Raw genomic sequence first — 52021 nt, forward strand, 5'->3', positions numbered from 1 at the left:
CGGCGATCCCAAGCAGGTCGGCGCGCCGATGCCGGGCGTCATCTCGGGTCTCGCCGTCAAGGCCGGCCAGACCGTCACCGCCGGCGACGTGCTGTGCTCGATCGAAGCCATGAAGATGGAAACCGCCATCCACGCCGAAGCCAGCGGCGTCATCGCCGAAGTGCTGGTCAAGCCCGGCGATCAGATCGACGCCAAGGATTTGTTGGTGCGGTTCGAATAAGCAAAGGCCCGGAGCGATCCGGGCCTGTTTTTGAAATCAGTGGCATGTTTGGGGAACGACAGTCGACCCACACTCGCCATTCTTCCCGCGGACTTGATCCGCGGGCCTCTCACCGCTTGTACCGTGCTGCCAGAGACCCGCGGATCAAGTCCGCGGGCAGGCCGGTGGATGGGATGGATGCCGCAAGAATGAGACGCCTAGAGACGACGCGCGCGCCCATCGATGGTGCGATCATTGCGGTCGCGATGGTCGGCGCGCACCTTGATCGGCAGGCGGCTGACGATCCAGCTCACCATCAGCGGCACCAGTACGATATCGTCGACCCAGCCCAGCACCGGGATGAAATCGGGGATGATATCAAACGGATTGACCAGATAGAACGCGACGAACGCCGTGGCGAACTTGAGGTAGAGCGGGGTCTCAGGCGCGAAGAATGCCTTCCAGAGCTGGACGACTTCTTTGCGGAAGAGGACGATGCGGGGAAGGAGCATTTTGATCATGCACCTTAAATGGTCCGCAGCCGATTTGGTTCAAGACCGGTGACCACAAAATCTATGGCGCAGCCGGCGCCGGCTTGAGATTGGCATTGATGAAAGTCAGCGCCTCCCCGATATGCGCGCGCCAAAGTTCCCACGAATGGTCGCCGTCGTAGATACGGAAGGCGACGTTGCGGTTGTCTGCCAGCAGCGTCTCATAGAGCGCGATGGCACCGCGCCAGAGCTTGTGGCTGTCGTGATCCCCCACCAGCATGAAAATGGCGGGCAGGGGCGTATTGGCGCGCACTGCGCCGGCCAGCAGCGTGAACACGTTTTGGCTATTGTAGCGGCGGGCATCGAAGGGATCGCCGAATGCGCCGGAAAAATGCGGCCCGGCGGGCGGAAGGTCGACGCCGCTGGTCAGGGTATCGGGATCGGCCCAATGGAAATAGGCGCTATCGATGATGAGGTCGATATCGGCGGGCGCCTTGTCGAGGTCTTCGATGGGCACGTTTTCCCAGATGGCTGGGGAGAGGGCCGCGATGGCGGCATAAAGATCGGGGTGCCCGATCCCCAGGCGCAGGGCCCCGGCGCCGCCCATGGAGAGGCCCGCAATGGCGCGGCCGCCCGCGTCTTTGCGCACCGGAAAATCGGCCTCGATGTGTTCGCGCAACTGGCTGGTGATCGCGGTTTCGACATCGTCCAGTCCGCCTGCCGGACGCGTATCCACATACCAGTTATTGCCGGCAGCCGGCATGACCACGACCATGGGCTGCACGGTGCCATCGGCGATCAGACCATCCAAAGTCGGCTGCAGGTTGCCAGCAACCAGCCAATCGCCCTGATTGCCGCCCAGGCCGTGGAGCAGATAGACCACCGGCCATCCCCCAGCCGGCGGATTGCCGTCGGGCCGATAGACATTGACCGCCATGGGTGCAGCCATTGCGGGCAGGGTGTAGCTCTGCGCCACGATGGTACTGGCCTCGACCGGCACGGCGACCAGCAGCAGTGCCAGAACACCGAGCAGGCGCATTGCCAGTCCAACAGGATTGCATGGGAAGACCATTGCTGCGCCCTTTCGTCTCGACACAATGGAGAAACATTGCGTCGCTAGCATAGTAGGCTTATTTCTCCCTCGGAACTCAGAGGTATGTCATGGCTGGCCCGACAGAACGCAGGCAATCGGTAGGGGTGGATGTCGGCGGCGTCATGGTCGGCGGCGGTGCGCCGGTCGTCGTGCAATCGATGACCAATACCGATACCGCCGATATCGACGCGACGGTGAAGCAGGTCATGCAACTGGCGCGGGCCGGCTCGGAAATCGTGCGCATCACGGTGGATCGCGACGAAAGCGCGGCCGCCGTGCCGATCATTCGCGATCGCCTGGCCTTCATGGGCTATGACGTGCCGCTGGTCGGCGACTTTCATTATATCGGCCACAAGCTGCTCACCGATCACCCTGCCTGTGCCGAGGCGCTGGCGAAATACCGCATCAATCCGGGCAATGTGGGCTTCAAGGCTAAGCGCGATACGCAATTCTCGACGCTGATCGAGATCGCCAACCGCTACAACAAGCCGGTGCGCATCGGGGTGAACTGGGGTTCGCTCGACGAGGAACTGCTGACCAAGTTGATGGACGAAAACGCCGTCTCGGCCACGCCGATTTCGGCCGCCGCCGTGCAACGCGAGGCGATCATCCAGTCGGCGCTGCTCTCGGCGCAGCGCGCCGAGGAACTCGGCATGGGCCGCGACAAGATCATCCTCTCGACCAAGGTGTCGGACGTCCAGCACCTGATCGCCGTCTATCAGGACCTGTCGGCACGGTGCGATTACGCGCTGCATCTAGGGCTGACCGAGGCCGGCATGGGCACCAAGGGCGTCGTCGCCTCCTCGGCCGCCATGGGCATCCTGCTGCAGCAGGGCATTGGCGACACGATCCGCATTTCGCTGACGCCCGAGCCGGGTGGCGATCGCACCACCGAGGTCAAGGTGGCGCAGGAACTGCTGCAGACCATGGGCTTCCGCCAGTTCCTGCCGGTGGTGGCGGCCTGCCCTGGCTGCGGGCGCACCACGTCGGATACGTTCCAGCATCTGGCCAAGGATATCCAGGATCACCTGTCGTCCTCGATGCCCGAATGGAAGGAGCGCTATCCTGGCGTCGAAACGCTGTCGGTGGCGGTGATGGGCTGCATCGTCAACGGGCCGGGCGAGAGCAAGCACGCCAATATCGGCATTTCCCTGCCCGGCACCGGCGAGACGCCAGCCGCGCCGGTGTTCGTCGATGGCCAGAAGGTCGCCACCCTGCGCGGCGCCGATGTGGCCGACCAGTTCAAGGTGATGGTGGCGGATTATATCGAGAAGAAGTTCGGCACCGGCGACAAAGTCGCGGCGGAATAGGCATGCTCATTGTCAATCTTCTGAACGGCGTCATGCTGGCAAGTGTCGTCTGCTTCGCGGTTGGCGCCGTGCTGCTGGCGATACTGGCCGGTCGCTCCTCCGGGCGAGAGCCAACGACCGGCGCGGGGCGACCAAAAAACGTTCTATCTCGCGTTCAGGGCGCCTTTGAGGATCCCCGGTTCCGCATCGCCAGAACCCTGATCACGGCCGGTGGCGTGGTGGCCGTGGCGTCGTTCGTCGCGGTATTCGTGCTCAGCGCCAGCCTGCCGCGGTGTTCGGATGCGCCCGAAGACATCGACGAGGCCGTTGCCATGTGCATGCCGGTCGTTCCGGCCCCAGCTCCGGCGGCCTAGCCGCATGGATCGTCCTGCCAGCATTATTTTCATCCATGGCGCGTCGAGCAGCGGGAAATCGACGCTGGCGCGCGGCGTGCAGGCGAAAATCGACCAGCCGTTCTGGCATATTTCCATCGACCATCTGCGCGACGCGGGCGTGCTGCCATCGGCGCGCATCAAGAGCGGCGAGTTCAACTGGCGCGATATGCGGCGCCCGTTCTTCGATGGGTTCCACCAGTCGCTGGCCGCCTATGCCCATGCGGGCAATAATCTGATTGTCGAACATATCCTCGATACGCCGGGCTGGCATGACGACTTGATCGCACTGCTGGCGCCGTTCGATGTGTTTTTCGTCGGCGTGCATTGCTCGCTGCCCGAGCTTGTCCGGCGGGAGCAGGCGCGCGGCGATCGCCCCGTTGGCAGCGCGGAGCAGGACTTCAACACAATCCATCGCGGCCTGCGCTACGATCTGGAGATTTCCGCCGAGCAGAATGCCGACGACAATGTCGATCGGGTGATTGCGGGCTGGACAGCGCGGACTGCGCCGTCGGCTTTTGCCGCGCGCGACTAGGCGCCGAACCAGAATGCCAGCAACGCGACGACCAACTGAACCACGCCCAGCCCAAGCGGTCCCCAGACTTTCAGCTTGTCCCCGGTCTGCGTGCCCACTGCGGCATCGGCGAGCTGGATGATCCCGGCCAGTAGGCCCAGCCAGATCAGAGCCGCGAGATCGGCGCGGAATGCCGCCCACAGCACTATCAGCAGCAGCGGCACCGAGCGCGCGACGCCGTAGAGCGCGAACACTTTTGCCGTGTGCGAGCCCTCTCCGTCCCTGACTATGAAACCGGGGAAGAACACCCCGGCCAGCGAGAAGCCTGTTGCGACCAGCACGTTGATGAGGCTGACGACGATCAGCAGGGCCATGATCATGATGCTTGTTCCTCAAGACGCGGCGGCTGGCAGGCATCGACCCATTTGTTGCCGCACAGGGCCGCCAGCCGATCTACCGTCAGCCGAACCGAGGCGTGGGTGGAGCCGCCGGCGGGAATGACGATGTCATAGACTTTGAGCGAGGTATCCAGATGGATCGGTAGCGGCGCCGGCAGGCCAAAGGGGCAGACGCCGCCGACCTTGTGGCTGGTCAATTGCTCGACCTCCTCGGCACCCAGCATGCGCGGACGGCCGCCCAAGGCGGCTTTGGATTTCTGGTTGTCCAGCCGCGCATCGCCACGGGTTACCAGCAGCATCACCTCGCCACCGACGCGGATGCAGAGGGTCTTGGCGATCTGGCCGGGCTCGACCCCATGCACGGCAGCGGCCGTGTCCACCGTGGCGGTCGAGCTCTCGGTTTCGAGCACCGACAGGTCGGGGGCGCGAATGGCGAGGTCGGCTTTGACGGAATCCAGGCTCATCGGGTCTCTCAGAATAATTGGTTGAGGCGCTCTTCGTATTTGACGCGCGTCTTGTCGCGGATCGGCGTCGCAAGCGCCCGCCGCATGAAGGCAGGGTCGAGGTCGCGCACGCCATCGAGCGCCATCAGTTCGGTGACGGTGACCCGCTCGCCGGCAAAAGGCGTGTAGATAACGGCCATGCCGGCTTCGACCATGCCGGGCGTGATCACGCGGCAATAGGCGCCGGGGCGGAGGGCGCGGGCAAAGCGCTTGACGAAACCCTTGTCGCCCATGCGCGCGGCGAGGGTCATGCAGGGCGTGCGGTGATAGGTGACTTCGAGCACCACATCGCCAAGCGTGAAGCGATCGCCGATGGCGACGGCCTGGCCGGCTACGCCGCCGATGGTGAGGTTTTCCCCAAAAGTGCCGGGCGCGATGATTTGGCCAAGCTGGCCGCTCCACCAGTCATAGTCGTCGGCAAAATAGAGGTAGACCGCCTGGTCGCGTCCGCCGTGGTGGCGGCGGTCGATGATGGCATCGCCAGCCACTTCCAGCGGGGTGATCGCGACCGGGCCGGCAACCGGCTGCTTGAAGATGCCGGTCGGTGCCTTTAAGCCCGGAATGGGCTGGGGCTTGCCGATATTGACGCTGAGCAGGCTGGGCACGCTCAATTCTCCCGGCTGCCGAAATAGCGGGCGGTGGCGCGCAACCCATCGGCCTTGGGGCCAAAAGTGCGCAGCGCCGAAAGCGCGTCGTTGATGATGGCTGCAAGATGCTGGCGGGCTTCATCGACGCCGATGCGGGCGACGAGGGTCTGCTTGCCCTTGGCGGCGTCCTTGCCGGTGGCCTTGCCCATGGCCTCTTGCGTGGCGGTCACGTCGAGCAGGTCGTCGGCAAGCTGGAAGGCGCGGCCGGCCGCTTCCGCATAGGCAGTGAGCGCGGAGAGGGCGCGGGCATCGGCGCCGCCCAAAATAGCGCCAATGCGGACGCTGGCGCGGATCAGGGCGCCGGTCTTCATCGCTTGCATGATGGCGATGTCGTCTCCGGAAAAGCCGCCGCGTTCGCCCTCGATGTCGCGCATCTGCCCGCCCGCCATGCCGCCGGCGCCGCTGCCGGCTACCAGCTCGGTGACCAGTGCAATGCGAATGGCCGGATCGGGATGGCAATCGGGGCTGGCCAGCAGGCCAAAGGCATGGGTCAGAAGGCTATCGCCGGCCAGGATCGCGGTGGCGTCGTCATAGGCCTTGTGCACCGTGGGCCGGCCGCGACGCAGGTCGTCATCGTCCATCGCCGGCAGGTCGTCGTGGATCAGCGAATAACAATGCACCGCCTCGACCGCGAGTCCGGCAATCAGCGACTGGCTGGCGGGCACGCCAAAAATGGCCCCGGCCTGGCGCACCAGCAGCGGGCGCAGGCGCTTGCCGCCATTGAGGCTCCCGTGGCGCATGGCGGCCACCAGCCGGTCGGCGGCGGGACCCGGGCCGGACAGGCGCTCGGCGGTCAGGAATTTGTCCAGCGCCGTTTCGACGGCAAGGGCGCAGTCGGCAATGTCGGCGGCAAAATCGTACATGGGATGTTGCTATCGGTTCGGGTGAATGGGGGCAAGATGGCGCCACGCGGGCGGACACTGGATTTCGTGGGACCCTCCAGCTATTGCAAAGCTATGGCGCGGAGACGGAAATCGGGGGGCATGTGGGGGGCGGTGCGCTGGTTGGCGCGGCTCGTCGTCGTGCTGGTCGCCATTCCGGTGGTGCTGACGCCGGTCTATCTTGCCGTCGATCCCATTTCCGTGCCGATGCTGCAGCGCTATGTCACCGGCCAGCCGGTAATCCGGCAATGGCGCGATATCGGGCAGATTTCGGACCGCCTCAAGGCCTCGGTTATCCTCTCCGAAGACGGCCAGTTCTGCCGCCACTGGGGCGTGGATTTTGCGGCGCTACGCGATGAAGTCACGGACCTGTTCGCCGGACGGCCGGTGCGTGGGGCCTCCACCATCACCATGCAGGTGGCGCGCAACCTGTTCCTGTGGAATGGCGAAAGCTATATCCGCAAGGGGCTGGAAATCCCGCTGGCGCTCTATGTCGACCTGGTGTTGCCCAAGCAGCGGATCATGGAAATCTACCTCAATATCGCCGAATGGGGTCCCGGCGGGCAATTCGGCGTGGCGGCTGGCGCCGAAGCGGCATTCGGCATCGAACCCAGCCAGTTGAGGGCTTCTACTGCAGCCCTCCTGACCACGGCACTGCCCAATCCAATGCTGCGATTGCCGGGCCGCCCATCGGCCAATCAGCGGCGCATTGCGGCGGTCATCGAGGACCGGGTCGACCAGTATGGAGAACGGGCCGATTGCGTCGGCGAAAACGGCAGGCTGGCGCTGTGACGCAGCCTGCAAAAGGCTCTAGCCAAGCCCGGCTTTCTCCTCTATAGACGGCGCCAATCCCTACAGAGCTTAACGTCTCTGGGCCGCTTTCGGCGGCGCAACGATATTGAATTCGGAGTACCGACCATGGCAGTGCCAAAACGAAAGACCTCGCCGATGAAGCGCGGCTTCCGCCGCTCGCACGATGCGCTTTCCCCAGCTTCCTATATCGAAGACAAGGATTCTGGCGAGCTGCGTCGTCCGCATCACGTCGATCTCAAGACCGGCATGTATCGCGGCCGGCAGATCCTCGACGTCAAGAAATAAGCCGGCGCGTTTGCGCCCGGTTTGAAGATTTGCATGCGGCCGGTCCCACCAGGGATCGGCCGTTTTGCTGTGCCGCGGGGGCGGCCGAGACTTGCCATATTGCTGTTGTCGGCCTAAGCCCGGCCCGGTTCAGATTCGGAGATTTCCATGACCATGCGCGTTGAATCGGATTCGATGGGCACCATCAATGTGCCGTCCGCCAAGTATTACGGCGCGCAGACGGCACGGAGCCTGGCCAATTTCGATATCGGCGGCGAAAAGATGCCCAAGGAAATCATCCGGGCGTTCGGCATCCTCAAGAAGGCCGCGGCTTTGGCCAATCACAAGCTTGGGCTGATGGACGAGGCAACGCGCGACCTGATTGTGGCGGCCGCCGACGAAGTCATCTCGGGCAAGCTGGAAGATCACTTCCCCCTCGTCGTGTGGCAGACCGGTTCGGGCACCCAGTCCAACATGAATGTCAACGAGGTCATCTCCAACCGCGCCATCGAGATGGCGGGTGGCACGATGGGCTCCAAGAAGCCCGTGCATCCCAACGACCACGTCAATATGAGCCAGTCGTCCAACGATACCTATCCCACGGCCATGCATATCGCGGCGGTCGAGGCGCTGGAGAATTACCTGTTTCCGCGCGTGGAAAAGCTGCGCGCGACGCTGCAGTCCAAGTCCGAGGAATTCATGGATGTGGTCAAGATCGGGCGCACCCATTTGCAGGACGCGACGCCGCTGACGCTGGGCCAGGAAATGAGCGGCTGGGTGGCGCAGATCGAATTGGCCGTCAAGGCGATCAAGGTGACGCTGCCGCAGCTCAAGGAGCTGGCTTTGGGCGGCACCGCCGTCGGCACCGGGCTCAACGCCCATCCCGACTATGGCGTGACCGTCGCCGCCGAGATCGCCAAGCTGACCGGCCAGGATTTTATCACCGCGCCGAACAAGTATGCGGTCATGGCCGGTCATGACGCGTTCGTGGGAACCTCGGGCGCGCTCAAGCAGCTGGCCGCCGCGCTGATGAAGATTGCCAACGACGTGCGCTGGCTGGCCTCGGGCCCCCGTTCGGGCCTTGGGGAATTGACCATTCCCGAGAACGAGCCCGGTTCTTCGATCATGCCCGGCAAGGTCAATCCGACCCAGTCCGAAGCCATGACCATGGTGGCGGTGCAGGTAATGGGCAATGATGCGGCGATCGGGTTTGCCGCCAGCCAGGGCAATTTCGAGCTCAACGTGTTCAAGCCGGTGATCGCCTACAATTTCCTGCAGTCGGTGCGGCTGCTGGCGGATTCGGCGCGCAGCTTCAACGATAACTGCGCCATCGGCATCGAGCCGGACCGTGCCCGCATCAAGGAACTGGTCGACAAGTCGCTGATGCTGGTGACGGCGCTCAACCGCAAGATTGGCTACGACAACGCCGCCAAGATCGCCAAGACGGCACACAAGCACGGCACCACGCTGCGCGAGGAAGCCATCGCTTTGGGCCTCTTGACCGGCGAGGAATTCGACGCCGAAGTAAAGCCCGAGCAGATGGTCGGGCCACTCAAGTTGAAGAAGTAAAACTCCGACGGGCGGGCTTCCCGCCCGCCCCTGGCTCTGGCATGGTGCGCCCGTATCAGGGAGAGTTGCGATGACCGAGACCGTTTATGTTGCGCCCAATAGCGGCCGCGTGCAGCATCGCAAGGGGCCATTCATTCCGCCCCTGCTGATCGTGCCCTTCGTGCTCTACAACATCTTCGCCTTCCTGCCGTTTTTCGGCGGCAATCCGGCGTCGTGGCACAATGGCCTGTTTTCGGTTCCCATGGTGTCGGGCACCCCATGGGCGGTGACGGCTGGCGACTTCCTGCTGGTGGTGGCGCTAGTCTGTCTCTTTATCGAAATCCTGAAATCGACCCGCACCGGCACCTCATCGATCGTCGAGCATATGCTCTCGATGGTGGTCTTCGTGCTGTTCCTGATCGAATTCCTTTTGATCGGCGCGGCAGCCAGCTCGGTGTTTTTCCTGCTCATGGTGATGAGCCTGATCGACGTAGTGGCGGGTTTTGCGGTGTCGATCACCGGCGCCGGCAGAGACGTGACGATGGGTAATTAGGCCTAAAGCCACCCGCCGGGCGTTAGAGCCCGCGTTTTGCTGCTCAAACTGGTTCGCCATTGACTCTCCCTTTCTTCCCGCGGGCTTGACCCGCGGGCCATTGGCCGCTTGTGCCATGCTGATGGAGGCCCGCGGATCAAGTCCGCGGGAAGGCCGGTGGTTGGGATGGCTTGGATTTTATGCTGTGCGTCGCGAGCGTGGGCCCGTCAGACGACGACCGTCTTCCGATACCCCACGGGCATCCGCACCACGGTAATATTGGCGCCGGCGTTGTAGGCGCCGAGCGCGCCCTCGACGGTTCCACGTCGGCGCTGGCGCTGCGGCGTGAGGTTTTCCCGCGCCGCCAAAAGCTGGCTGACAAAGGCCGCGGTGGTTTGGCTGCGGCGCAGGGACGGGCGCGGGGCGGACGCCTCTATCACCATGGGCAGGCCCGGTGCCGAAGCGGGACGGTTCTGGGTGTCAAAATCGGTCACGTTCGCCTGCCTGTCCCGAAATGGGTCGAACTGTGCCATTGTTGGACAATTCAACGCGCTACTGACCAATAAGTGGCAAGCGGCGTGCCAGACGTAAACGATTTGTTAAGGTTTTACCGTGGCGAAGTGAATCACGGTTGGGTGGGCGAGGCTATATTGAGTGCCCGACGGACCCCCACCCTCAATCCCTCCCCACAAGGGGAGGGAGACGCAGGCTGCGCATCCTCATCTCTGCTGAGGTACCGGGTTGGCTCAAAGGCCAGCGAGCCACAGACCAAGCCTCCCTCCCCCTTGTGGGGAGGGAATGAGGGTGATGGATGCGGCCGTCAGGCCACCGAGCTAGAACGTATCCTTGCCCTTGCGGATCGCCGCGAACACCTCGGTTGGCGGCGCGCCCTCCAGCCCGTAGTGCTGCGCAATGCCGGGATCGTCCGCCCGCAGGAACGGATTGGCGAGTTTCTCGGTGCCAAGCAAAGCCGGGATGGTGAAGCGGGTGGCTTTGCGCAGTTCGGTGATTTCGGCGGCACGGGCCTGCAGCGCCGCATTGTCCGGATCGATCGACAGGGCGAACTTGGCGTTGCTGGCGCTATATTCGTGCCCGCAATAGATCAGCGTGGCGTCGGGCAGCTCGCGAAGGGCCTTGACGCCCTCCCACATGGGACCGGGCGTGCCTTCGAACATGCGGCCGACGCCGAGCGAGAACAGCGCGTCGCCGGTGAACAGGTGCCCGCCTGCCGCGTCGTAGAACACGATGTGACCCAGCGTGTGGCCGGGCGCGTGAAAAATGTCGAACTTGGTTTCGCCCAGCATCAGCGTCTCGCCGGCGGCGACCAGCACGTCGAGCCCTTCGATCTTGTCGGCTTCGGCGCGCGGACCGGTGACGGTGACGCCAAACTCGGCCTTCAGTTCGGGAATGGCTTCGACATGGTCGACATGATGATGGGTGATAAAGATATCGCTCAGCGTCCACCCACGATGCAGCAGGGCATTCTTGATCGGGCCGGCTTCGGGGGCGTCGATGGCGGCGGTGCGGCCGGTGGCGGTGTCGTGGGCCAGATAGCCGTAATTATCGCTGCGCGCCTCGAACACGTCGACGATCAATGCCATGGTTATGCTCCTATGCTGTTCGCGTGCCTTGAAAGCCACGCAGGCGGACCTGACATGGCAATGGCGCATTAGACAAGTGGGTGAGCCTTTGGCACAGTCGATTTCATGAGCAGTGATGTCGTGCGCCTGATCGACTATTACAAATCCCCATTGGGGCGGATTTCGCGCACGCTGGTGCGCGAGCAGATCATGGGCCTGGCGGGCGACGTGCGCGGGCAGCGCGTGCTGGGGCTGGGGTTTGCCACGCCGTATCTGCGGTTTACACTGGATCGCGCCGAACGCGTGCTGGCCTTCATGCCGGCGCGACAGGGGGCATCGTCGTGGCCGCGCGAGGGGCCGTCGCGCACGGTCTTGTGCGACCCGATGGAAATGCCGCTGACAGATGCCGCGATTGACCTGACCATCGCGGTCCATGCGCTCGAGCATATCGCCGACGCCGAAGAGCTGATGCGCGAACTGTGGCGGGTGACGGCGCCGAATGGTCGCCTGATCATCGTCGTGCCGCGGCGGCGCGGCATCTGGGCGCAGCGCGACAATACCCCGTTCGGCACCGGCAATCCGTATTCGGCGGGGCAATTGGAGCGCCTGCTGCGCGATCATAGTTTTGTGCCCGAAGGCTGGCGTGACGGGCTGTTCCTGCCGCCGTTCCAGTCCTCGCTGGTGCTCAAATCGACGCGGTTCTTCGAAGGTGCCGGACGGCTGTTGGGGCCGGCCATGTCGGGGGTGATCTGCGTCGTGGCGCGCAAGGAAGCGTTTCCGGCCGTTCCCCGTCGCAAGCGCGAGGAACGTTTCGTGCGCGTACCGGGACTGAGCACGGCAACGGCTCGGTCGGGGTAACATGTGGCAACCTTCGGCGCGGTGGCGAGTTTTTCCCGCCTTCCATGGAGGCGAAAATGGCCACTGCAAAGAAATGGTCGCAGGACGTGACCGAACATAGCGACGCGATGGATCTCGAAGAGGGCGTGTTCGAAGGGCACGATCCCAAGGCCATCGCCCGCTCGCTGAAGCATTCGGCGGAGGCGAGCCATCGGCGTAAATCCGAGCCCTACCAGTCGGCAATGTCGATGCTGACCTTTTATATGAACCGCGCCGGCAGGAACCTGCCTGCGAGCCAGAAAAAGGTGCTCGATGACGCCAAGGACGAATTGCGCAAGCTGTTCGGCCGCGACACCGAGGATTGACGCAGGCAGGCTTTGCCTTAGACGCTCGGTTTGATTATGGTCCGCCCGGTTTCCAGCCGGTAGTTTTCCATGTCCGACCGTCCACAGCCGCAGCCCGGCATTCTCGATATCGCCCCCTACGTGCCCGGCAAGGCCGGCGCGCCGGGGAGCAAGGTGATCAAACTGTCGTCCAACGAAAGCCCGCTCGGCGCTTCGCCCAAGGCGATCGCGGCGTTTGCGTCGGTGGCCGATCACCTCGATATCTATCCCGAGGGTTCCTCGAAAATCCTGCGCGTAGCGCTGGGCGAAGTGCACGGGCTCGATCCCGAGCGCATCGTTTGCGGCAATGGCTCGGACGATTTGCTGCACCTGCTGGCCCAGACCTATCTGGGGCAGGGCGACGAAGCGGTAATGAACCAATACGGGTTCTCGGTCTATCCGATCATCACCTTGGCGACGGGTGCCAAGATCATCATGGCGCCGGAGGTGGACTACACCGCCAACGTCGACAGCCTGCTCGCTGCCGTGACCGAGCGCACCAAGATGGTGTTCCTGGCCAATCCCAACAATCCGACTGGCACGTACCTCACCTCGGCCGAAGTGGCGCGGCTGCATGCCGGCTTGCGGCCGGACATCTTGCTGGTCATCGACAGCGCCTATGCGGAATATGTGACGGCGGCGGATTATTCGGTGGGGATCGAACTGGTCGATGCCGCCGACAATGTCGTCATGGTGCGGACCTTCTCCAAGATGGGGTTGGCGGCGGCGCGGATCGGCTGGATGTATGGGCCGGACCATGTGGTGGATGCCATCAACCGCATTCGCGGGCCGTTCAACGTCAACCTGCCGGCGCAACTGGCGGGCGCCGCCGCGACGCGCGATGTCGAATTCACCGAACGGCTGCGGCAGCACAATGCGCGCTGGCGCGAGTGGATCACAGGGCAATTGAGCTCCAACCAGTTGCGCGTGGTGCAGAGCCAGGCCAATTTCATCCTGGTGCTGTTTCCCAGCCCTGCCGAAGCCGAGGCGGCCTTCGAAGCGCTATGGAATGCGGGGCTGATCGTGCGGCAGGTCGGGACGTCCTACGGCATTGCGGATGGCTTGCGCATCTCCATCGGTAGCGAGGCCGCGATGCGCGGCGTGGTCGAAGTTCTCAAGAATCGGGTTGTGGCATGAGCGTAAAATTTCGCAAACTCGCGCTGATCGGCATCGGCCTGATCGGCTCCTCCATCGCCCTGGCCGCGCGCCGGCAGGGCCTGGCCGAGGTGATCGCCATTTCCACCCGCAAGGCCGAAACGCTGGAGGAAGCGCGCGAACTGGGGCTGGGCGATCTTTACACGCTCGACGCGGCCGAGGCGGTGCGCGGGGCGGACCTGGTGATCCTCTGCACGCCCGTTGGCGCCTATGAGAGCGTGATGCAGGCCATCGCCTCCTCTTTGGCGCCCGGCGCGATCTTGTCCGATGTCGGCTCTGTCAAGCAGCATGTGGTCAACGTGTTGGCGCCGCTGGTGCCAGCCGGGGTGAGCCTCATTCCGGGCCACCCGATCGCCGGCACCGAGCATTCGGGGCCATCGGCGGGCTTTGCCGAATTGTTCGCCGGGCGCTGGTGCGTGTTGACGCCGGGTCCTGAGGTGGATGCCGCGCAGGTCGAAAAACTCGTGCAGTTCTGGGAAGCCATGGGCAGCCATGTCGAGACCATGGAAGCCAGCCACCACGATATGGTGCTGGCCATTACCAGCCATATCCCTCACCTCGTGGCCTACAATATCGTCGGTACCGTTGCCGATCTGGAGGCGGCGACGCAGTCGGAAGTCATCAAGTTCTCGGCCTCGGGCTTTCGCGATTTCACCCGCATCGCCGCATCCGATCCGGTGATGTGGCGCGACGTTTTCCTCACCAACCGTGATGCAGTCCTCGAAATGCTGGGACGGTTTTCCGAAGATTTGTCAGTGCTGCAGCGCGCGGTGCGGACCGGCGACGGTCCGGCGCTGGAAGCCATGTTCACCCGCACCCGCGCCATCCGCCGTTCGATCATCAGCGCCGGGCAGGAAACCGCCGCCGCCGATTTCGGACGGCCGCACGAGGCGACGCCGCCGCCCACAGCGCCGGTCTTCGTGCGCGAGCATGGTGGCGGCGACGACGCCTAGAACAGTGGTGGCACCGAGGCGATCGGCAAGAGGCCCGAATAGATGTTGCCGCCGCGGAAGTTGAGCACGTTCGCGTGGCTGCCGTCCGGCGCCGGATTGCCCAGCACCAACGTGCGGTAGGGCTCGATCAGGTAGGGCTCGAGGCGCTCGGCCACCTTGGTGGAATTGATGTCGATCTGCCCGTCCAGCAGGCCCTGCGGGTCGAGCGCCAGATTGCCGTTGGCCTTGAGGTCGCTGTCGCCATCGGTGGCGTGGGCGGAGACCAGCTTGAGCTGGCCGCCGGCGGCGCGCCAGTTGATCAGCGCATCTGGTTCCGCCAATAGCCGCACATCGTCGGGCAGGCCATTCACCTCGACCTCGATTTCGGCATTGCCATTGGCGATGGTGAAGCCGGGCGCCACCAAGTCCTTGGCCTGGAAATAACCGGCCAGGGCCGCGAGGCCCTTGGCGGCATCGTGTTGCTCGGGAATATCGCCCAGCTGCAGGTCGATCATGGCGCTCTTGGCGATGAGGTTGTCCCCCATCAGAGTGTCGCTCCAGTTCACCTCGGTGCCATTGAGCGCGATGCGGGCAATTTGCCAGCCATCGGTACGCGCGCTGGCTTCGAGCGTCTTGAAATTGAGCGTGCTTTGCGAGCCGGTGAAGGTGTCCTCGATTTTGACCGGGGCCAGCGCCGACGCCATCAGATGGGTCGGCCGATAGACCAGCACGCTGGCGCGCAATCCGGCAATATCCACGACCAGGTCGCCATCGAGCACCTGCGCCTTGGCGCAATCGACGTCAAACCGGAATGGGAAGCCCGAGACATTGAGCGTGTCGCAGGTGAGGCGCGGCGCGGTGACGCCATCGGCATCGGCCAGCGCCAAAACGTTCTTGCGCACCTCGCCGGACAGGAACAGCCAGGCGCCCGACCACAGGGCGACGACGACGACGATAGCGATGAAGAGAGCAATGATTCGTTTCATGGCTTTGTTCTATCCTCGCAAGGGCTTGGGCTAAAGGGCGGCAGATGGGAAAACCGGGTCGTGATGCTGGGGCAGGGTCGCTATGCAGGCGGGCGATTGCCGGAAGGCAGCAATGTCCGTAGATTCTGTTGGGTTGATGACCATGCTTGAGACAATGAACGCGACAATCACCCACTGGGTTTTCGGGTACGGTTCGCTGATCTGGAACCCCGGGTTCGCCCACATTTCGGCCCAGCAGGGAATGCTGTACGGCGCCCATCGCAGCCTGTCGGTCTATTCGCAGGACCATCGTGGCACGCCGCAGCGGCCGGGGCTGGTGTTCGGACTGACGCGGGGCGGGTCTTGCCGGGGTATGATGTTCGAGGTTGCGGATGGCGATTGGGGGGCCGTGCGGGCCTATCTGCTGGCGCGCGAAAAGGGCAATGGCGTCTATCGCGAGGCGACGCGGCCGGTGCGGCTGGCGGATGGGCGCGCCGTGCTGGCGCTGACCTTCATGGTCGATGAGCGGCATGTGCAATATGCGCGCAATCTGAGTCTGGAGCATCAACTGGCCATCGTGCGCGGTGGCGTTGGCGAGTCGGGTAACAATGTGGATTATGTGCTGAATACCGCGCGCGGGTTGCAGCAGCTTGGGATCGATGACCGGCAGATCATGGCGCTGGCCAAGCTACTGGCGCGGGATGTGGCGGCCTAACTCGGTGCTTATCAAATCCACCAATCCGTCTTCCATCCACCATCCATCCCACCCACCCACCGATCTGCCCGCGGGCTCGACCCGCGGGTCACTCTCCACGCGTGCCAGGTTGCGAGAGGCCCGCGGGTCAAGCCCGCGGGAAGGACGGTGGGTGGGGGAAAGTGTGGTTGGCGGGGTGAGTGGGAAATCCAGATAGAGAAAATCTGGCCAGATTGACTTTCCGGTCTGCGCCGGTCCATCCCCCCTCGCGATCCTGCCCGCGGACTTGATCCGCGGATCACTCCCCACATGTGCCGGGCTGCGAACGGCCCGCGGGTCAAGCCCGCGGGAAGGGCGGTGGGTGGGGGGAAGTGTGGTTGGCAGGGTGAGCAGGACAATCCAGATAGAGAAAATCTAGCCGGATTGACCGTCCGCCGCCGCCTAATTACGCCGCCGAACGCTCCTGCACGGGTTCGGCGCCTTCGAGGTCCCAGATCGTGCTCAGCCGTTCGCTGTCGGCGCTGGGGGTGACGAGGCGGAAGACGCGGTCGGCGCAGTCGAGCGCCAGACGGAAGCGCGTGCGGCTCAGGGGGTCGCCCACCAGATCATGGGTCGAGCCGACCCAGAGGGCATTGCCGCCCTTGGCGATGAGATAGAGGTCATTTTCGGTCATGGCGAAACGGTCGAGGCTTTCGCCGGCCAACCCGTAGGAGCGGCCGGACCGGCCCAGCCAGGTGACGACGCGGGCAAAGCCGGATTGCTTAAGCCGCAGTTCGCTGAATGCCATCATTTCCCATCCCCTCTCGTCCCAACGAGGAACAAAGGTAGAACAAAAATGGAAAGCCGTCAAGCGGCATTCCAATTGATGTCTATATCTATGGCGGCGTTCGGCCCTGGCGTCAATATATAGGGTCAGGCGGGGCTGCGTGCCTGCTTGCGGGCAGCGATGGCGGCGCCCAGTTTGGCGTCGATGGGGCGGTCGAGACCCTTGTCGATGGCGCCGAGGATGAGCTTGTCCGATTCGGTTTCGATAGCGGTCTTGAGCCGGTCGAGGAAGACGTCGGGCGCCAGACCCGCTTCGATCGCCGGCAGGAATTCGCACTCGCCCAGGCCCGGCCAGATGACGAGGCTATTGCGGCCCCAGAACAGGCCCGAATTGAGCGCCACCGGCACCACCGGCACCTTGAGTTCGGCATAGAGGCGGGCAATGCCGTATTTGTAGTCGGCCGGTGCCAGCGGCGCCTTGCGGGTGCCTTCGGGGAAAATGACGATGCGGCAGCCGCGTTCGACGGCCGCATGGGCCTGGCGCATCATTTCGGGGACGGCCTGGGCGCCCTTGCGGCGATCGACTTCGATGCAATCGAGCGAGCGGGCGGCCCAGCCGAAGAAGGGAATGCGCATCAATTCCTTCTTGACGATATAGGCGGGGCGCACGGCATGCGGGAAGATGGCGAACACGTCCCAGTCGCTCTGGTGCTTGGCGGCGATGATGCAGCCGCCCTCGGGGATGTTTTCCAGCCCCGACACCTTGGTGCGCATGCCCACCACCCAGCGCAGCATTTGCAGGTTGGAGCGGCACCAGTATTTGGCCAGCTCCCAGCCAAATGTGGTGCGGCCCGCAAACAGCGCGATGGTGCCGATGGTGACGGCGACCAAAATGGTCTGTCCGATGAACAGGACATAGAACAGCGCCGAACGGATAGCCTGGACGATCATGGGTTACGTCTCTCTCGCGGCTGGGCGCCGATGATTGCTCATAATCAAACAATGATGGCTTGGCTAGAAGCGCGGCTCATTGTGATGCCGACGCCAACACCAGTCTTCCGCCGTTTACGCCCCAATGTACAGAACGTACGTGACGCGCGGTACTAGGAGGTCTGGGCGAGGAAGCGGCGCACCGTCAGGCGGGAGGTGATCGCCGTCAGCGCCGCAATCACCGGAATGACGGCGGCGATGCCGATAATGCCGTCAATGCCCAGCGCGAAGCGGCCGAACAGCACGCCGACCTGCGCACTGGCCTCGCTGGACAGCATATTGCCGGCGCCGGTGCCGACGATGAAGAAGAACAGCGTTGCCGCCAGCGCACCCAACAACCCACCTTGCAGGCCGATGGACAAAAAGCGCCCCTGGAATTCCCCGGCGATGAATTTGTTGGACGCCCCGATGTAATGCAGCACGTCGACGATTTCGCGGTTGGACGCCATGGCGCCGCGGGTGGCGAAGATAATCGCCAGCACGGTGGCCACGCCGATCAGCCCCAGCACCATCAGGCCCGACAGCACGATGGCCCCCGCCATGGTGTTGAGCTGCTGACGCCAGGCGGCGTGGGTGTCCAGACTCGCCCCCTTGATGGCGGTCAGGTCGCGGGTCAGCTTGGCGATATCGGCGTCGACCGGATCGCCCAGTTGCACCACAACGAGGCGCGGAATTTCGATGGCGCTGAGGTCGAGACCGGCGCCGAGCCAGGGCTCGATCAGCTTCTGGCTTTCCGCCTCGGTCAGCGGGCGGGCGGAGGCGACGCCGGGCGTGGCTTCGGCCAGGGCGACGGCGGTGCGCAGGTTGCTCTCCATCACCTCGCCCTCGACCGGGCGGATCTGGATGGTGACTTCGCGGCCCACATCGGCCGACCAGGCGATTGCGGACTTCTGCACCAGCACCACGCCGCCCAGGGTGACGGCGGACAGGAAGCTCATGATGGTGATCATCAGCAGCAGGGTGCGGCCGGCGACGCTGCGCTCGGGCACGATGGGGGCGGCGCCGCCACGGCGCGGCAGGATGGCTTTGAGCAGCCGCAACATCTCAAGCATGGATCACCAGCTCGCCCTTGGACAGCAGCATGCGCGGATAGGAAAACTGGTCGAGCAGCGGCAATTCGTGCGTGGCCAGAATAATGGTCATGCCCAGTGTACGGTTCAGCTCGGCGAACAGATGCACCAGCCGGCTCGACAGATCGGGGTCGACATTGCCGGTGGGCTCGTCGGCCAGCAGCACTTTGGGGCGGGCGATGACGGCGCGCGCAATGGCGGCGCGCTGTTTTTCGCCACCGGAGAGCAGCGAGGGCAGCGCGTTCATGCGCTCGCCCAGCCCCACCCATTCGAGCAATTCGGTGACATTGGGGCGATATTCGGCCTCGGGCTGGCCGAGTACGCGAAGCGGCAAAGCGACGTTCTCAAACGTGGTCAAATGATCGAGCAGGCGGAATTCCTGGAACACGATGCCGATATGGCGGCGCATCTGCAGCAGGCGGTCCTGGTCGAGATGGGTCACATCCTCGCCGAACATGGTGACGCGGCCGCGCGAGGGCTTCAGCGACAGCAGCAGCAGGCGCAACAGGCTGGTCTTGCCGGCGCCCGAGGGGCCGGTCAGGAAGTGGAACGAGCCGGGCTCGATGGAAAAGCTGAGGTCCCGCAAAATCTCGGGGCCATTGCCATAGCGCAGCCCGACATCGGAAAACTCGATCAACCCGTCAGGCTCCACGCTTGCCCCCTTGCGACGCGATCGGCCGGAGGGCGAATCAATCGTCGGCGTCATCATAACAGGCGTTGGCGCCCGATGCCGCAGGCCCAGGCCAATGGGGCGCGAATACGGTGCAAATATGGTTCGGCGCCAGGAAGATTTCATTGATTTCAAGAGTTTTAACACCATCGCGCTAGGCTCCTGCCAGCGTCTCTTTCCCAACTCGTCTGACCCATGATCATTACCTGTCCACATTGCCAGACGCGTTACCAGGTCACCTATGAGGCGATCGGGTCGACGGGCCGCAAGGTGCAATGCGCGCATTGCCAGCAGGCCTGGTCGCAGAAGCCGCTCGATCCCGATGCCTTCGACGATGGCGACCCCCTGGTGCGCAATGTCGCCGAGGATGCGCTGGACGATGCCCTGGTCAGCGAAGAGCGCCGGGTGGCGGCCGAACTGGCCGAACGCAAGGTCGAGGCAGACGAAGCCGCCGAGGTTGACGCCAAGGACGCGTCCAAGGTCGATCCGGCGCTGATCCGCAAGCGGCAGCGGGCGTTTTTGCGCCGGCAGAATGCCTTGGTGGCCAAATTGCCGATGGCGCGCCTGCGCCGCGTGGCGCGGGTGGCGGGCGCCGTCGTGCTGGTGGGGCTGCTCGCCGCAAGCTATTTCGGGCGCGTGCAGGTGGTGGAGCAATTTCCGGCCATGGCGGGCGTCTACGCGGCCATCGGCCTGCCGGTCAACGTTATCGGGCTGGAATTCGACCGCCTGACCACTTTGCGCACGCTGCGCGAAGGCAAGGAGGTCCTCGTGGTTTCGGCGCAGATCGTGGGCTTGCAAAAGGCCCCGGTCATGGTGCCCGCGGTGGTGGTGACGCTGCTCGGGGCGTCGGGCAATGGCATTTATGAGTGGAGCGTCACGCCGGACGTGCGTGACATGATGGCGGGCGAACGTGCTACATTTGAAACCCAGTTGCCGCTGCCGCCGGTCGATGCGGTGAACGTGCGGCTCAGCTTTGCCGGCGGTGGATCGACACGCAGTGCCGCTCCGGTCCAGCCTGCCAGCACGGAGGGACATTGATGGCCCGAATTCTGGTTGCCGAAGACGATGACTCAGTGCGCGCCTTTGTCATCAGTGCCCTCAAGATGAAGGGGCACGAGGTGGTGTCCGCCGAAGACGGGGGTCTTGCCGCCGAAATCATGGATGCCGAACAGGGCCGGTTCGACCTGCTGCTCTCCGATATCAAGATGCCCATCATGGACGGGATCGCGCTGGCGCTGACGGTGGCGGCGAGTTTTCCCGAAGTGATTATCGTGCTGATGACCGGCTTTGCCGATCAGCGCGAGCAGGCGCACGGCCTGCACGAGCTGATCTATGACGTCATCGTCAAGCCGTTCACGCTGGCCGACCTGCTGGCCAAGGTCGATGACGCGCTGGCGGGCCGTCCGATCGAGATCGTGTCGCAGGGCCGGCAGGCGCAGGACCCTACCTAGTCGACGACGGGCAGCACGGTCGTGGTGATTGCGGTCGCGCCTTCGGTCAGGAAACCGGCCATGGCGTGGCCTTCCTTCTCGATTTCAGTCAGCTCGCGTTTCAACAGTTTACGGAACGGCGTCAGGGTCAATTGCGCGCTATCCTTGCGGCGCGCCAATGACCATTTGCCGGCGATGAAACCATCCACGGTGAAGGTCGATGGATAGCCGTTGACCAGCGGCATACGCGCCCGCGCCAGATCGGACTGGATGCGGCGGCGGTCGGCAAAACCGAGATAGACATTGTCATATTCGGGCAGGAAACGAGGCGGCGCCGGCGTGTCGGCATCGGGGCGCGGCGCGTCCGGCAGGTCGTAGAGCGTGCGGTCGTCTTCGGCGGTGAAGGCGATGAGCTGGTCGCGCACCGCCTCGAAGGCCGGCGCCAGCCGGGTCAGCCCGGACCAATGCTGCATGTCGGCGACGCTGGCCGGGCCGAAGGCCGTGAGGTAGCGCAACACCAGCGCGGGCAGGGCAATGGGCTCGGCGACGCCCTGACCGATCCAGGTTTCGATCCGAGCCAGCAGCGGCGGGCCGCCATGGCCCCAGATGCGGGTCGGCGGAATCTGCACCAGCGTTTCGGCGCCCTGCACCACCTGCGCCAGCACATAGGGATCGCTGTCGGGAAATGACTTCAGCAGGCGCTTGCCTAATTCGCCCGCGGTCATCGGCTGCTGGTTCAAGAGCTCAACCCCAAGGGCGCGCACGGCGGCGCGATCGGCCTTGATGGTTCGGGCCTTGGCGGGCGAGGCGAACGTGCGGTCCAGCACCGGTTGCAACAGCGGACGGAGGGTTCGCATGTCGTCCGCAGTGTGCAGATGCAGCGTCGTGCGCATGGTGGTGGCGCGCAGCAGGGTCTTGTTGGTGATGAGGGCGGTCAGCGCCGATGGGGTAAAGCCGGATAGGCGGTTCCACAGCGCCTGGTAAGGACCATTGGTGGTTTGCGCCTGAAGGCCGAGGAGGAAGGCCACGGCCTCGGGGATCGCCATGTCGACGCCCTCCAGCATCATCTGCCGGGAAAGGGTGGCGCGGTTGAGCTGGCGGTCGGTGATGGGCTCAGGCATGGGGTCTCCCGGGTGAGGAGAGTATGCAATGGGCGTGATGACAAGGGCTGGCAGGATACCACTGCACCTCTCCCTTTGGGGGAGAGGTCGGCGCACAGCGCCGGGTGAGGGGGCCTTTGCTGGGCCAGGTGTTTTGGGAAGGCCCCCTCACCCGACCGAAGACGGTCGACCTCTCCCCCAAAGGGAGAGGTGAAGATATCACACCCAATCGGGCACGCTATCGAGCGCTAGCAGGTCGGCGATCGACTTGCGCGGGCGGATGACGTGGTAGCGCGGGCCATCCACCAGCACTTCGGGGATCAGGGCGCGCGAATTGTAGGTCGAGGCCATGACCGCCCCATAGGCGCCGGCGCTCATCACGGCAAGCAGGTCGCCTTCCTTGACGCCGGGCATGGTGCGGGCCTTGGCGAGGTAATCACCCGTCTCGCAGACCGGGCCGACGATATCGGCGGTGATGGGCGAGAGGTTGGAGTGGTTCACCGGCTGGATATCGTGATGGGCCTCGTAAAGCGTGGGGCGGATCAAATCGTTCATCGCCGCGTCGACGATGACGAAATTGGTGCCGCCCTCCTTCACATATTCCACCTTGGTCACGAGGATGCCGGCATTGCCGACCAAGAGGCGACCGGGCTCGATCACCAGCTTGCAGCCGAGCGAGCCCACCTTGTCGCGGACCACCTGGGCATAGGATTGCGGGGATGGCGGTCCGTCTTCGGTCTCGTTGTAGGGAATGCCCAGCCCGCCGCCCACATCGACATGCTCGATGGCGTGGCCATCGGCGCGCAACTGGCCGACCAGTTCGGCCATCAACTGGAACGCGTCGCCGAACGGGCCGAGATCGGTGATCTGGCTGCCGATATGCATATCGACGCCGACCGCCTTGACGTTGGGCATGGTGGCGATGCGGTCATAAACCTCGCGGGCGCGGGCATAGGGGATGCCGAACTTGTTCTCGGCCTTGCCGGTGGAAATTTTGGCATGGGTCTTGGCATCGACATCGGGATTGATGCGCACCGACACCCGGGCGACCTTGCCCATGGACCCGGCGATCATGTCGAGCCGTTCGAGCTCCGGCTCGCTCTCAACGTTGAAGCAGTGGATGCCCACGTCCAGCCCGCGACGCATCTCGGCGACGGTCTTGGCGACGCCCGAAAAGACGATCATGTCCGGCTTGATGCCGGCCGCCAGAGCGCGTTCGAGTTCACCGCCCGACACGACATCGGCGCCGGCGCCTTCGCTGGCCATCAGCTTGAGCACGGCCTGGTTGGAATTGGCCTTCATCGCATAGGCCAGCAGCGTTGGAATGCCCTCGAAGGCGGCTTTGACGACGCGAACATGGCGGCGCAAAGTGGCGCTGGAATAGACGTAGAACGGCGTGCCCACTTCGGCCGCCAATTCGTTCAAGTTGACGTCTTCGGCGAACAGCGTGCCGTCGCGATGCTGGAAATGGTGGACCAAGGTGGGGTCTTTCGGGAGGGTGACGCCGGTTGCGCCTGATCTATGCCAAGCGGGCGCAAAACGAAAGTGTCAGTTATCAGCCGGTGCCGTAAACGGCCTCGATCCGTTTGGCGACGAGGTCCTGCAATTGCCACAGGTGCGGATCGTGGATGCCCAAGATTTCGAGGTGCGTGACGGTGGCAAACAGATACTCGGCCATCGAACCGCGCGAGCCGACGGCGGTCGCAAGCACGTCGGCGATCTGCTCGACCGACAGGCCCGAGACATAGCGGCCGCTGTTGCGATCGATGCAGAAGGTCAGCGCGCGGATGCTGCGTTCGCCGCTTTGGACATTGACCCAGCGCGGCGGAAACGGCGAGGGCCGCCACCCCATTTCGCGCTCCAGCAGTTTGACCAGGTTATCTTCGACCGCGTTGGCGGGAATACGGTAGAGCACGCCCTTGCAGGCGCCGCCGCGATCCAGTGCCAGCATCAGGCCGGGATTTTCGTCGCTGCCGCGAAAGCGGTTATTCCAGCCGAGGCAAAACGAGCGGTGCCAGCCGCGCACCAGGCCGGTGCGCAATTCGACGAAATCGCAGGCCGGCTTCCAGATCAGCGAGCCATAAGCGAAAAACCACACTTCGCTGATTTCGGGTTCTTGCGCCATGAGGCTGGCAATAGTGGCTAGGTGGTCCTCGCGCGTCGCCTGGATCATGCCGGCCGGTGGCGGTGGCATCGTGTCATCGGCGGCAGGCGGCCGCAGGAACGCGACATGGCGTTCGGTCAGCGCCATCGGGCGGCCGGGCTTATGCATCGCTACGCACTCCGAGACGAGCCGCATCGATGCGATCGGCGACCAGCCCCTGCAGGCGCCACAAATAGCTGTCGTGAATGCCCAGTTCTTCCAGTTTGAGCACTGTGGCGTGCAGGTACTCAGCCATCGAGCCCTTAAAGCCGCAGGCTTTGGCGAGGACGTCGGCGGTGGCCTCCGGCGTCAGCCCGCCGATATAGCGCGGGCTGTTGCGGTCCATGGCGAAGGTCAGCGCGCAGATCGGGCCAGACTCGGTTTTCACCGTAATCCAGCGGCCGGGAAAGGCCGTGGGCACCATGCTCATTTCGCGGCGGATCAGCACGTCGAGATGTTTTCGCGCTGTCGCCGGCGCCAGCCGATGCACCACGCCCTTGCACTGGCCGCCTCGATCGATCGCCATCATCAGGCCCGGCGTCTGCTTGTCGCCGCGAAAGCGAAAGTCCCAGCCCAGCGTGAACGAGCGGTGCCAGCCATGCGCCAAAGCGGTGCGCTGTTCAGTGAAAGGGTAGCAGGGGTTCCAGATCAGCGAGCCGTAACCGAACACCCAAATGTCTTCGGGTGTCGGCGCAATGGCCAGCAGCCGGTCGATCTCGACGTCATAGTCGGCATCTTCGGCGGGGCGAAAGCCATCCAATAGCGACGGCCCCGGATCGGGGATGTCGCGATGGACATGGGCGATGTGCTCTGGGGTCAGGCGCAGGCGGACTTGCATGCACCCAACATCAGTCACAGAGGTGATTCATTCAACCCCGCCATCGCCATGGCCGCCATGCTTCTTTTTACCCAGCGGGCGCGGCTCATGCGGCGTGCCGGTCAGGAGCGTCTTCCAGCGCGCCGCCTGGATCAGCACATTGGTGGGCGCGGTGCCGCCATAGCTCTGGCGCGCGGCGACCGAGGCCTCGACCGTCAGCACCTTGTGGATGCGCGAATCGATGCGCTGGTCGACGAACTTGAAGTCCTCGATGGTCAGGCCTTCCAGCCCGCAGCCCTTCTGTTCGGCGAGCGCCACGATCTGCCCGGTGACGTGATGGGCGTCGCGGAACGGCATGTTGACTTCGCGCACCAGCCAGTCCGCGATATCGGTGGCGGTGGAAAAGCCGGCGCTGGCGGAGGTGCGCATGCGCTCGCGGTTTGCCGTCAGGTCCTTGACCATGCCGGTCATCGCAGCGAGCGATAGCGATAGGCTGTCCAGCGCGTCGAAGGCGACTTCCTTGTCTTCCTGCATATCCTTGGAATAGGCCAGCGGCAGGCCCTTCATGACGATCAACAGCGAGGCCAGCGCGCCGACGATGCGGCCGATCTTGGCGCGCACCAGCTCGGCGGCGTCCGGATTGCGCTTTTGCGGCATGATCGAGGAGCCGGTGGTGAATTTGTCGCTGAGCTTGACGAAGCCGAACTGGGCCGAAGACCAGATCACCATTTCCTCGGCAAACCGGCTCAGATGCATGGCGCAGATCGATGCGGCGGCGAGGGTTTCGAGGATGAAATCGCGGTCGGACACGGCATCGAGCGAATTGGCGGTCGGCCGGTCGAAGCCGAGCTGTTCGGCCGTCATGTGCCGGTCGATGGGATAGGGCGTGCCGGCCAGCGCTGCCGAGCCAAGCGGGCTTTCGTTGAGCCGTACGCGAGCGTCAGCCAGCCGGCCGGCGTCACGGCCCAGCATTTCCACATAGGCCAGCAGATGGTGGCCAAAGGTCACCGGCTGGGCGCTTTGCAGATGGGTGAAGCCGGGCATGATGGTTTCGGCTTCGTCTTCAGCGCGGGTGACCAGCGCCAGTTGCAGGTCTTTGACCTGCACCAGCAGCGTATCGATGGTGTCGCGGACATAAAGCTTGAAATCGGTCGCTACCTGATCGTTGCGGGAGCGCGCGGTGTGGAGGCGCCCGGCGGCATCGCCGATCTTTTCGCGCAGTCGGCTCTCGACATTCATGTGAATGTCCTCGAGCGCGCGCGAGAACGTGAAGGCGCCGGTCTCGATCTCGTCGAGCACCTCGGTTAGACCCCCGATGATAGCGTCGCGATCGTCCTGCGTCAGAATGCCCGTTTGTGCGAGCATGGTGGCATGGGCAATCGACCCGGCGATATCCTGGCGGTACAAGCGCTGGTCGAAACCGATCGACGCATTGATTTCTTCCATGATGGCATCGGGGCCGGTGCTGAACCGTCCGCCCCACATCTTGTTGCTCATCATCTGATCCTTGGGACTTGAAATGACCGATATAAACGCGCCCCGCCCCGGAGCTTCCAACCGCATCAGATTGCTGATCGTGCTGGGGGTTGCCGTCTTGGCCGTAGCTATAGCGGCGTGGGTTTTGCTAGGCAATGGCGCGGCCGCCAAGGAATGCCCGGTGCAGAAGGACGCGGCGCTGGATATCGATTTTGCCTCGGTGGGGGAATTGGCCGGGCTCAACCCGACTGGCGAAGGGCGCGGTTACGCGACGCTGGCGTTCAAGGACGCGGAAGGCAAGCCGATGGATATCGGCGATTTCAAGGGCAAGGGCCTGCTGGTCAATTTCTGGGCGAGCTGGTGCGTGCCGTGCCGCGAGGAAATGCCGGCGCTGGACGCGTTGGCCGCCAAATACAATTCGGATGATTTCATGGTGCTGCCGATCAATCTCGATATCGGCGAGGACGGACTGGGTAAAGCGCGAAAATTCCTCGACGACAACAAGTTCGCCCATCTGCCGCTTTACGCCGACAACACTTTTGCGGCCTTCGAGCGGCTGAAGCAGGAGGCGGTGACAGTGGGATTGCCGGCGAGTCTAATCCTCGACGCCAAGGGGTGCGAACTGGCGGTGCTGCAAGGACCCGCGCACTGGAATACGCCGGATGGCTATGCGGTGATCGACGCGCTGGTGAAGCTGGTGAAGGGGTAGGGGCCGCGGCACTACTGCGTTTTGGGGGCACAATATAACGCCACCCACCGGCTCTTCCCGCGGACTTGATCCGCGGGCCTCTCGCCACATCTGCCGCGCTGACAGCGGCCCGCGGGTCAAGCCCGCGGGAAGAAAGATAGGGGGTGTGCTGAACTAACCGGGCGCGCTCACTGTCAAGCAACCCACTGCGCAAAATCTAAATCAGCCGATCCACCGCCGCGCCGCTATCCACCACCGGCGCTTCGCCTTTGCCATCGGGGCTCACGGCCGCGTTTTCGGCGATCTTTTCCTGCACGGCGGATTCCAGCCTGGCGCGGAGCATCGCGACCTTGGCCAGTTCGGCGCCGGGTGGGGTGGCCTGGCGATCCACGATGCGGTTGATCATCACCGGTGGGCTGATGGCGAAATCGTTGCTCATGGCAATCAGGCGTATTTGTCGACTTTGAGGCCCTGGCCGCTTGGCGGTGGGGCCGATTGGACCGCCTCGGCCAGCATGGTGGCGGTGCTGGCTTCGGCTTCAGCCGCCTTCTTCAGCACGGCGGTCTGGACGCTGCCGGCGCCGACAGCGGCGCGCGACGTGGTCAATTGCGTGTTCAGATCGGAGTCCATAACCGCCCCCTTCAGGGTTTCATGGCCTCAACCTAAAGACCGCGCGTAAACAAAGCCTTCGGCGATAGATGCAATTGCAATCAATCGCCTTTTTTGAGGTCGCCATAGTTACCGGGCACCCAGAGCACGTCCTTTTCGCCATTGTTGTTGGCGACGCGGCCCAGCACGAATAGCAGGTCCGAGAGGCGATTGAGATAGCGGATCGCCTCGGGATTGACGTCAGGCTCAAGGCTGGCCAGCTCCACCACGATGCGTTCGGCGCGGCGGGTTACGGTGCGCGCCACATGCAGCGCCGACGCCAGGGGCGTGCCGCCGGGCAGCACAAAACTCTTGAGCGGGGTCAGGGCCTCGTTGAAATGATCGATCTGGGTTTCGATCCACAGCGTCTGGACGGCGGTGACACGGAGTGACTTGTGGGCAGCGGGATCGTCCTCGCCGGGGGTCGCCAGGTCGGAGCCGACATCGAAAAGGTCGTTCTGGATGCGGCCCAGCATCATGTCGATCTTGGGCATCGAGCCGGTGCCCAGCCGGGCCTGGCCGATGGTGGCATTGGCCTCGTCCACGGTGCCATAGGCCTCGACGCGCAGATCGAACTTTTGGCGGCGCGGGCCACGCACGAGGCCCGTGGTGCCGTCGTCGCCCGTGCGGGTGTAAATTACGTTGAGCTTGACCATTAGTGCTTTGGCCCCCCGAAGAAGAACAGCGCGCCGAGCAACAATGCGAGCGCCACGGCCTGGGCGATGACGCGCAGGCGCATCAGGCGCTGGCTGGTATTGCTGGAGCCCCCCTTGGCCATGTTCCACAGGCCCATGCCCAAAACGCCCACGACGAAGAGCAGCACGATGGCGATTAGGATATTGACTGCGGTTTCCATGATGTCCTGCCTGGGTGCGGGCTAGTCGATTGGCGCGTTGATATAGTCAATCAGCCCCTCCGCCAATGCGTCATAAATGGCACGGATCCGGCGGCTGGTGAACAATTCCTTGTGGGTCGTCAGCCAGACCGGCAGCGGCGGGATGGCGAGATCGAAACCCAGCGCCACCATGCCGGGCGTGCGCTCGACCAGAAATTTTTGCGCGAAGCCAATGCCGAGGCCGGCGCGGGCCAATTCCCAAAGCTGGGTCTGGCTATCGGTGCGCAGCACGAACTGTTCGCGCCGCAGCGACAGGCCGATGCTTTCGGCGTGGTTCAGGATCGCATCCGAGCGGTCGAACCCGATCAGATCATGGCGCCGCAGGTCGGCTGGCTTGCCGGGCGTGCCGTGGCGGGCGAGGTAACTCTCATGGGCGCAGGCGATGATGGGGATGTCGCCGAGCTTTTTGGTGACCAGCTCCAACTGCGTCGGCCGGAACATGCGAATGGCGATATCGGCCTCGCGCAGCAGCAGGTTTTCGGGGGAGTCCGAGGGCACCGTTTCGATGGCGATGGCGGGATAGCGCTCACGGATCGGCAGCAGCAGCGTTGGCAATACGTAGTTAGAGACAACAGCACTGGCGGTGATGCGCACGGTGCCGGAGAATTCGGCCTGGGCGCCTTGCGCTAAAATTGCCGCCTGTGCCAGCGCCGTCTCGGCGGCTGCGACGGGCTCATAAAGCCGCAAAGCGGCCTCGTTGGCCTTGAGGCCGCTCAAGGTGCGCTCGAACAACGACAGGTCGAGTGCCTGTTCCAGCGCCTCGATATGGCGGCCCAGCGTCGGCTGCGACAGGCCGAGGTCGCGGGCGGCGGCGGAGAGCGAGCCGTGCTTGACCACGGCCGAAAAACTGCGCCACAGCGACCAGTCGGGTTCTCTATTCATTTCTGAAGGTCGATCCAACGAAAACAGCGAATGGCTCGACGTTAGTGCATGCCCTAACTTTAGTCCACCACACAGGAGATCGACATGACTAAGGGTAAGGTTACGGTTCTGGGCAGCAACGGCCATATCGGCCACGCAGCGGTTCAAGCTTTCCAGCATGCTGGCTGGGACGTCACCGCTTTCGGGCGCAGCAATCGCCGTCCGGTGCAGGGCGTTCGGTTCGTCGCCGGCGACGCCAATGAGTTGTCGGCGGTGCAAGCGGCGATCGCCAATGCCGATGTCGTCGTGCAGGCGCTGCATCTGCCCTATGACAAATGGGGCAATGGCGCTGCCGAAGCGCAATTGCAGGTGGTCATCGACGCGATGGGCACCAGCGGCAAGACACTGCTGTTTCCCGGCACGATCTACAATTACCGCGCCAGCGACCGCAAGGTGACGCCGCAGACCAAGCAGGGGGCCGAGGCGCCGCGCGGCGAAATCCGCATCCGGCTCGAGCGCATGCTGCAAGACGCTGCAAATGCTGGTAAATTCCAAGCTCTCATCCTGCGCGCCGGCGATTTTTATGGCCCCGGCAATCGCGGCGAATGGTTCGAGCAGGCCATGCTGATGGACTATGCCAAGGGCGTCATCCACCACATGGGCGACCTCGATATGCACCATAGCTGGGCGTATCTGCCGGACTTGGGCGATGCCTTCGTGGCGCTGGCCGAGAAGCGCAGCGAGTTCGCCGCCTTCGAGAATTTCCACTTTGCCGGCAATTGGATCACCCATCGCCAGATGATGACGGCGATCCAGAAGGCGGTGCCGCAACAGCTCAAGGTCACGCCGCTAGCCTGGTGGATGCTGGGCGCCATCGGCCTCGTCAACCCCATGATGCGCGACGTCTATCGCATGCGCTACCTGTGGCGCAACGAGATGGAAATGACCGACCCCCGGCTCGACGCCATTCTGGGCAAGTATTTCGGGACGCCCTTCGAGGAAGCCGTTGCGGCGACTGTCGAGGAATTGACGCAGGTGCAGGTTGCCAAAGCAGCCTAGAAACCCAGTTGGTGCCGGATGTCCTCGGGCGTCCGACCCGCTTCCCGCAAGTCTCTCAAGCTCGGCGATCCCCTGGATTTGCTGAGCTTTTTGCCATCGTCGCCAAGCAATAGCCGATGGAAGGCATAGATCGGCGAGGGCAGCCCGAGGAGGAATTGCAGCAGCACATGGATGTCGGTGGCTGCCTCCATGTCGCGGCCGCGGGTGACGTGGGTAACGCCTTGGGCGGCATCGTCGACGACGACGCTGAGGTGGTAACTGGTGGGCGTGTCCTTGCGGTGCAGCACCACATCGCCCCAGCGTTCGGGCTTCGCATAGCAGATTTGCGGGCGGTCGCGCATAGTGGGTCCGACCAGAGTGAAGGTCAGCGGCCCGGTCAGCGCCAAGGCGCGTTGCAGGTCGAGCCGATACTGCACGGGGTCGCCGTGCTCCAGCCGAGTCGAGATATCGGCATCGCTCAAATGACGGCAGGTGCCGGCGTAAAGCGGCGCGCCGTCGGGATCAGCACCGGTGGCGTGGGCGGCGATCTCGGTGCGCGAGCAGAAGCAGGGATAGAGCAGGCCCATAGCCCGCAGCTTGTCTGCGGCCTCCACATAGGCCGCAAACCGCTCCGACTGGCGCCAGACCGGCTCGGGCCAGTCGAGGCCCAGCCAATGCAGGTCATCGAAGATGGCCTGGGTAAATTCGGGTTTACTTCGAGCGAGGTCGATGTCTTCGATGCGCAACAGGGCGCTGCCGTCGAGTTGGGCTGCGGCTTGCCAGGTGAACAGCGCCGAATAGGCGTGGCCCAGATGCAGCATTCCGTTGGGGCTTGGGGCAAAGCGCAGAATGGGTTGAGACGGCATGACATTTCCTCGGGGCGTTTTTCTAGCATGACCATTCTGCCGCCGTCACCGCGCCTCGACACACAGGCAGGCATCGACTGGCATCTGGATCGGCTGGTCGCGCTCGATCCGCGATTGGCGTCCGTCCGTGCGCTCACGGGCACGCCGGAACCGCGAATCAATGCCGCCGGGTTTCCGGGGATCGCGAAGATCGTCGTGGGTCAGCAGGTGTCGGTGGCCAGCGCGCGGGCGATCTGGAGCCGGTTCGAGCTGCTGGACGGCGCGCTGGACCCGGTGCGGTACTTAGGCCTGGAGGAGACCCAAGTGCGCGCCGTTGGATTTTCCGCCGGGAAGTTCCGCACATTGCGGGTGATCGCCGAGGCCGTGGTCGCCGGCCAGTTGGACTTTGCCCATCTTGAGACCCTGCCGGCCGAGCAGGCCGTGGCCTATCTCGTGGCGCATAAGGGCATCGGGCCGTGGACGGCGGAGGTCTACCTGATGTTCTGTGCGGGTCACCCCGATGTGTTCCCAGCCGGGGACTTGGCCTTGCTCAAGGCCGTGCAAGATGGCCTGGGCCTTGAGGAGCGACCGACGATCAAGCAGATGGTTGAACTGGCCAAGCCATGGTCGCCGCATCGCTCCGCCGCCGCCCTGCTGTTCTGGCGGCTTTTTGCCGTTCAAAAGCAACGCGCTGGCATTGTGATCTAACCCCGGGTTGAAAACGATGAACACCCAGTTCATGTTTGCCCCGCCTCAGGGGCACGGAACATAGTCGTATGGCTCTGGATTTTGTCGATCAACTGAACGGCGTCACCAGCAGCCTCTATGCCGCCGTGTTTGACGATGCCGGCTGGGCGGAGGGCGTCGCGTCAATCCGGCATATATTGCAATCGGATCATGGCGCGATCGGCTTCGTGGATCACCGGGTCGGCAAGGCCCACGTGCTGCTGCATGGCGATTGCGAACCCAGGTTCGAGCGGCTTTATCACGATCTGGTGGAGATCAATCCCTTTCTGCCTGCCATGCAGACCCTGCCGTCCGGCGGCGTCGTTGTCGATGAGCAGGTGATCGATCGGGACGCTTTTGCAAATTCGGCCTTTTTCAGCGCGTGGATGCGGCCGCAGGCGCAGCATAGCGGCCTCGTACTCAAGGTGGCGTCGCGCGACGGCATTGATGGTTATTTCATGGCCAGCAGGGGTGGGCGCAGCCCAAAATACCATGCCGAGGACATCAGGGCGCTGTCTGCCGTTACGTCGGCGCTGACGCATGCGGTGAGCCTGCATGTGCGATTGTGCGCGCGGATGCTCGAACAAACCGGGCAGGCGCTTGGCGGGCGGGGCATTGGCTGGATGGCCGTGGAGCCGGGCGGCCGAATCGTGTGGAGCAATGCCAAGGCAGCAGAGTTGCTGGACAGGCCCGATACCGCTGTGACGAGCAGTCAGAGCCGGTTGTTGTTGAGCCAGCCGCAACAGATGCGGCAGCTCCAGGCCGCTATTCGTGCCGCATCGGGGGACGATGGCCAGTTGCGGCGCGGCACGGACATGATCGCCACCCAGATCGAGACCGGACATGCGGTGGCGCTATCGGTCGTTCCCGCTAATAATCTGTTCGTGCAGGGCCTGCCGACGCTGCTCGGCGCCTATGTGGCGGTGCAGGATTTGGCGCAGCGCCTGCCACCGGGATTTGAAGATCGCATCCGCTCAATGTTCGATCTGACGCCGAAGGAGGCCATGCTCGCAGCGGCCCTGGCCTCGGGGCAGGCTTTGGGAGAGGCCACGCAGCAGCGCCATATTTCCATGGCGACGGCGCGCAGCCAACTGGCGCAACTGTTCCGCAAGACCGGCACCAGCCAGCAGAGCCAATTGGTCTCGATGCTGCTGGCGATTGCCCCGATGCCGCCGATCGAGTGATGTGACCAATTTGACACTATTGCCGGCCGACGCATCGATGCGGACTGAAGTTCATTTGTTTGAATGATGCGGCGCCTGGCCTGCATCGTCAATTCTCCACGCGGGTCGGCAGGTGGCTGTGGAGATGGGCGTATGAACAGGTTCGTATTGGGCACTGTGTCGGCGATCGTGGCTGTCGGCATGCAGGGCGGCCTCGCTCAGGCACAGGACGCTTTGGATTGGAGCGGCTTTTACGCCGGTGTCTTTGGCGGCTATGCGTTGGATTCGAAGGGAGCCACCTCGTCTGCCCAGGGGCCCATTCAACTGAGCGCTATCGATAGTATCTCGCGGAGCGCATCGACTGGCCGGATCGAGTCGCTGTTCGGTGGAGTCGCCGCAGGTTACAATTTTCAGGTCAACAATGCAGTCTTTGGTGTCGATGCCAGTCTTTCGGTTGGGGGATTGGATAAGAGTACAACGTCAAACTTTACTTTTAGCCGCGTCGATGGCGCCGATTTTTTGACTGCCGAGGATCGTCTGAGATCAGAGTTTTCGATGGACTGGTATACGAGCCTTACCGGAAAATTCGGCTACACGTTCGATAGCTGGCTGGTCTATGGCAAAGGCGGCGTTGCCGTGGCCGATGTTTCAGTCGCTAGCACCGAAATCCTCTCAGTCACTGGAACGCCAGCCGCGCTGGCCACTCCCTTCGCAGCAGCTATTCCTGTGGGCACCCTCACTGCTTCTGCCAGCCAGATCGTGTTTGGGCCCACCTTTGGCTTTGGCGTGGAAAAAAGAGTGAGCGACACGATCTCGGTTGGTGCGGAGTATAACTATGTCAGCTTGCCCAACGTTACTGCCCGTGGTTCCGACCCGCTCAACCTGAGCACTGCGCCGGCCGTATTCAGCGCAGGCTTTCATACAGTGAAGGCCTCGCTCAACTACCATTTCTAGCGTTCCTGATCCGGCCGCGTGGTCTTGAGGGTGCGGCCGGTTGTCTGGCCCGGCGGTTTTCAACCTTCCGCCGGGCTTTTTTCGGTGCTGGATTTTTCGGGTGTGGACGGGCAGGGTGCCCAGGTCATTCACCAGGTTTTCGTCCCATGCATCCCAAGCTTTCCGGTCCCATGCTCGCGCCCCTTTCGGGGAGCGCGCCCAAGCAACTGGTGGTGCTGCTGCATGGCTATGGCTCGAACGGGGATGACCTGATCGGTCTGGCGCCGAGCTGGCAGTCGATCCTGCCGGACGCGCTGTTTGTCTCGCCCAATGCACATGAAGGGCTGCCGGGCTATCCATCCGGGTTTCAGTGGTTCGCCATCGATTTTGACGGCGACCGGGTTTCGGGCCGGCAACGCGGACTTGAAGCCGCAGCGCCCGTGCTGGTGCAGTTTCTGCAGGATGCGTGGGCGCAGACTGGGCTGGCGGCCAAGGACACGGTCGTGGCCGGCTTCAGCCAGGGCGCGATGATGGCGCTGCATGTCGGCCTGTCGCTGCCCGAGCCGCTGGTGGGCGTCATCGCTTTTTCCGGCGCGCTCGTACCGCCACCGGGATTTGGTGGCCCCAGTTTGCCCAAGCCGCCGGTCTGCATCGTGCATGGCGACATGGATCAGGTGGTCGATCCCTCGCTCGGCGAGGAGGCCAATACGGCGCTGGTCGCGGCTGGCTATACGGTGCGCTACCACGTATCGCGCGGTGTTGGGCACGGCATCTCGCCGGATGGGCTGGGCTTTGCGAGCGATTTCATCGCGGCCGTTGCTGCTCCAAAATAGATATTCATATTCGTTAACATGCCGCTTCACAGGCCTGACACAATGGGCCTAGTATAAAGGGGCTATGGACTTACTCGATTCCCGTTCCGGGAGACTCTAGTGACCATCCACGTGTCGCCTGAGGCCTGTCCCGCGCTTGTGTTGAACGCCGACTTTCGGCCGCTCAGCTATTATCCGTTATCGCTCTGGTCTTGGCAGGACGCGATCAAGGCGGTGTGCCTGGATCGGGTGAATATCGTGTCGCAATATGACACGGTGATCCACAGCCCCAGCTTCGAAATGCGCCTGCCCAGCGTGGTGTCGCTCAAGGATTATGTGAAGCCGGCGCGCCACCCCGCGTTCACCCGGTTCAACGTGTTCCTGCGCGATCGCTTCGTGTGCCAATATTGTGGCGCCAAGGAGGACTTGACGTTCGACCATGTCATTCCCCGCTCCAAGGGTGGACGCACGACATGGGAAAACGTGGTGGCCGCCTGCGCGCCGTGCAATCTGCGCAAGGCCAACCGCATGCCCTGGGAAATCAAGATGTTCCCCCGCCAGGCGCCGTATCATCCGACGGTGCATGACCTGCACAATAACGGCCGCGCCTTCCCCCCGAACCACCTGCACCAGAGCTGGCTGGATTATCTCTACTGGGATATCGAGCTGGAAGAGTAGCTTGCAAGCGCCCGGCCCAATAACTATTATTGGTCGGTGCAAGGTGGAGCTATGTCATGGCGATCAGTACGGAACTGGGCGAAAATCTTGAAAAGGTCGTGAGCGACCTAGTGGAAAACGGTCGTTACAATTCCAAGAGTGAGGTTCTGCGCGAAGGGGTTCGTCTCGTGCAGGAACGCGAAGCCAACTTGAATGCTGCACTCGAGCGTGGCCTGAAGGACGTCGAGCAAGGCCGGGTCAAGCCGCTCGATGAGGTTGCCAATCGTCTAATTTCCAAGTTTCAGCGCATGGTTGCAAACGAAGGAAGATGAGCGTGATCATTGCCGCCGAAGCGGATTTGATCTCGAGAACATCGCAAATTTCATCGCCATCGACAGCGCAACCCGCGCCATAAGCTTCGTGCAGGATCTGGTTGCACAGTGTCACGCATTGGCCGAGCAACCACTGCGGCATCCCATCGTGGCTGACTATGGTCAGCGGTCTGCGCCGTTTTCCGTACCGCGGTTATTCGATCTACTATCAGATCAAAGGCGAAGATCAGGTGTTCATCGTTCATATCCTGAACGACTTCATGGATCACCGGCGGTTCTTTTGAACTAGACGCGACGTCCCTTGCGCGTTGCCTGGGCGCCGATCGAGGTCAGCAACAATACTACCGTGGCGACCATCACCAAGGCATTGTAGCCGGCCAGAGAAATGCCGAGGAAGCGGAACTGCACGACGTCGCAGGGGACGACGCGGGCGGAATTGAGGTCGCTAAGGGCGTCGAAGCTGAGTTCGCCGATGCCTGTGCCGGTGCAGGCGGTGGGGCCGGGCCAGAAGCCCCATTCGACGCCGGCATGGTAGGCACCCATGAAGGCACCCCAGGCGAAGATCGCGGTGGCGATCGCCATGGCCAGGTACCAGACAGCAAGCGGCAGTCGGTTCCAGGTGACCAGGATCGCGGCGAGGACCGGCAGGCCCCAATAATAAGCCATGCGCTGTTCTAAGCAGAGTTCGCAAGGCACGAGGCCACCGAACAATTGCGAGCCCCAGGCCCCCGCAATGGCAAGAAAAGCCAGTACGAAAGCGAGGCCAGCGGCCTTTTTGTCGAGGGGGGCGTAGAAAGCTGAGGCCATGAAGCAATATCCGGATGACGCTGGGACTGAGGCTGGATAGCGGCAGACGATCGCAATATCCAGATGGCTACGGCGATGTGATCAATCGCCTGGCAGCGCGATGCCCAAAGCCTGGCGCAGCGCGATGGCATTTTGGGGAGCGTGCAATTTGTCCTCGTGGACGAAATAGGCGAACACGTCCTGGCCCGCTTTGTCCCACTGACCGACCTGGCCGGCCCAGGCGGCGATATCGGCTGGCGTGTATCCGGCGGCGTCGGGGCGGGCCGGCCCCTGGAGGCGGCAATAGGCGAAATCGGCGGTGAGCACGCGCGACGGTTGCGCGGCGGTGTCGGCGATGACCGAGGCGACATTGTGGGTTGCAAGCAGGTCGCGCACTTCGGGCAGATCGAAGCTGGGATTGCGCAACTCGATGGCGTGGCGGATCGGGCCGACATTGGCGGCGTCGAGGAATGGCGGCGATTTCAGCCTTGCATCGGCCTTGCCGGCGAGCGCCAGATAGGCCTCGAGCGATTTGGGCAACAGGCTGAGGAAAGTTTCCAGCACGGTCCGGTCATAGCTGACATTGGGCGGCAATTGCCAGACGAAGGGGCCAAGCTTGGCGCCGAGCGCCAGGGGCCCGGAAGCGAAGAAATTGGCAAGCTCGATTTCGCAGTTCTTGAGCCGCTTGATGTGGGTGACCAGTTGCGGACCCTTGATCGAGAACACGAAACCGTCGCGCGCCTCACCGGCCCATTTGGCAAAACTCTCGGGTTTCTGATTGGCGCGGAACGTGGCATTGATCTCGATGCTGCCGAGGCGGGAGCTGGCATAGGCGAGCTCCTTTTTTTGCACTAGGCCATCGGGGTAAAAGGTGCCGCGCCAGGGCTCGAACACCCATCCCGCCGTTCCGGTCCTGATCGCCATGGTTGCCCCCGTTTGGCGGAGTTTCGCGCAAGCGCCGCCTATGGGCAAAGCTTAGGGCAGTTCAATGGCAGGCACCAGTCCTTGGGACCGGCGCGACTGCGAGATCAACGTTAGCGCTGCTTCAGCTGGACGACGGGAATAATGTCGCGAGTGGTCGTTTCGGCGTATTGGGCGAATTGTGGGAAGAGGCCGGCCTGCCTAGCATAGATCGTGTCGCGCTCGGCGCCTTCAAGCACGCGCGCCCGAACCGGAATGCGCCTGATGGTCGTGCCATCGCCAACTGAAATATCCAGCTCGGGATGCGCGACGACATTGTGAAACCACGCCGGGTCCTTTGGGCCGCCCCCATAGGAGGCAAACACGTACCAGGTATCATCGTCTTGAGGCAGAAACATCAATGGCTGGGTACGCTCAGCGCCAGATTTGGCGCCGATGGCGTGCAACAGGAGCACAGGGGCGCCTTCGAAATGGCCTCCGGGCTTGCCACCGTTCCGATTGAAATCGGCGATGACCTGATCATTGAAGTCGCTCATGTCCCAAATCCCATTGCGTTCTTGTCTATACTTACAGTTGGTGGTCGGCGCGCAAAGGCGCAAGGGGATATCGACGCTAAACCGCCGGCAAGGTCATTGCGTTTGCCCGGAGGGCTGGCCGAAGGCCTTGGCTTCGCCGGCAAGCCAGTCGCAAAACAGGGATGACTTGCGATGCTGGCGCGAGTGGCGCAGGGCGACATATTGTTGTCCGCTGGCGATGAAGCCAAGGGGCGCGGTCAGGATGCCGGCGCGAAGGTCGTCGGCCACCATCGGCCAGGGGGCGATGCAGACGCCGAGGCCTGCGGAGGCAGCTTCCAGCATGAAGTAGAAGTGCTCATATTCATTGCCGGTGGCGCCATCCGCATCCCTGCCGGCGCGACGGCTCCAGTCGGCCCAGGCATGCCGGCGGGTGCGCGAATGCAGCAGCGGGACGCGAGCGATATCCTCGATCACGCTTGCGGCCAGCGCCGGGGCGACGACCGGTCCGATCCGCTCGTCGAACAGTTGTGTCACCTCCAGCTCTGCGGGCCAGGGTGCCGTGCCGGCGCGGATGGCGACGTCGAAACTGTCGCGCACGCTATCCACCGGCTTGCTGGAAGCGCTGAGGCGGACCTCGATGTCCGGATGCGCCTGACGGAAGCGGTAGAGGCGCGGGATGAGCCAACGCATCGTGAAGGTGCCGGGGCAGGACACATCGAGCGTGCCATCCTGGGTATCGGCGACGGAGCGCACGGCGAGGTCGAGTTGGTCGAAAGCCGGCGTCAGGCCAAGCATCAGGCGGTTGCCGGCTTCGGTCAGCCGCAGCGCGTTCTTGGGGCCCTCGAACAGGGCAACGCCCAGCAATTGTTCCAGATGCTGCACCTGCCGGCTGATGGCGCTGTGGCTGACATGCAGTTCCTGGGCGGCCAGGGTCATGCGGCCGTGGCGGCCGGCCGCCTCGAAGGCGCGCAGGGCATTGAGCGATGGCAGCTTTCTCATGTGCGTTTTCCGAACATTGCGTGTTCGTTCATATCGTTTTTCAGGCCAAAGAACATGGTGTTTCCTGCCGGTGAAAGCGAGGAAAACATGACAGATTTACGACATGCGGACGGCAGCGCCGGCGACGCCAACTATGGGGTCATTGGCGTAAACTACACAAACTACCGGCAGCCGGAGGCGTTTTTTGCGGCCCGGATAGCCGACGCCCTGGGAGCCTCGGCCAACGTCCTCAACGTCGGCGCGGGAGCCGGTTCGTACGAACCGACCGATCGCCAGGTCACCGCCCTTGAGCCTTCGGCGGCGATGCGTGCGCAGCGGCCGGCGCATCTGAGCGCGGCGATCGATGGCGTGGCCGAGAGCCTGCCGTTTGCCGACCAGAGCTTTGACGCCAGCATGTCGACGTTCTCGGTGCATCAGTGGAAGGACCTGGCGGCCGGCCTGTCGGAGATGCGGCGCGTCACGCGTGGGCCGGTGCTGATCCTGACTTGCGATCCGGCGGCGCTGGACCGGTTCTGGCTCAACGACTACGCGCCCGAAGCCATTGCCACCGAGGCGCGGCGCTATCCCGCGATGCAGACGATCATCGATGGCCTCGGCGGACAGGTCGACGTCCACACCATGCCGGTCCCCCTGGGCTGCATCGATGGCTTCAGCGAGGCCTATTACGGCCGGCCGGAGCGGTTGCTGGAGCCGGGTGCGCGCCTCGCCAATTCGGCCTGGAGCTTTGTCGATCCGGCCGTGGGTCCACGCTTTGTCGCACATTTGGGGCGCGACCTCGCCGACGGAACCTGGGATCGCCAGCATGGTCATTTGCGCAGCCAGCCGTTCTTCGAAGGCTCATTGCGGTTGATCGTGGGCCGGCCATGACCGTGTCCGCTTCACGCCTGCTGCTGCGCGAATTGCCCAGCCTTGCGGGGTCATTGCCCGATTTCGATCCCGCGACGGCAGCCGAGACACCGCAGGCCCAGTTTGTCACCTGGCTGCGCGAGGCTATCGCCGCCGGCATCAGGGAACCGCACGCCATGACGCTCGCGACGGTGGACACTGACGGACGCCCGGATGCCCGGGTGCTGATCCTCAAGGACCTGGATGAGCGCGGCTGGCATTTCGCCAGCAGCCGGCATAGCCCGAAGGGGCGCCAGATTACGGCCTCTGGCGATGTTGCGCTGACCTTCTATTGGCCGGCGCCAGCACGGCAAGTTCGCATTCGCGGCACTGCGGTGGATCTGGGCCCGGACGCGGCGGCTGCCGATTTCTGGGCGCGTTCGGCGGAGGCTCGCGCCAATGCGGCGCTGGGGCGGCAAAGCCAGGCGGTAGGCGATGAAGGGCCCGATACGGTGGCTGAAATATCGGAGGCAACAGCCGGCTGGGCGGTTTACGCCGTGAAGCCGGCCATCGTCGAGTTCTGGCAGGGTCGCTCCGACCGTCGTCATGTGCGGCTGCGGTATGAGGCGCAGGAAGGGGGGTGGTCCACGACACGGCTGTGGCCGTGAGCGTCGGGTTGCCCAACGCACCTGAAATTGGCGTTATCCGAAGAACCGATCGAACCGGCCGGTCATCTTTTCCGCAAGTCCGCCCTCATCGCGGATCAGAAAGAGGGCATCAAGCTTAAGGTGTTGGGCCATTGCGGGGCCCTTGTCGGCGCCAAGCACCAGCAGGGCGGTGGCTAGCGCGTCGGCGCGGGCGCAATCGGGGTCGGCCACCGTGACCGAGGCCACCGTGCTGGTCGTCGGGCGGCCGGTCCGGGGGTCGATGGTGTGGGAATAGCGCTGGCCCGCAACATCGAAATAGCGGCGATAATCTCCGGACGTAGCCATCGCGGTCGTGGGCAGGGCCAAGATATGGTGGACGCCTGTTGCTCCCGGCTTGGGCTGGCTGATCCCGACGCGCCATGGCGTGCCGTCCGGCCTGGTGCCCTTGGCCCGTAGTTCGCCATCAATTTCGATCATGTAGGCGGCGATGCCATGCCGCTCGAGCACCGTGGCAATCGCATCGACGCCGAAACCCTTGGCGATGCCGGACAGGTCCAGATAGACGGGCCCGGTTTTGCGCAGCGCCGGCGGATCGAGCCGGACCGCGATGCTGCGGAAGCTTGGCAGATCGGTCGGCGGCGCCAGGACGTCGACCGGCGCGGTGTCGGGACCGAAACCCCAATGGTTGACGGCGCTGCCGACGCACATGTCGAACGCGCCATCGGTCAGCGCGCTGATCTCCAGGCCGAGGGCAACGACGCTGGCGAGATCGGGCGAGACGGCGAACCAGTCGCCGGGCTCACTGGCGTTGAAGAGGCTGAGATCGGATTGCGGTTTCCAGGTCGACATCTGCGCGTCGACGGCGGCGACAGCGGCGTGTGCTTCGGTTTGGATCGCGGCGAGTTCCGGGCCGGTAGTCGCAACGAGCTTGACGTTGTAGCGCGTGCCCATGGTGTCGCCGCCAAACGTCTGCAGTCGCTGCGCGGCGACTGGCGGTCGTGTTGATCCAAAAAGCCCTCGCCAGAAACTCATGCACTATCCTTGGAGAAACGAGGCGACCCGGGGGTCGCCTCGCTTGGGTTTACTTCAGCAGGTCGGCGGCGTTGGTGCCGGCAAGGGCCTCGTTGTCCGCCACGTAATCGGCCGCCGTATCACCGAAATCGTCGGCAAGCGACGTGTCGGCCTTGTTGGCGAGCAGGAACTCGATTGCGGCGGTGTCCTTGGCCTTGGAGGCGGCATGCAGCAGGGCGCTCAGCTTTTCGCCGTCGACGGCATTCACGTCGACACCCGCGTCGACGAGGTACTTGAGCACGTCGACGCTCTGGTTCGAACCAGCGGCAGCGATCAGCGTGGTGGCGCCATCGGCATTGACGGCCTTGAGATCGCCACCGGCGGCAACCAGTGTTTCGAGCACGGGCAGCGTGTCCTCTTCACGAGCGGCGGCAACGATGACGGCGGTATTGCCACCGGCATCCGCAACCTTGGCATCGGCGCCGGCGGCGATCAGCGCCTTGATGGCGTCGAGGCTGTTGCTTTCGGCGGCGTGGATCAGCGCGGTCTTGCCTTCGGCATCAGCTGCGTTGACGTCGACGCCCTGGGCCACGAGGTACTCGATCACGTCGGGCTTGTTCATGGTGGCGGCGATATTGAGGGCATTGCGGCCCTTGGCATCGACAGCCTTCACGTCCACGCCCTTGCCGACGACGTATTCGAGCACTTCAAGCGTATTGCGCTCTGAGGCGATCAGGGCGGCGTTGCGGCCATCCTTGGCAACGGCGTCGACTGCGGCGCCCTTGGCTTCGAAGAACTTCAACACGTCGAGGTTCGGGTTGCGGAACGATGCATTGAGCACGCCGTTCCAGCCGCGATTGTCGACCAGCGGCGGATCGACGCCGAGACCGACGACATATTCGACGACGTTGAGGTTGGGATTGCGTTCGGCGGCGGTCAGCGCGGCATTGGCCTCGTTGTTGTTGAGCGCCTGCAGGTCGAGGCCCTTGGAGATCAACAGGTCGACCAGCTCGGTGCTCTTGGTGGCGCGGGCGGTGTAGGTCAGCAGCGTGTTGCCTGACTCGTCCTTGACGCTGAGGTCGGGATTATAGGCGAAGAACGCGTTGGCGGTTTCAAGCGAGCCGCTGCCCAGTGCATAGAACAGGGGCACGCGCGCGTCGTGGCCAACGAAGTTCACATTGGCGCCGGCATCGACCAGGGTCTTGATGATATCGGCGCCGACGCCCTGGCGCGCGGCCATGTGCAGGGGCGTATAGGCATCGGGATCAACTTGGTTGACGTCGGCGCCGGCCCCGATTGCCGCGGTGACGTCGGCGAGCGTCGCGGTCTTCCACCATTCGGCATCGACCAGCACGTTGTCGGCGGCAAAAGCGACCACGCTGGTCATCAGGCCGGCGCTCAGCACGACGGCGCCGAGCAGGGTCTTGAGGTTCGTCATGGGATTATCCCCCTTGGTTGCGGCCCGCCCTCTGCGGTGCCGTAGAAAACTGGTCAGTAGATATCTTCGAGGTAGCGGCGCTGACGGCGCAGCGTGGCGACGTCGCTACCGAGACTCGACAGGATGGTTTCGAATTCCGCGCGCACCCCGGCCGCCATGGCGCTGCTGCCGCACACCATGATGGTGGCGCCGGCATGCAGCCGCTCTAGCAGGCCCGCGGCGTTGGCGCGGATGCGGTCCTGCACGTAAGCGGGGCTGGCGCCGCGCGAGAACGCCGCGTCGAAGCGGGCCAATCGGCCCGTCTCCAGCATGTGCCGTGTCGTGGTTTCGTAGAGAAAATCGGAGTCCGGCCGGCGCCCACCCCAGTAGAGTTCGATGGGCCTGGTGCCGCGTTCGCTGCGGATCATGCCGATGAATGGCGCTATGCCGGTTCCGGCGCCCACCATGACGACAGGGCTTTGGCGGCGCGGCAGATGGAATTCGGGATTGGTGCGTACATACGCGTCGATCTGCGCGCCAACCGACAGGCCATAGAGGAACCCCGAGCACAGACCGGCTTGCATATGGCGCACGCAAATTTCGACGCAGCCATCAGTGGCGTTCGACGCGAGGGAGTAATACCGCGCGACCTGCGTGCCGGGCGCGATGACGCCGATCAGATCTCCTGCCACGTGCTGGGGGACAGCATCGCTCTCGGCCTTGAAGCGCAGAATTGCCGTGGGCGCGCCGACGCTGGCGCCGTACTCGATGCGCTCGACCAGCGTCAGCGGCTGAGTGGCTGGCCGTGGCGGAACGTAGCTCAGCGCCAGCGGCATATTCAGCGCTATACCGAGCTCCTGGCCCCACTGCGCGAAGGCGTGCGCCGATCCACGATCGACCTGCGCCGGTGGCAACAGGCGCTGGGCGCCACGCGCGGCCAGCGCCGCATCGGCATCGAGCGAAAAGCGGCAATAATGTTCGAACGACTTGTCGCCAAAACCCAGCACGGCGAAAGCCGGTAGGTGCCCGCCAAACGACGACAGTTTTGGCATGAACCGATTGGCCAATTTGGGCGCGTGACCATCCCCATAGGTGCCGGTCAGCACCAGCAGCCCCTGCGCCTGGGGATAAGCGGAACGCAAATCGTTAAGCGCGGCAAGGTGGACGCGGCGTCCCGCAGCAGTCAGCTTTTCATGCAGGTGGCGCGCAAAACCCCAGGTAGTTCCAGTCTCCGAGCCAACCAGCACGACCATATCGGCGCTCGTCGCGGCGGCATTGCCGGCCACGCGGGCGCCGCCCTGGCGCAGGCGTGTCAGCCAGATGGTGAAGCCGCTCACCGCAAAGATCGGCACGCTCAACGCCGTCAGGCCGAGGATGAGGCCCCAGAGCCAGGCGCCCTCGCCGGTATGCAGCAGGGTTACCCATTCCAGTCCCACGGTTGCGGGATGGTATGGTTGGGCGTCCAGCGTCTCGCCGCTAAACTGGTCGATGAAGACGAAGCCCGCACTGGTCTTGAGCGCATAGACATCGAACCAGTCGCCGGGGATCGGATAGGTCACCTCGCGCAGGTCGGACAATGCGATCTGCTGCAAGCCAGCCAGATTGCTCGCCGGCACGGGATCGAGTTCCTCAAGGCTTTCCGGATAGCGTGGCGGGGTCTCGTTACCGCTCGGAATGATGAGGAATGTCACCAGCGTCAGGTAGAGCCCGGTGAGCGCGGTCAGCAGCAGCGGCACCATGGCAATACGGCCGGCGGTCGCGTGCAGCTTTTCCATCGGCTTGCCACGGACCGGACCGAAAACGGCGCGGATACCGCCGAAGCGCTTGATCAACAGGGTTGCGCCGGAAACGCAGAGCAGCGTCATCAGCCCGGCCCCAATGCCCGCCACCAGACGCCCGGCATTGCCAAGCCGCAGCGAACGGTGCAGGTCTTTTACGAATTCAAAGAAGGCGCTGTCCTGCTGCGGCCCCAGTACGGTCCCGGTACTCACATCGACATAGTCGTGCAGCACGGTGCCGTCTTGGCGGTGCGTGAGCACGAAGGCGCCCGCCGAGGTGCGTTGCAGCTTTTCGATTTCCTCGAAGTTCGGGGTCAACGCCGCCAGCGCCTGGGCGACGCTGAGGTCACCGGCCGGTCGCGCGTAGGGGCCTAGTGCATCCACGGCCGGAACCAGCGACATGATGGCGCCGGTCAGCGCCAGCAGGGCCACCAGCAGCATGCCGCCAATGCCGAACAGGGAATGCAGCCAGCGCCACATGGCGCGCGTCCGCCCCGCTTATTCCCAGCCGGCACGCATGACGCGGACGTAGCCGGTGCCGTCGATACGAGCGCCGTTGTTGTCGTCCTTGAGTTCGAACAGCGCGTCTTCCTCGTGCGCGGCACCCGCCTCTACCGCCGATTCGACACGGATCGCGTAGCCGGCGTTGAACCACTCGTCATTGAGATCGAGTTTGAGGGCGACGCGGTCGCCACCACCGGCACTGGCGCCCGTTATGGCATCCAGTTCCTGCGGCGCGCGCGACAGGTAACGCCACCAGCGGGGGAGATAGGAATGATATTTGGGGTCCTTGCCCGAGACCCAGAGCGTGGTCTGGTAGCGGCCCTCGGCATTGACCAGATAAACCGCCAGATAAGCCTCGTGGCCATCATAATTGACCATCTGGATTTGCGCCGTCACGTCCTTGGCCGCAGCCGCCGGGGCGAACGACAGCGTGGCCACAAGCGCCATCGCGCCAAGGGTCTTGTTCATATCGATCTATCTCTGGATCGCGCGGCGGAGCCCACGCGAATAAGCCCCTCATAGATAATATGATTTCTATAATCAAGTTATTTTCGGTTAGGAGGCGTGAACTGCGTCAGCCGTCTCATGCGGGCCGCGGTCGTATCCTGGCATTCAGCGCTCAGGCCATTGGTTCGGCCTTTTTGGTTGCGCCGGCCACCATGAAGGCACGGTTGTCGCGGGCCAAAAATAAGATTCGTGGCGCCAGGATTCCCTCTGCGCGTTCCCGACCGGGCTGAGATGCGCGAGCGCCTGGGGGCGGTGCTTGAGGCGATCTACGGCGCTTATGGGGAGGTTAGAGCGATCCAGCGGGGACTGGCGCCAGTGTGCGCAACCGGGCCGGAGAGGCGATCTGGCTCGGCCTGCTCGCGCTGGTGCTCTATTCACACGCGCGGCTTGCTGCCCGCCGCGATGCCGCAGGTGAATTCGTCTCGCTGGCCGATTGAGCCAGCCGCCGAAAGCGGACGTGGGTCCGCGCTGCTGGCGCCGACTTCATTTGGCTGAGAACGTCTCCAGCACCGACACAAAGGTGTGGCGATCGCCCTGTGATTGGGTGAGGCGGACGCGGCTTTCGATGTCGGCAAGATGCTCGTTCATCAGGGTCTGGGCGAGTTTGACGTCGCGCTTGCGGATGGCGGCGACGATGTCGTGGTGATGATCGGCGCCCCAGTCGGCGCGCTTTTCCTCTTCATACAACACCATCACCAGCGATAGGCGCGCCGTAACATTGTTGAACAGGTCGGTCAGCACGTCATTGCCGCCCAGCCGGGCGAGTTCGTTGTGAAAGCGGCCCGAAAGGCCATGGCCGGCGGCCGACCCGTCGACGTCATAGAGGCGCTTTTCCTCTTCGTTGAGCGCCTCCAACTGGTCCAGGTCAGCCTCGGTCGCGCGCTCGACCACGCGCTCGATGGTTGCTTGCTCCAAGGTGCGACGCGCCTCGAACAATTGCGTGGCCTCCTCGATGGAGGGCTCGGCGACAAAAGTGCCGCGGTTGCGCTTGCGCTCCAGCAGGTGATCCCGCTGCAAGATGCCCAGCGCGCCACGCACCACGGTGCGGCTGACGCCGAAATGCTCGGCGATGGCGTCTTCCAGGATTTTCGTGCCCGGCTTGAGGGCGCCATTGCCGATGGCCGCCGCCAAGGTCGAACAGATGCGGTCCGTCACGTCATCGCCACCCTCGATGGGCTCGGCGTCGGCTTCAATGGCCTTGGCAAGGGGCCGTGTTCGAGAAGATGAGAGTGCTCGCCTGGCCATGGAAATTCCTGTGGTGACTGCCTAGCGTTATTGCACACTGATGCCTCTTTGTGCACCAATTACTGCGTTTTATTATACGAATGCAGTTGCGCAGATACTTGCGAATTAATAGGCGAAAAAGATAAAACCGGATGAAAATCAGATATTTAGTGAGATTTTTACCTCCAGATTTTTGAATTGGCACAGTGATTGCATTGTCGTTGGCAACCGAAACGCAACGCAAGAACCCCAATGGCAACCCAATCCGGCGCTCTTCTGGTTGACGGCCTGACCCATTCCTACGGTGGCGAACTCGCGATCGAGGACGTTTCCTTCGACATCGCTCCCGGCGAGATCGTCGCACTGCTCGGGCCCAGCGGCTGTGGCAAGTCGACGGTGTTGCGCGCCATCGCCGGCTTGATCCAGCCGGCACAGGGCCAGATCCAATTGGCCGGCAAGAGCCTGCGCGGGGTGCCGGCCCGCGAGCGCGGCATCGGCATGGTGTTCCAGAATTATGCGCTGTTTCCCCATCTGACTGTCGAGGAAAATGTCGCCTATCCGCTGGCCTGCCAGCATGTGCCCAAGGCCGAACGCAAGGAGCGCGTGCGCGAACTGCTGGCGCTGATCCAGCTCGATGGGTTCGGCAGGCGCCTGCCGCGCGAGCTGTCCGGTGGACAGCAACAGCGCGTCGCCGTGGCCCGAGCCCTTGCCGCGAGCCCAGCGCTATTGCTGCTCGACGAGCCATTCGGCGCCCTCGATCGTGCTTTGCGTTTCGATCTGCAGGTGGAAATGCTGCGGCTGCAGAAATCGGTGGGCATCACCACCCTGATCGTGACCCATGACCAGGAGGAGGCCCAGAGCCTGGCCAGCCGCCTGGTGCTGATGAACAAGGGGCATGTCGAACAGATCGATACGCCTTCGGCGGTCTATGACCGCCCCAAGACCCTGTTTGTGAACAGCTTCATTGGCCAGGCCAATCGGCTGAAAGCCAGCGTTGTCGAAACCGGGCAGGGCGGCTCCAGCCTCAAGCTCGATGCGACCGGATCCGACATCACACTACCCCGGCGGCTGGACTACGCACTCGGCGTGCCGGTGGTTTTGACCTGCCGGCCCGAGCAGGTTGCCATCCATGCCGCGGCCACTCCAGCAAGCCTGCCGGCGCGCCTCGTCGTCTCCGTGCCGCTCGGTCCGACCATGGTGCACGACCTCGAACTGGCCGACGGAACCCAGATGCGCGCCAGCCAGATGCGTGCCGGCGCTGCCTTCACGCCCAGCCCCGGCGACGAGGTCCATGTCAGCATCGATCCCGATCACTGCCACGTCTTTCCCGTCCACTCCCTCTCTCCGTCTGAACTCAACAAAGGTGCAAAGCTATGACTGACTTTCGCTTGAATAGACGTATGTTCGGCCTCCTGGCCGCCGGTGCTGCCGCCTCCAGCTTGCTTCCATCCATGGCGCGCGCCAGTGGCGGCCTCGTCGCGGCGACTTTTCCCGGCTCCTGGGAAGACGCATACCGCTCGGTGCTGACGCCGCTGGTCAAGGCCGCCGGCTATGACCTGACGGTTGCCCCGGCCTTGTCGCAGGACCAGTTGACCAAGGTTATGGCCAGCCCCGGCGCGCCGGCCTTCGACACACTGTTGATTTCGCCCGGCCAGATGGCGACCGCCATCGAGCATGACCTGATCGTCAAGATCGACCCGACCCGGCTCAAGAACTGGTCCAAGCTCGCTCCGGCCTTCCAGGGCGAATACGGCCCCACCGTAACCGTGCAGATCGACGGCATCGTCTACAATCCCGACCTCGTTCCCAAGCCAAAGGGCTATCGCGACCTGTTCGAAAACCCGGCCTATGCGGGCCTCGTGTCCTGGACGGGCTTTGATTCCAACACAGCCGTCATGGCCTATACCCAGATCGCCAAGATCTTCGGCACCGGCCCCGAGGACATGGACGCCGTGTTCAAGCTGTTCAAGGACAGTGCCGACCTGCGGGCCGGGGTGACCGACACCACCAACCACCAGATGGCGCTGTATCAGCAGGGCGAAATCGCCGTGTTCATGGGCTCGACCAATAACGTGGCCCATCTCAAGTCGCTGGGCCTCAATGCCGATTTCGTGCAGCCCGAGACCGGCTCGCCGGCTTCGCCGGTCAATATCCACCTGACCAAGGGCTCGGCCAATGTCGATGCCGCCTATGCTTATATGGACGCTGCCCTGGATGCCGGCGCCCAGGCGACGTTCCAGTCCCCGCCGACCGAAATGTTCCCCACCAATGCCGACGTGGAACTGACCCCGAACATTTCCTCGGTCCTCACCCGCGACCAGGTTGCAGGTCTGGCCTATCCCGATTGGGTCAGCATCAACAAGTATCGCGATGAGTGGACAAGCACCTTTATCGCCCTGATCGCGTCGTGACCTGAAATGAGATCGAGCGGTTTCCCATATCTGCTGCCGATGCTGCTGTTGTCGGTCGTGTTTTTTGCGACGCCGCTCGGTCTTCTGCTCGCCTTCAGTTTCGCCGGGCCGACCGGCGTTACCCCCGATAATTACGCCGAGTTCTTCGGCGATCCGTTCAACTTCCGCGTACTGAGCAACACCATGCGGCTGGGCTTCGAGACGGTGCTCGGCACGACCTTGCTGGGTATTCCGATTGGCCTGTTCTATTGGCACAGCGGCCCGCGCATGCGGCAGGTGGTGGTGTTCCTGTCACTGATCCCCATGCTCACCAGCAATGTGGTGCGCACCTTTGCCTGGATCGTCATCCTCAGTCGCCAGGGGCCGATCAGCCAGGCCCTGCTTGGGCTAGGCCTGAGCGGGACGCCGACCAGTCTCTTGTCCACCGAGCTCGGCCTGTTGCTGGCCATGTGCCAGATCGACCTGCCGCTGATCATCCTGCCGCTGGTCGCCATCCTGGCCCGCACCAGCCGGCAACTGCCCGAGGCGGCGGAGGTTGCCGGCGCCGGCCCTTGGCGCGTCCTGCTGACGGTGCTGCTGCCGATGATGTTGCCCGGCTTGCTGGCCGGCTGGATACTGGTCTTCGCCAGCACCAGCGCCTCCTATGTCACCCAGGCGGTGATCGGTGGGGCCCGCAATGTCTATGTGCCGCAGCTCATTACGCGGCAGGTCGGCATCCTGTTCAACTGGCCGCTGGCCTCGGCCATCGCCATGGTTCTGCTGCTCTCGACTGGTGTCCTGCTGATGGCGCTGGCGCTGATTTCCCGCCACCGGAGGCTCGTCGGTCATGCGTGATCTTGTTCGCCGCCGTCTGCCCGTATGGCTTTATTGGGCCTTCGTCTATGGCCTGGGCGGACTGGCGCTGATCTATCTGGTCGGGCCCATCGTCATCGCGCTGCTGATGTCCTTCACCGATGGGCAGACGCTGAAATTCCCGCCGCAGGGCTTTTCGCTGCGCTGGTATGCGGCGCTGCTCGATCCCGTCGTTTCCGGCACCGAGCATATCGCGGCGTTCAACTCGCTCAAGATCGCCGTTCTGGCCGTGGTCGGGACCCTGCTGTTCGCGGTTCCCGCCAGTATCGGCATTTCGCGCATCAAGGGGCGTTCGGCCAACGCGGTCGAGCCACTGCTGCTGGCGCCGCTGGTGCTGCCCAGCCTGGTCTACGGCCTGGCGGCGCTGATCGTGGCTAATTTCATCGGCATCAGGCCATCGCTGTGGCTGACCGTCGCCGGCCACATCGTGGTGTTTGGTCCGCTCATGTACCGCGCAACGGCCGTCGTGGCGCAGGGCCTAGATCCCTCGCTGGAGGAAGCCTCGACCACCATGGGCGCATCGGGCCTCACCACGCTGCGGCGGGTAATCCTGCCGCTGCTGGTGCCGGGCATTCTGGCCGGCGCCTTCCTCGTCTTCATCGAGTCGCTCGATAACGTCTCGATCTCGCTGTTTCTCGCAGATCCGCAAACCACCGTGCTGCCGCTGCGCATGTTCGCGCTGATCGAGCAATCCCTCGATCCACGCGTCGCCGCAATGTCCGGCATCCTGATCGCCGTCACCTTTGTCGGCGTCCTCATCGGCAACCGGCTGTTCGGGCCGTCCCGCTCCAAAAACTAATCCAGATCGTCAGCCCAAGGCGACGCAACACAGAAAGACTATCCCGTGAATATCCCCCACATCGCACCGCTGGCGGCCCAACTCGCAGACTTTCAGCCCGATTTCGATTTCGTGGCGCCACTGCCGCTGCCCGAAGCCGAATTCGCCGAGCGACTGCGCCGCATTCGTCGCGAAGCCGTACTCGCCGGGCATGACGCTGTCGTGGTCCATACCGACATGGTCGGTTGGTTCCACACGTCGAACGCCTACCTGCGCTACATCTGCGACTGGATGCGCGAAGGCGTGCTGATCATTCCCACCGATAGCGACAAGGGGCTGATCCTTCTGTCCTTCTTCACCCAATCGGTGATCCTGCCGCCCGGTGGCGAGCCGATGCTGATCGACCAGCTCTGGCAAATCGGCGCCATCGGCCGCGAATATGCCGACCGGCCGGGCTCCTCGACGGCGAAGACTGCGGAGGCCTGCGCCAAGATGCTCGGCGAACTAGGCCTCGGCACCGGCCAGATCGGCCGGCTGGGCGACCGCACCAGCAGCGAGTTCTACGGCTATCTGAGCGGGCTGATGCCCAAGGCGAAGTTCGTCGTGGACAATGCCATCGTCGACCGCATGCAGAAAATCCGCTCGCCGCGCGAAATCGAGATGTTCCGTGCCGCAGC

General features: G+C 63.7%; 65 protein-coding genes (2 of these 65 only partly in view). 32 read left to right on the plus strand and 33 right to left on the minus strand.

All coding sequences use genetic code 11. The features are described 5' to 3' along the window. Positions 1–220, plus strand: partial view of a pyruvate carboxylase gene (gene pyc / locus ABIB57_RS15450; protein WP_354041986.1) — the 3' portion only. 3221 nt of this gene lie to the left of the window's left edge; only the last 220 of its 3441 coding nucleotides appear in the window; its start codon lies off the left edge, out of view; it ends in the stop codon at positions 218–220. A gap of 197 nt (positions 221–417) precedes the next feature. Here the strand turns inward: pyc and ABIB57_RS15455 are convergent, their stop codons facing one another. Both ABIB57_RS15455 and ABIB57_RS15460 read right to left on the minus strand, forming a co-directional pair. Continuing rightward, on the minus strand, positions 418–720 hold the full coding sequence (locus ABIB57_RS15455; RefSeq protein WP_354041987.1) for a YkvA family protein: 303 nt from the start codon (positions 718–720) through the stop codon (positions 418–420). A gap of 52 nt (positions 721–772) precedes the next feature. Beyond that, on the minus strand, positions 773–1729 hold the full coding sequence (locus tag ABIB57_RS15460) for an alpha/beta hydrolase (protein ID WP_354041989.1): 957 nt from the start codon (positions 1727–1729) through the stop codon (positions 773–775). Positions 1730–1851: 122 nt separating this feature from the next. Between ABIB57_RS15460 and ispG the strand changes: the two genes are divergently transcribed. Genes ispG through ABIB57_RS15475 form a run of 3 tightly spaced genes read left to right on the plus strand, consistent with a single transcriptional unit; the run spans position 1852 to position 3999 of the window. After that, positions 1852–3093, plus strand: coding sequence for a flavodoxin-dependent (E)-4-hydroxy-3-methylbut-2-enyl-diphosphate synthase (gene ispG, locus ABIB57_RS15465; RefSeq protein ID WP_354041990.1), 1242 nt, complete (start codon positions 1852–1854; stop codon positions 3091–3093). A 2-nt stretch (positions 3094–3095) separates the two neighbouring features. Further along, positions 3096–3446 (plus strand): hypothetical protein, encoded by a 351-nt coding sequence (locus ABIB57_RS15470; RefSeq protein WP_354041991.1) that lies wholly within the window; start codon positions 3096–3098, stop codon positions 3444–3446. Positions 3447–3450: 4 nt separating this feature from the next. Next, on the plus strand, positions 3451–3999 hold the full coding sequence (locus tag ABIB57_RS15475) for a chloramphenicol phosphotransferase CPT family protein (RefSeq protein WP_354041993.1): 549 nt from the start codon (positions 3451–3453) through the stop codon (positions 3997–3999). Here the strand turns inward: ABIB57_RS15475 and ABIB57_RS15480 are convergent. From ABIB57_RS15480 to ABIB57_RS15495, 4 genes are read right to left on the minus strand one after another with little or no spacing between them, the layout of a single operon-like run. After that, entirely contained in the window at positions 3996–4358 is a 363-nt protein-coding gene (locus ABIB57_RS15480; protein ID WP_354041994.1) for a hypothetical protein, read from the minus strand. The genes ABIB57_RS15475 and ABIB57_RS15480 overlap by 4 nt on opposite strands. Then, positions 4355–4840 (minus strand): YbaK/EbsC family protein, encoded by a 486-nt coding sequence (locus ABIB57_RS15485; RefSeq protein WP_354041996.1) that lies wholly within the window; start codon positions 4838–4840, stop codon positions 4355–4357. The genes ABIB57_RS15480 and ABIB57_RS15485 overlap by 4 nt, the downstream gene beginning before the upstream one ends. Positions 4841–4848: 8 nt before the next feature. Beyond that, positions 4849–5484 carry an MOSC domain-containing protein gene (locus ABIB57_RS15490; protein ID WP_354041997.1) on the minus strand — a complete coding sequence of 212 codons (636 nt, stop codon included), beginning with the start codon at positions 5482–5484 and terminating at the stop codon, positions 4849–4851. 2 nt (positions 5485–5486) lie between these two features. Further along, entirely contained in the window at positions 5487–6389 is a 903-nt protein-coding gene (locus ABIB57_RS15495) for a polyprenyl synthetase family protein (RefSeq protein WP_354041999.1), read from the minus strand. 120 nt (positions 6390–6509) lie between these two features. Between ABIB57_RS15495 and ABIB57_RS15500 the strand changes: the two genes are divergently transcribed. The 4 genes from ABIB57_RS15500 (at position 6510) to ABIB57_RS15515 (ending at position 9585) form a co-directional block, all read left to right on the plus strand. After that, positions 6510–7199, plus strand: coding sequence for a biosynthetic peptidoglycan transglycosylase (locus ABIB57_RS15500; RefSeq protein WP_354042000.1), 690 nt, complete (start codon positions 6510–6512; stop codon positions 7197–7199). A 126-nt stretch (positions 7200–7325) separates the two neighbouring features. Then, on the plus strand, positions 7326–7505 hold the full coding sequence (rpmF, locus tag ABIB57_RS15505) for a 50S ribosomal protein L32 (RefSeq protein WP_354042001.1): 180 nt from the start codon (positions 7326–7328) through the stop codon (positions 7503–7505). Between the two features lie 147 nt (positions 7506–7652). Then, positions 7653–9053, plus strand: a complete 1401-nt coding sequence (gene fumC / locus ABIB57_RS15510) for a class II fumarate hydratase (protein ID WP_354042002.1) — start codon at positions 7653–7655, stop codon at positions 9051–9053. A gap of 70 nt (positions 9054–9123) precedes the next feature. Beyond that, positions 9124–9585, plus strand: coding sequence for a hypothetical protein (locus ABIB57_RS15515; protein ID WP_354042004.1), 462 nt, complete (start codon positions 9124–9126; stop codon positions 9583–9585). A 206-nt stretch (positions 9586–9791) separates the two neighbouring features. Here the strand turns inward: ABIB57_RS15515 and ABIB57_RS15520 are convergent, their stop codons facing one another. Together ABIB57_RS15520 and gloB are read right to left on the minus strand one after the other, a co-directional pair. Next, positions 9792–10097, minus strand: a complete 306-nt coding sequence (locus ABIB57_RS15520) for a hypothetical protein (protein WP_354042005.1) — start codon at positions 10095–10097, stop codon at positions 9792–9794. A gap of 300 nt (positions 10098–10397) precedes the next feature. Beyond that, positions 10398–11165: a hydroxyacylglutathione hydrolase gene (gene gloB / locus ABIB57_RS15525; protein ID WP_354042006.1), complete on the minus strand. Its 768-nt coding sequence runs from the start codon at positions 11163–11165 to the stop codon at positions 10398–10400. A gap of 105 nt (positions 11166–11270) precedes the next feature. Here gloB and ABIB57_RS15530 point away from each other — a divergent pair, with 105 nt between their 5' ends. The 4 genes from ABIB57_RS15530 (at position 11271) to ABIB57_RS15545 (ending at position 14472) form a co-directional block, all read left to right on the plus strand. Continuing rightward, a complete protein-coding gene (locus ABIB57_RS15530; protein ID WP_354042008.1) occupies positions 11271–12002 on the plus strand; it encodes a class I SAM-dependent methyltransferase in 732 nt (243 codons plus the stop codon). A gap of 56 nt (positions 12003–12058) precedes the next feature. Next, the gene (locus ABIB57_RS15535; protein ID WP_354042009.1) at positions 12059–12346 is read left to right on the plus strand and encodes a DUF3175 domain-containing protein; all 288 of its coding nucleotides are present in this window, start codon (positions 12059–12061) and stop codon (positions 12344–12346) included. 69 nt (positions 12347–12415) lie between these two features. After that, a complete protein-coding gene (hisC, locus tag ABIB57_RS15540; protein ID WP_354042011.1) occupies positions 12416–13501 on the plus strand; it encodes a histidinol-phosphate transaminase in 1086 nt (361 codons plus the stop codon). Then, positions 13498–14472, plus strand: coding sequence for a prephenate/arogenate dehydrogenase family protein (locus ABIB57_RS15545; protein WP_354042012.1), 975 nt, complete (start codon positions 13498–13500; stop codon positions 14470–14472). Before hisC ends, ABIB57_RS15545 begins: the two co-directional genes overlap by 4 nt. On the opposite strand, the gene ABIB57_RS15550 is transcribed toward ABIB57_RS15545, so the two are convergent. Continuing rightward, on the minus strand, positions 14469–15437 hold the full coding sequence (locus ABIB57_RS15550) for a DUF2125 domain-containing protein (RefSeq protein ID WP_354042013.1): 969 nt from the start codon (positions 15435–15437) through the stop codon (positions 14469–14471). The genes ABIB57_RS15545 and ABIB57_RS15550 overlap by 4 nt on opposite strands. A 112-nt stretch (positions 15438–15549) precedes the next feature. Between ABIB57_RS15550 and ABIB57_RS15555 the strand changes: the two genes are divergently transcribed. Beyond that, positions 15550–16131 carry a gamma-glutamylcyclotransferase gene (locus ABIB57_RS15555; RefSeq protein WP_354042015.1) on the plus strand — a complete coding sequence of 194 codons (582 nt, stop codon included), beginning with the start codon at positions 15550–15552 and terminating at the stop codon, positions 16129–16131. A gap of 424 nt (positions 16132–16555) precedes the next feature. On the opposite strand, the gene ABIB57_RS15560 is transcribed toward ABIB57_RS15555, so the two are convergent. The 4 genes from ABIB57_RS15560 to ftsE form a co-directional block, all read right to left on the minus strand. Continuing rightward, positions 16556–16900, minus strand: a complete 345-nt coding sequence (locus ABIB57_RS15560) for a hypothetical protein (RefSeq protein ID WP_354042016.1) — start codon at positions 16898–16900, stop codon at positions 16556–16558. A gap of 122 nt (positions 16901–17022) precedes the next feature. Further along, on the minus strand, positions 17023–17826 hold the full coding sequence (locus ABIB57_RS15565) for a lysophospholipid acyltransferase family protein (protein ID WP_354042018.1): 804 nt from the start codon (positions 17824–17826) through the stop codon (positions 17023–17025). Between the two features lie 152 nt (positions 17827–17978). Beyond that, entirely contained in the window at positions 17979–18917 is a 939-nt protein-coding gene (locus ABIB57_RS15570; protein WP_354042019.1) for a cell division protein FtsX, read from the minus strand. After that, positions 18910–19572, minus strand: a complete 663-nt coding sequence (gene ftsE / locus ABIB57_RS15575) for a cell division ATP-binding protein FtsE (protein ID WP_299725282.1) — start codon at positions 19570–19572, stop codon at positions 18910–18912. Before ftsE ends, ABIB57_RS15570 begins: the two co-directional genes overlap by 8 nt. A gap of 228 nt (positions 19573–19800) precedes the next feature. Between ftsE and ABIB57_RS15580 the strand changes: the two genes are divergently transcribed. Both ABIB57_RS15580 and ABIB57_RS15585 read left to right on the plus strand, forming a co-directional pair. Then, positions 19801–20643, plus strand: a complete 843-nt coding sequence (locus tag ABIB57_RS15580) for a zinc-ribbon domain-containing protein (protein WP_354042020.1) — start codon at positions 19801–19803, stop codon at positions 20641–20643. Next, on the plus strand, positions 20643–21056 hold the full coding sequence (locus ABIB57_RS15585; protein ID WP_299725242.1) for a response regulator: 414 nt from the start codon (positions 20643–20645) through the stop codon (positions 21054–21056). Before ABIB57_RS15580 ends, ABIB57_RS15585 begins: the two co-directional genes overlap by 1 nt. Here the strand turns inward: ABIB57_RS15585 and ABIB57_RS15590 are convergent. From ABIB57_RS15590 to argH, 5 genes are all read right to left on the minus strand, one after another. Beyond that, the gene (locus ABIB57_RS15590; RefSeq protein WP_354042022.1) at positions 21053–22156 is read right to left on the minus strand and encodes a winged helix DNA-binding domain-containing protein; all 1104 of its coding nucleotides are present in this window, start codon (positions 22154–22156) and stop codon (positions 21053–21055) included. The two genes, ABIB57_RS15585 and ABIB57_RS15590, sit on opposite strands and share 4 nt — an antisense overlap. 198 nt (positions 22157–22354) lie before the next feature. Beyond that, positions 22355–23614, minus strand: a complete 1260-nt coding sequence (gene lysA / locus ABIB57_RS15595; protein ID WP_354042023.1) for a diaminopimelate decarboxylase — start codon at positions 23612–23614, stop codon at positions 22355–22357. Between the two features lie 76 nt (positions 23615–23690). Beyond that, on the minus strand, positions 23691–24407 hold the full coding sequence (locus ABIB57_RS15600) for a gamma-glutamylcyclotransferase (RefSeq protein WP_354042025.1): 717 nt from the start codon (positions 24405–24407) through the stop codon (positions 23691–23693). Then, positions 24400–25116: a gamma-glutamylcyclotransferase gene (locus tag ABIB57_RS15605; protein WP_354042026.1), complete on the minus strand. Its 717-nt coding sequence runs from the start codon at positions 25114–25116 to the stop codon at positions 24400–24402. Before ABIB57_RS15605 ends, ABIB57_RS15600 begins: the two co-directional genes overlap by 8 nt. A 27-nt stretch (positions 25117–25143) precedes the next feature. Continuing rightward, positions 25144–26592, minus strand: a complete 1449-nt coding sequence (gene argH / locus ABIB57_RS15610; protein WP_354042027.1) for an argininosuccinate lyase — start codon at positions 26590–26592, stop codon at positions 25144–25146. A 22-nt stretch (positions 26593–26614) separates the two neighbouring features. Here argH and ABIB57_RS15615 point away from each other — a divergent pair, with 22 nt between their 5' ends. After that, positions 26615–27280, plus strand: coding sequence for a TlpA disulfide reductase family protein (locus tag ABIB57_RS15615; protein WP_354042029.1), 666 nt, complete (start codon positions 26615–26617; stop codon positions 27278–27280). Positions 27281–27476: 196 nt separating this feature from the next. Here ABIB57_RS15615 and ABIB57_RS15620 read toward each other — a convergent pair whose 3' ends face one another. From ABIB57_RS15620 to ABIB57_RS15640, 5 genes are all read right to left on the minus strand, one after another. Continuing rightward, the gene (locus tag ABIB57_RS15620; RefSeq protein ID WP_354042030.1) at positions 27477–27698 is read right to left on the minus strand and encodes a hypothetical protein; all 222 of its coding nucleotides are present in this window, start codon (positions 27696–27698) and stop codon (positions 27477–27479) included. Positions 27699–27703: 5 nt separating this feature from the next. Beyond that, positions 27704–27889: a hypothetical protein gene (locus tag ABIB57_RS15625; protein WP_354042031.1), complete on the minus strand. Its 186-nt coding sequence runs from the start codon at positions 27887–27889 to the stop codon at positions 27704–27706. An 80-nt stretch (positions 27890–27969) separates the two neighbouring features. Further along, a complete protein-coding gene (locus ABIB57_RS15630) occupies positions 27970–28563 on the minus strand; it encodes a cob(I)yrinic acid a,c-diamide adenosyltransferase (RefSeq protein ID WP_354042032.1) in 594 nt (197 codons plus the stop codon). Further along, positions 28563–28763 carry a twin transmembrane helix small protein gene (locus ABIB57_RS15635; protein WP_354042033.1) on the minus strand — a complete coding sequence of 67 codons (201 nt, stop codon included), beginning with the start codon at positions 28761–28763 and terminating at the stop codon, positions 28563–28565. Before ABIB57_RS15635 ends, ABIB57_RS15630 begins: the two co-directional genes overlap by 1 nt. Before the next feature lie 21 nt (positions 28764–28784). Beyond that, positions 28785–29684 (minus strand): LysR family transcriptional regulator, encoded by a 900-nt coding sequence (locus ABIB57_RS15640; protein WP_354042034.1) that lies wholly within the window; start codon positions 29682–29684, stop codon positions 28785–28787. An 84-nt stretch (positions 29685–29768) separates the two neighbouring features. Here ABIB57_RS15640 and ABIB57_RS15645 point away from each other — a divergent pair, with 84 nt between their 5' ends. Further along, entirely contained in the window at positions 29769–30722 is a 954-nt protein-coding gene (locus tag ABIB57_RS15645; protein WP_354042035.1) for an NAD-dependent epimerase/dehydratase family protein, read from the plus strand. Here ABIB57_RS15645 and gluQRS read toward each other — a convergent pair. Further along, on the minus strand, positions 30719–31567 hold the full coding sequence (gene gluQRS, locus ABIB57_RS15650) for a tRNA glutamyl-Q(34) synthetase GluQRS (protein WP_354042036.1): 849 nt from the start codon (positions 31565–31567) through the stop codon (positions 30719–30721). The genes ABIB57_RS15645 and gluQRS overlap by 4 nt on opposite strands. Positions 31568–31594: 27 nt before the next feature. On the opposite strand from gluQRS, the gene ABIB57_RS15655 reads away from it, so the two are divergent. The 7 genes from ABIB57_RS15655 to ABIB57_RS15685 all read left to right on the plus strand — a co-directional run bounded on the left by ABIB57_RS15655 (position 31595) and on the right by ABIB57_RS15685 (position 36453). Continuing rightward, positions 31595–32254 carry a DNA-3-methyladenine glycosylase family protein gene (locus ABIB57_RS15655; RefSeq protein WP_354042037.1) on the plus strand — a complete coding sequence of 220 codons (660 nt, stop codon included), beginning with the start codon at positions 31595–31597 and terminating at the stop codon, positions 32252–32254. 68 nt (positions 32255–32322) lie between these two features. Further along, the gene (locus ABIB57_RS15660) at positions 32323–33456 is read left to right on the plus strand and encodes a helix-turn-helix transcriptional regulator (protein ID WP_354042038.1); all 1134 of its coding nucleotides are present in this window, start codon (positions 32323–32325) and stop codon (positions 33454–33456) included. 132 nt (positions 33457–33588) lie between these two features. Next, positions 33589–34389 (plus strand): outer membrane protein, encoded by an 801-nt coding sequence (locus tag ABIB57_RS15665; protein ID WP_354042039.1) that lies wholly within the window; start codon positions 33589–33591, stop codon positions 34387–34389. 146 nt (positions 34390–34535) lie between these two features. Further along, entirely contained in the window at positions 34536–35201 is a 666-nt protein-coding gene (locus ABIB57_RS15670; RefSeq protein ID WP_354042040.1) for an alpha/beta hydrolase, read from the plus strand. 99 nt (positions 35202–35300) lie between these two features. Next, a complete protein-coding gene (locus tag ABIB57_RS15675) occupies positions 35301–35858 on the plus strand; it encodes an HNH endonuclease (RefSeq protein ID WP_354042041.1) in 558 nt (185 codons plus the stop codon). 56 nt (positions 35859–35914) lie between these two features. Beyond that, the gene (locus tag ABIB57_RS15680) at positions 35915–36169 is read left to right on the plus strand and encodes a type II toxin-antitoxin system ParD family antitoxin (RefSeq protein WP_354042042.1); all 255 of its coding nucleotides are present in this window, start codon (positions 35915–35917) and stop codon (positions 36167–36169) included. A gap of 158 nt (positions 36170–36327) precedes the next feature. Beyond that, a complete protein-coding gene (locus ABIB57_RS15685) occupies positions 36328–36453 on the plus strand; it encodes a type II toxin-antitoxin system RelE/ParE family toxin (protein ID WP_354042043.1) in 126 nt (41 codons plus the stop codon). A 1-nt stretch (position 36454) separates the two neighbouring features. Here ABIB57_RS15685 and ABIB57_RS15690 read toward each other — a convergent pair whose 3' ends face one another. From ABIB57_RS15690 to ABIB57_RS15705, 4 genes are all read right to left on the minus strand, one after another. Then, positions 36455–36976 (minus strand): disulfide bond formation protein B, encoded by a 522-nt coding sequence (locus tag ABIB57_RS15690; protein ID WP_354042044.1) that lies wholly within the window; start codon positions 36974–36976, stop codon positions 36455–36457. Between the two features lie 81 nt (positions 36977–37057). Beyond that, a complete protein-coding gene (locus tag ABIB57_RS15695) occupies positions 37058–37879 on the minus strand; it encodes a DUF72 domain-containing protein (protein WP_354042045.1) in 822 nt (273 codons plus the stop codon). A 110-nt stretch (positions 37880–37989) separates the two neighbouring features. Further along, positions 37990–38412 carry a nitroreductase/quinone reductase family protein gene (locus ABIB57_RS15700; RefSeq protein ID WP_354042046.1) on the minus strand — a complete coding sequence of 141 codons (423 nt, stop codon included), beginning with the start codon at positions 38410–38412 and terminating at the stop codon, positions 37990–37992. A gap of 93 nt (positions 38413–38505) precedes the next feature. Further along, on the minus strand, positions 38506–39390 hold the full coding sequence (locus ABIB57_RS15705) for a LysR substrate-binding domain-containing protein (RefSeq protein WP_354042047.1): 885 nt from the start codon (positions 39388–39390) through the stop codon (positions 38506–38508). Positions 39391–39477: 87 nt separating this feature from the next. Between ABIB57_RS15705 and ABIB57_RS15710 the strand changes: the two genes are divergently transcribed. Beyond that, positions 39478–40257 (plus strand): class I SAM-dependent methyltransferase, encoded by a 780-nt coding sequence (locus ABIB57_RS15710; RefSeq protein WP_354042048.1) that lies wholly within the window; start codon positions 39478–39480, stop codon positions 40255–40257. Beyond that, positions 40254–40883 carry a pyridoxine/pyridoxamine 5'-phosphate oxidase gene (locus ABIB57_RS15715; RefSeq protein WP_354042050.1) on the plus strand — a complete coding sequence of 210 codons (630 nt, stop codon included), beginning with the start codon at positions 40254–40256 and terminating at the stop codon, positions 40881–40883. The genes ABIB57_RS15710 and ABIB57_RS15715 overlap by 4 nt, the downstream gene beginning before the upstream one ends. A gap of 33 nt (positions 40884–40916) precedes the next feature. Here ABIB57_RS15715 and ABIB57_RS15720 read toward each other — a convergent pair whose 3' ends face one another. Genes ABIB57_RS15720 through ABIB57_RS15735 form a run of 4 tightly spaced genes read right to left on the minus strand, consistent with a single transcriptional unit; the run spans position 40917 to position 46040 of the window. Continuing rightward, positions 40917–41894 carry an FAD:protein FMN transferase gene (locus ABIB57_RS15720; protein WP_354042051.1) on the minus strand — a complete coding sequence of 326 codons (978 nt, stop codon included), beginning with the start codon at positions 41892–41894 and terminating at the stop codon, positions 40917–40919. A 49-nt stretch (positions 41895–41943) separates the two neighbouring features. After that, the gene (locus ABIB57_RS15725) at positions 41944–43311 is read right to left on the minus strand and encodes an ankyrin repeat domain-containing protein (RefSeq protein WP_354042052.1); all 1368 of its coding nucleotides are present in this window, start codon (positions 43309–43311) and stop codon (positions 41944–41946) included. Positions 43312–43364: 53 nt separating this feature from the next. Further along, positions 43365–45548: a PepSY domain-containing protein gene (locus tag ABIB57_RS15730; protein WP_354042053.1), complete on the minus strand. Its 2184-nt coding sequence runs from the start codon at positions 45546–45548 to the stop codon at positions 43365–43367. An 18-nt stretch (positions 45549–45566) separates the two neighbouring features. Beyond that, a complete protein-coding gene (locus ABIB57_RS15735; protein ID WP_354042054.1) occupies positions 45567–46040 on the minus strand; it encodes a DUF2271 domain-containing protein in 474 nt (157 codons plus the stop codon). 356 nt (positions 46041–46396) lie between these two features. Between ABIB57_RS15735 and ABIB57_RS15740 the strand changes: the two genes are divergently transcribed. Beyond that, complete coding sequence (locus ABIB57_RS15740) at positions 46397–46516, plus strand: DUF6596 domain-containing protein (protein ID WP_354042055.1); 120 nt, start codon at positions 46397–46399, stop codon at positions 46514–46516. 46 nt (positions 46517–46562) lie between these two features. Here ABIB57_RS15740 and ABIB57_RS15745 read toward each other — a convergent pair whose 3' ends face one another. Then, positions 46563–47324, minus strand: a complete 762-nt coding sequence (locus tag ABIB57_RS15745) for a GntR family transcriptional regulator (RefSeq protein ID WP_354042056.1) — start codon at positions 47322–47324, stop codon at positions 46563–46565. Positions 47325–47555: 231 nt separating this feature from the next. On the opposite strand from ABIB57_RS15745, the gene ABIB57_RS15750 reads away from it, so the two are divergent. The 5 genes in view from ABIB57_RS15750 to ABIB57_RS15770 are tightly spaced (at most 45 nt apart) and all read left to right on the plus strand, a layout consistent with a single transcriptional unit that may run on beyond the window. After that, positions 47556–48680, plus strand: a complete 1125-nt coding sequence (locus ABIB57_RS15750) for an ABC transporter ATP-binding protein (protein ID WP_354042057.1) — start codon at positions 47556–47558, stop codon at positions 48678–48680. Further along, positions 48677–49714, plus strand: coding sequence for an extracellular solute-binding protein (locus tag ABIB57_RS15755; protein WP_354042058.1), 1038 nt, complete (start codon positions 48677–48679; stop codon positions 49712–49714). Before ABIB57_RS15750 ends, ABIB57_RS15755 begins: the two co-directional genes overlap by 4 nt. A gap of 6 nt (positions 49715–49720) precedes the next feature. Beyond that, a complete protein-coding gene (locus tag ABIB57_RS15760) occupies positions 49721–50548 on the plus strand; it encodes an ABC transporter permease (RefSeq protein WP_354042059.1) in 828 nt (275 codons plus the stop codon). Beyond that, positions 50541–51365 carry an ABC transporter permease gene (locus ABIB57_RS15765; protein WP_354042060.1) on the plus strand — a complete coding sequence of 275 codons (825 nt, stop codon included), beginning with the start codon at positions 50541–50543 and terminating at the stop codon, positions 51363–51365. Before ABIB57_RS15760 ends, ABIB57_RS15765 begins: the two co-directional genes overlap by 8 nt. Positions 51366–51410: 45 nt before the next feature. After that, positions 51411–52021: the start of a M24 family metallopeptidase gene (locus ABIB57_RS15770; protein WP_354042061.1), read on the plus strand. It continues 796 nt past the right edge of the window; 611 of the gene's 1407 nt are visible here — the first part of the coding sequence; its start codon is at positions 51411–51413; its stop codon lies beyond the right edge, outside the window.

Origin of the sequence: Devosia sp. UYZn731, from assembly GCF_040546795.1 — a bacterium.
In the GTDB taxonomy this organism is placed as follows: domain Bacteria; phylum Pseudomonadota; class Alphaproteobacteria; order Rhizobiales; family Devosiaceae; genus Devosia.

Bases quoted from the DNA above. Each gene is read 5' to 3' on its own strand.
- ABIB57_RS15765 (WP_354042060.1), top strand. From the start codon at position 50,541: ATGCGTGATCTTGTTCGCCGCCGTCTGCCCGTATGGCTTTATTGGGCC.
- ABIB57_RS15485 (WP_354041996.1), bottom strand. From the start codon at position 4,840: ATGAGCCTGGATTCCGTCAAAGCCGACCTCGCCATTCGCGCCCCCGAC.
- ABIB57_RS15570 (WP_354042019.1), bottom strand. From the start codon at position 18,917: ATGCTTGAGATGTTGCGGCTGCTCAAAGCCATCCTGCCGCGCCGTGGC.
- ABIB57_RS15730 (WP_354042053.1), bottom strand. From the start codon at position 45,548: ATGTGGCGCTGGCTGCATTCCCTGTTCGGCATTGGCGGCATGCTGCTG.
- ABIB57_RS15700 (WP_354042046.1), bottom strand. From the start codon at position 38,412: ATGAGCGACTTCAATGATCAGGTCATCGCCGATTTCAATCGGAACGGT.
- ABIB57_RS15565 (WP_354042018.1), bottom strand. From the start codon at position 17,826: ATGATCGTCCAGGCTATCCGTTCGGCGCTGTTCTATGTCCTGTTCATC.
- ABIB57_RS15655 (WP_354042037.1), top strand. From the start codon at position 31,595: ATGACCATTCTGCCGCCGTCACCGCGCCTCGACACACAGGCAGGCATC.
- argH (WP_354042027.1), bottom strand. From the start codon at position 26,592: ATGAGCAACAAGATGTGGGGCGGACGGTTCAGCACCGGCCCCGATGCC.
- ABIB57_RS15725 (WP_354042052.1), bottom strand. From the start codon at position 43,311: ATGACGAACCTCAAGACCCTGCTCGGCGCCGTCGTGCTGAGCGCCGGC.
- ABIB57_RS15545 (WP_354042012.1), top strand. From the start codon at position 13,498: ATGAGCGTAAAATTTCGCAAACTCGCGCTGATCGGCATCGGCCTGATC.
- ABIB57_RS15495 (WP_354041999.1), bottom strand. From the start codon at position 6,389: ATGTACGATTTTGCCGCCGACATTGCCGACTGCGCCCTTGCCGTCGAA.
- ABIB57_RS15535 (WP_354042009.1), top strand. From the start codon at position 12,059: ATGGCCACTGCAAAGAAATGGTCGCAGGACGTGACCGAACATAGCGAC.
- ispG (WP_354041990.1), top strand. From the start codon at position 1,852: ATGGCTGGCCCGACAGAACGCAGGCAATCGGTAGGGGTGGATGTCGGC.
- ABIB57_RS15690 (WP_354042044.1), bottom strand. From the start codon at position 36,976: ATGGCCTCAGCTTTCTACGCCCCCCTCGACAAAAAGGCCGCTGGCCTC.
- ABIB57_RS15515 (WP_354042004.1), top strand. From the start codon at position 9,124: ATGACCGAGACCGTTTATGTTGCGCCCAATAGCGGCCGCGTGCAGCAT.
- ABIB57_RS15615 (WP_354042029.1), top strand. From the start codon at position 26,615: ATGACCGATATAAACGCGCCCCGCCCCGGAGCTTCCAACCGCATCAGA.
- fumC (WP_354042002.1), top strand. From the start codon at position 7,653: ATGACCATGCGCGTTGAATCGGATTCGATGGGCACCATCAATGTGCCG.
- ABIB57_RS15670 (WP_354042040.1), top strand. From the start codon at position 34,536: ATGCATCCCAAGCTTTCCGGTCCCATGCTCGCGCCCCTTTCGGGGAGC.
- ABIB57_RS15640 (WP_354042034.1), bottom strand. From the start codon at position 29,684: ATGAATAGAGAACCCGACTGGTCGCTGTGGCGCAGTTTTTCGGCCGTG.
- ABIB57_RS15600 (WP_354042025.1), bottom strand. From the start codon at position 24,407: ATGCATAAGCCCGGCCGCCCGATGGCGCTGACCGAACGCCATGTCGCG.
- hisC (WP_354042011.1), top strand. From the start codon at position 12,416: ATGTCCGACCGTCCACAGCCGCAGCCCGGCATTCTCGATATCGCCCCC.
- ABIB57_RS15680 (WP_354042042.1), top strand. From the start codon at position 35,915: ATGGCGATCAGTACGGAACTGGGCGAAAATCTTGAAAAGGTCGTGAGC.
- ABIB57_RS15710 (WP_354042048.1), top strand. From the start codon at position 39,478: ATGACAGATTTACGACATGCGGACGGCAGCGCCGGCGACGCCAACTAT.
- ABIB57_RS15580 (WP_354042020.1), top strand. From the start codon at position 19,801: ATGATCATTACCTGTCCACATTGCCAGACGCGTTACCAGGTCACCTAT.
- ABIB57_RS15480 (WP_354041994.1), bottom strand. From the start codon at position 4,358: ATGATCATGGCCCTGCTGATCGTCGTCAGCCTCATCAACGTGCTGGTC.
- ABIB57_RS15630 (WP_354042032.1), bottom strand. From the start codon at position 28,563: ATGGTCAAGCTCAACGTAATTTACACCCGCACGGGCGACGACGGCACC.
- ABIB57_RS15705 (WP_354042047.1), bottom strand. From the start codon at position 39,390: ATGAGAAAGCTGCCATCGCTCAATGCCCTGCGCGCCTTCGAGGCGGCC.
- gloB (WP_354042006.1), bottom strand. From the start codon at position 11,165: ATGGCATTGATCGTCGACGTGTTCGAGGCGCGCAGCGATAATTACGGC.
- gluQRS (WP_354042036.1), bottom strand. From the start codon at position 31,567: ATGCCGTCTCAACCCATTCTGCGCTTTGCCCCAAGCCCCAACGGAATG.
- ABIB57_RS15475 (WP_354041993.1), top strand. From the start codon at position 3,451: ATGGATCGTCCTGCCAGCATTATTTTCATCCATGGCGCGTCGAGCAGC.
- ABIB57_RS15760 (WP_354042059.1), top strand. From the start codon at position 49,721: ATGAGATCGAGCGGTTTCCCATATCTGCTGCCGATGCTGCTGTTGTCG.
- ABIB57_RS15560 (WP_354042016.1), bottom strand. From the start codon at position 16,900: ATGATGGCATTCAGCGAACTGCGGCTTAAGCAATCCGGCTTTGCCCGC.
- ABIB57_RS15635 (WP_354042033.1), bottom strand. From the start codon at position 28,763: ATGGAAACCGCAGTCAATATCCTAATCGCCATCGTGCTGCTCTTCGTC.
- ABIB57_RS15520 (WP_354042005.1), bottom strand. From the start codon at position 10,097: ATGGCACAGTTCGACCCATTTCGGGACAGGCAGGCGAACGTGACCGAT.
- ABIB57_RS15620 (WP_354042030.1), bottom strand. From the start codon at position 27,698: ATGAGCAACGATTTCGCCATCAGCCCACCGGTGATGATCAACCGCATC.
- ABIB57_RS15720 (WP_354042051.1), bottom strand. From the start codon at position 41,894: ATGAGTTTCTGGCGAGGGCTTTTTGGATCAACACGACCGCCAGTCGCC.
- ABIB57_RS15625 (WP_354042031.1), bottom strand. From the start codon at position 27,889: ATGGACTCCGATCTGAACACGCAATTGACCACGTCGCGCGCCGCTGTC.
- ABIB57_RS15695 (WP_354042045.1), bottom strand. From the start codon at position 37,879: ATGGCGATCAGGACCGGAACGGCGGGATGGGTGTTCGAGCCCTGGCGC.
- ABIB57_RS15585 (WP_299725242.1), top strand. From the start codon at position 20,643: ATGGCCCGAATTCTGGTTGCCGAAGACGATGACTCAGTGCGCGCCTTT.
- ABIB57_RS15755 (WP_354042058.1), top strand. From the start codon at position 48,677: ATGACTGACTTTCGCTTGAATAGACGTATGTTCGGCCTCCTGGCCGCC.
- ABIB57_RS15605 (WP_354042026.1), bottom strand. From the start codon at position 25,116: ATGCAAGTCCGCCTGCGCCTGACCCCAGAGCACATCGCCCATGTCCAT.
- ABIB57_RS15685 (WP_354042043.1), top strand. From the start codon at position 36,328: ATGGTCAGCGGTCTGCGCCGTTTTCCGTACCGCGGTTATTCGATCTAC.
- ABIB57_RS15555 (WP_354042015.1), top strand. From the start codon at position 15,550: ATGTCCGTAGATTCTGTTGGGTTGATGACCATGCTTGAGACAATGAAC.
- ABIB57_RS15550 (WP_354042013.1), bottom strand. From the start codon at position 15,437: ATGAAACGAATCATTGCTCTCTTCATCGCTATCGTCGTCGTCGTCGCC.
- ABIB57_RS15500 (WP_354042000.1), top strand. From the start codon at position 6,510: ATGTGGGGGGCGGTGCGCTGGTTGGCGCGGCTCGTCGTCGTGCTGGTC.
- ABIB57_RS15460 (WP_354041989.1), bottom strand. From the start codon at position 1,729: ATGCGCCTGCTCGGTGTTCTGGCACTGCTGCTGGTCGCCGTGCCGGTC.
- rpmF (WP_354042001.1), top strand. From the start codon at position 7,326: ATGGCAGTGCCAAAACGAAAGACCTCGCCGATGAAGCGCGGCTTCCGC.
- ABIB57_RS15470 (WP_354041991.1), top strand. From the start codon at position 3,096: ATGCTCATTGTCAATCTTCTGAACGGCGTCATGCTGGCAAGTGTCGTC.
- ABIB57_RS15590 (WP_354042022.1), bottom strand. From the start codon at position 22,156: ATGCCTGAGCCCATCACCGACCGCCAGCTCAACCGCGCCACCCTTTCC.
- ABIB57_RS15715 (WP_354042050.1), top strand. From the start codon at position 40,254: ATGACCGTGTCCGCTTCACGCCTGCTGCTGCGCGAATTGCCCAGCCTT.
- ABIB57_RS15750 (WP_354042057.1), top strand. From the start codon at position 47,556: ATGGCAACCCAATCCGGCGCTCTTCTGGTTGACGGCCTGACCCATTCC.
- ABIB57_RS15530 (WP_354042008.1), top strand. From the start codon at position 11,271: ATGAGCAGTGATGTCGTGCGCCTGATCGACTATTACAAATCCCCATTG.
- ABIB57_RS15735 (WP_354042054.1), bottom strand. From the start codon at position 46,040: ATGAACAAGACCCTTGGCGCGATGGCGCTTGTGGCCACGCTGTCGTTC.
- ABIB57_RS15645 (WP_354042035.1), top strand. From the start codon at position 29,769: ATGACTAAGGGTAAGGTTACGGTTCTGGGCAGCAACGGCCATATCGGC.
- ABIB57_RS15660 (WP_354042038.1), top strand. From the start codon at position 32,323: ATGGCTCTGGATTTTGTCGATCAACTGAACGGCGTCACCAGCAGCCTC.
- ABIB57_RS15455 (WP_354041987.1), bottom strand. From the start codon at position 720: ATGATCAAAATGCTCCTTCCCCGCATCGTCCTCTTCCGCAAAGAAGTC.
- ABIB57_RS15745 (WP_354042056.1), bottom strand. From the start codon at position 47,324: ATGGCCAGGCGAGCACTCTCATCTTCTCGAACACGGCCCCTTGCCAAG.
- ABIB57_RS15665 (WP_354042039.1), top strand. From the start codon at position 33,589: ATGAACAGGTTCGTATTGGGCACTGTGTCGGCGATCGTGGCTGTCGGC.